The sequence below is a fragment of the Methylobacterium sp. 37f genome (genome assembly GCF_023093475.1).
GTDB lineage: Bacteria > Pseudomonadota > Alphaproteobacteria > Rhizobiales > Beijerinckiaceae > Methylobacterium.
The window spans coordinates 114,086-168,918 of the sequence record NZ_JAGHKN010000005.1 but is presented as its reverse complement, the minus strand read 5'-3'; the positions used below and the strand labels follow the sequence as shown (position 1 = coordinate 168,918).

At 70.1% G+C, this 54,833-nt stretch carries 58 protein-coding genes and 1 riboswitch (2 of these 59 running past the window's edge); of the genes, 31 read left to right on the top strand and 27 right to left on the bottom strand.

The annotated features are described in order from the left end of the window. The 12 genes from J7U37_RS05550 to dnaE all read left to right on the top strand — a co-directional run. On the top strand, positions 1–154 hold the final stretch of the coding sequence (locus tag J7U37_RS05550) for an NADH-quinone oxidoreductase subunit M (protein ID WP_056178948.1). It extends 1,370 nt beyond the left edge of the window; 154 of the gene's 1,524 nt are visible here — the last part of the coding sequence; its start codon lies beyond the left edge, outside the window; the stop codon is at positions 152–154. Between the two features lie 12 nt (positions 155–166). Next, a complete protein-coding gene (gene nuoN / locus J7U37_RS05545) occupies positions 167–1,609 on the top strand; it encodes an NADH-quinone oxidoreductase subunit NuoN (RefSeq protein WP_056178951.1) in 1,443 nt (480 codons plus the stop codon). Positions 1,610–1,613: 4 nt separating this feature from the next. Beyond that, positions 1,614–2,393 carry a biotin--[acetyl-CoA-carboxylase] ligase gene (locus J7U37_RS05540; RefSeq protein ID WP_282103654.1) on the top strand — a complete coding sequence of 260 codons (780 nt, stop codon included), beginning with the start codon at positions 1,614–1,616 and terminating at the stop codon, positions 2,391–2,393. 13 nt (positions 2,394–2,406) lie between these two features. Further along, positions 2,407–4,080, top strand: coding sequence for a ribonuclease J (locus tag J7U37_RS05535; RefSeq protein WP_056178958.1), 1,674 nt, complete (start codon positions 2,407–2,409; stop codon positions 4,078–4,080). A 171-nt stretch (positions 4,081–4,251) separates the two neighbouring features. Next, complete coding sequence (gene mce, locus J7U37_RS05530) at positions 4,252–4,656, top strand: methylmalonyl-CoA epimerase (RefSeq protein ID WP_056178961.1); 405 nt, start codon at positions 4,252–4,254, stop codon at positions 4,654–4,656. 5 nt (positions 4,657–4,661) lie between these two features. After that, on the top strand, positions 4,662–4,997 hold the full coding sequence (locus J7U37_RS05525; protein ID WP_200935860.1) for a DUF1467 family protein: 336 nt from the start codon (positions 4,662–4,664) through the stop codon (positions 4,995–4,997). Positions 4,998–5,733: 736 nt separating this feature from the next. Beyond that, on the top strand, positions 5,734–7,059 hold the full coding sequence (proS, locus tag J7U37_RS05520; RefSeq protein ID WP_247635062.1) for a proline--tRNA ligase: 1,326 nt from the start codon (positions 5,734–5,736) through the stop codon (positions 7,057–7,059). 8 nt (positions 7,060–7,067) lie between these two features. Then, complete coding sequence (locus J7U37_RS05515; RefSeq protein WP_056178967.1) at positions 7,068–8,372, top strand: lipoprotein-releasing ABC transporter permease subunit; 1,305 nt, start codon at positions 7,068–7,070, stop codon at positions 8,370–8,372. A gap of 14 nt (positions 8,373–8,386) precedes the next feature. Beyond that, entirely contained in the window at positions 8,387–9,100 is a 714-nt protein-coding gene (locus J7U37_RS05510; RefSeq protein ID WP_056178969.1) for an ABC transporter ATP-binding protein, read from the top strand. A gap of 88 nt (positions 9,101–9,188) precedes the next feature. Next, positions 9,189–9,380 (top strand): type II toxin-antitoxin system Phd/YefM family antitoxin, encoded by a 192-nt coding sequence (locus J7U37_RS05505; RefSeq protein ID WP_247635061.1) that lies wholly within the window; start codon positions 9,189–9,191, stop codon positions 9,378–9,380. 58 nt (positions 9,381–9,438) lie between these two features. Beyond that, positions 9,439–9,711, top strand: coding sequence for a Txe/YoeB family addiction module toxin (locus J7U37_RS05500; RefSeq protein ID WP_247635060.1), 273 nt, complete (start codon positions 9,439–9,441; stop codon positions 9,709–9,711). 335 nt (positions 9,712–10,046) lie between these two features. Further along, positions 10,047–13,550, top strand: coding sequence for a DNA polymerase III subunit alpha (gene dnaE / locus J7U37_RS05495; protein WP_247635059.1), 3,504 nt, complete (start codon positions 10,047–10,049; stop codon positions 13,548–13,550). Positions 13,551–13,867: 317 nt separating this feature from the next. Here dnaE and J7U37_RS05490 read toward each other — a convergent pair whose 3' ends face one another. The 3 genes from J7U37_RS05490 to J7U37_RS05480 form a co-directional block, all read right to left on the bottom strand. Next, on the bottom strand, positions 13,868–15,862 hold the full coding sequence (locus J7U37_RS05490) for a HAMP domain-containing methyl-accepting chemotaxis protein (protein WP_247635058.1): 1,995 nt from the start codon (positions 15,860–15,862) through the stop codon (positions 13,868–13,870). 213 nt (positions 15,863–16,075) lie between these two features. Beyond that, positions 16,076–16,780 (bottom strand): gamma-glutamylcyclotransferase, encoded by a 705-nt coding sequence (locus tag J7U37_RS05485; protein ID WP_247635057.1) that lies wholly within the window; start codon positions 16,778–16,780, stop codon positions 16,076–16,078. Positions 16,781–16,856: 76 nt separating this feature from the next. Further along, positions 16,857–17,276 (bottom strand): hypothetical protein, encoded by a 420-nt coding sequence (locus J7U37_RS05480; protein ID WP_056484488.1) that lies wholly within the window; start codon positions 17,274–17,276, stop codon positions 16,857–16,859. Positions 17,277–17,403: 127 nt separating this feature from the next. Between J7U37_RS05480 and recO the strand changes: the two genes are divergently transcribed. From recO to J7U37_RS05465, 3 genes are all read left to right on the top strand, one after another. Beyond that, positions 17,404–18,144 carry a DNA repair protein RecO gene (gene recO, locus J7U37_RS05475; protein WP_056483798.1) on the top strand — a complete coding sequence of 247 codons (741 nt, stop codon included), beginning with the start codon at positions 17,404–17,406 and terminating at the stop codon, positions 18,142–18,144. Positions 18,145–18,197: 53 nt separating this feature from the next. After that, entirely contained in the window at positions 18,198–20,447 is a 2,250-nt protein-coding gene (gene parC / locus J7U37_RS05470) for a DNA topoisomerase IV subunit A (RefSeq protein WP_247635056.1), read from the top strand. 119 nt (positions 20,448–20,566) lie between these two features. Then, complete coding sequence (locus tag J7U37_RS05465) at positions 20,567–20,782, top strand: hypothetical protein (RefSeq protein WP_348772976.1); 216 nt, start codon at positions 20,567–20,569, stop codon at positions 20,780–20,782. Between the two features lie 105 nt (positions 20,783–20,887). Here J7U37_RS05465 and infA read toward each other — a convergent pair whose 3' ends face one another. Continuing rightward, positions 20,888–21,160: a translation initiation factor IF-1 gene (gene infA / locus J7U37_RS05460; protein WP_056178999.1), complete on the bottom strand. Its 273-nt coding sequence runs from the start codon at positions 21,158–21,160 to the stop codon at positions 20,888–20,890. A gap of 330 nt (positions 21,161–21,490) precedes the next feature. Next, positions 21,491–22,642, bottom strand: a complete 1,152-nt coding sequence (locus tag J7U37_RS05455) for a branched-chain amino acid ABC transporter substrate-binding protein (protein WP_247635054.1) — start codon at positions 22,640–22,642, stop codon at positions 21,491–21,493. Between the two features lie 184 nt (positions 22,643–22,826). Here J7U37_RS05455 and J7U37_RS05450 point away from each other — a divergent pair, with 184 nt between their 5' ends. From J7U37_RS05450 to J7U37_RS05435, 4 genes are read left to right on the top strand one after another with little or no spacing between them, the layout of a single operon-like run. Then, the gene (locus J7U37_RS05450; protein ID WP_056483807.1) at positions 22,827–23,192 is read left to right on the top strand and encodes an XdhC family protein; all 366 of its coding nucleotides are present in this window, start codon (positions 22,827–22,829) and stop codon (positions 23,190–23,192) included. Positions 23,193–23,201: 9 nt separating this feature from the next. Beyond that, positions 23,202–23,903 carry an XdhC family protein gene (locus tag J7U37_RS05445; RefSeq protein WP_056483810.1) on the top strand — a complete coding sequence of 234 codons (702 nt, stop codon included), beginning with the start codon at positions 23,202–23,204 and terminating at the stop codon, positions 23,901–23,903. Beyond that, entirely contained in the window at positions 23,900–24,925 is a 1,026-nt protein-coding gene (locus tag J7U37_RS05440; RefSeq protein WP_247635053.1) for a molybdopterin-binding protein, read from the top strand. The genes J7U37_RS05445 and J7U37_RS05440 overlap by 4 nt, the downstream gene beginning before the upstream one ends. After that, a complete protein-coding gene (locus tag J7U37_RS05435) occupies positions 24,918–25,505 on the top strand; it encodes a nucleotidyltransferase family protein (RefSeq protein ID WP_247635052.1) in 588 nt (195 codons plus the stop codon). Before J7U37_RS05440 ends, J7U37_RS05435 begins: the two co-directional genes overlap by 8 nt. A 68-nt stretch (positions 25,506–25,573) precedes the next feature. Here the strand turns inward: J7U37_RS05435 and J7U37_RS05430 are convergent, their stop codons facing one another. Continuing rightward, positions 25,574–25,747: a DUF2256 domain-containing protein gene (locus J7U37_RS05430; protein ID WP_082503960.1), complete on the bottom strand. Its 174-nt coding sequence runs from the start codon at positions 25,745–25,747 to the stop codon at positions 25,574–25,576. A gap of 83 nt (positions 25,748–25,830) precedes the next feature. Here J7U37_RS05430 and J7U37_RS05425 point away from each other — a divergent pair, with 83 nt between their 5' ends. Both J7U37_RS05425 and J7U37_RS05420 read left to right on the top strand, forming a co-directional pair. Next, entirely contained in the window at positions 25,831–26,091 is a 261-nt protein-coding gene (locus J7U37_RS05425) for a type II toxin-antitoxin system ParD family antitoxin (RefSeq protein ID WP_247635051.1), read from the top strand. Beyond that, on the top strand, positions 26,084–26,374 hold the full coding sequence (locus J7U37_RS05420) for a type II toxin-antitoxin system RelE/ParE family toxin (RefSeq protein WP_247635050.1): 291 nt from the start codon (positions 26,084–26,086) through the stop codon (positions 26,372–26,374). Before J7U37_RS05425 ends, J7U37_RS05420 begins: the two co-directional genes overlap by 8 nt. A gap of 18 nt (positions 26,375–26,392) precedes the next feature. On the opposite strand, the gene J7U37_RS05415 is transcribed toward J7U37_RS05420, so the two are convergent. After that, entirely contained in the window at positions 26,393–27,259 is an 867-nt protein-coding gene (locus tag J7U37_RS05415) for a formyltransferase family protein (protein ID WP_247635049.1), read from the bottom strand. Between J7U37_RS05415 and J7U37_RS05410 the strand changes: the two genes are divergently transcribed. Both J7U37_RS05410 and J7U37_RS05405 read left to right on the top strand, forming a co-directional pair. Next, positions 27,237–27,500, top strand: a complete 264-nt coding sequence (locus J7U37_RS05410; RefSeq protein WP_247635048.1) for a hypothetical protein — start codon at positions 27,237–27,239, stop codon at positions 27,498–27,500. The two genes, J7U37_RS05415 and J7U37_RS05410, sit on opposite strands and share 23 nt — an antisense overlap. Before the next feature lie 5 nt (positions 27,501–27,505). Then, complete coding sequence (locus J7U37_RS05405; protein ID WP_247635085.1) at positions 27,506–29,146, top strand: cryptochrome/photolyase family protein; 1,641 nt, start codon at positions 27,506–27,508, stop codon at positions 29,144–29,146. Here the strand turns inward: J7U37_RS05405 and bcsS are convergent. Then, positions 29,124–29,834 (bottom strand): cellulose biosynthesis protein BcsS, encoded by a 711-nt coding sequence (bcsS, locus tag J7U37_RS05400; protein WP_247635047.1) that lies wholly within the window; start codon positions 29,832–29,834, stop codon positions 29,124–29,126. The two genes, J7U37_RS05405 and bcsS, sit on opposite strands and share 23 nt — an antisense overlap. Before the next feature lie 364 nt (positions 29,835–30,198). Here bcsS and J7U37_RS05395 point away from each other — a divergent pair, with 364 nt between their 5' ends. Next, positions 30,199–30,801 (top strand): exopolysaccharide biosynthesis protein, encoded by a 603-nt coding sequence (locus J7U37_RS05395; RefSeq protein WP_274533535.1) that lies wholly within the window; start codon positions 30,199–30,201, stop codon positions 30,799–30,801. A gap of 64 nt (positions 30,802–30,865) precedes the next feature. Here the strand turns inward: J7U37_RS05395 and J7U37_RS05390 are convergent, their stop codons facing one another. From J7U37_RS05390 to J7U37_RS25105, 3 genes are read right to left on the bottom strand one after another with little or no spacing between them, the layout of a single operon-like run. Further along, the gene (locus tag J7U37_RS05390) at positions 30,866–31,690 is read right to left on the bottom strand and encodes a metal ABC transporter permease (RefSeq protein WP_156376132.1); all 825 of its coding nucleotides are present in this window, start codon (positions 31,688–31,690) and stop codon (positions 30,866–30,868) included. 38 nt (positions 31,691–31,728) lie between these two features. Then, a complete protein-coding gene (locus J7U37_RS05385) occupies positions 31,729–32,574 on the bottom strand; it encodes an ABC transporter ATP-binding protein (protein WP_247635046.1) in 846 nt (281 codons plus the stop codon). A 7-nt stretch (positions 32,575–32,581) separates the two neighbouring features. Next, positions 32,582–32,707, bottom strand: coding sequence for a hypothetical protein (locus J7U37_RS25105; protein WP_274533536.1), 126 nt, complete (start codon positions 32,705–32,707; stop codon positions 32,582–32,584). 122 nt (positions 32,708–32,829) lie between these two features. Here J7U37_RS25105 and J7U37_RS05380 point away from each other — a divergent pair, with 122 nt between their 5' ends. After that, positions 32,830–33,318, top strand: coding sequence for a Fur family transcriptional regulator (locus J7U37_RS05380; RefSeq protein WP_056483825.1), 489 nt, complete (start codon positions 32,830–32,832; stop codon positions 33,316–33,318). 88 nt (positions 33,319–33,406) lie between these two features. On the opposite strand, the gene J7U37_RS05375 is transcribed toward J7U37_RS05380, so the two are convergent. Then, complete coding sequence (locus J7U37_RS05375; RefSeq protein WP_247635084.1) at positions 33,407–34,909, bottom strand: exopolysaccharide biosynthesis polyprenyl glycosylphosphotransferase; 1,503 nt, start codon at positions 34,907–34,909, stop codon at positions 33,407–33,409. Positions 34,910–35,409: 500 nt separating this feature from the next. Here J7U37_RS05375 and J7U37_RS05370 point away from each other — a divergent pair, with 500 nt between their 5' ends. Continuing rightward, entirely contained in the window at positions 35,410–36,612 is a 1,203-nt protein-coding gene (locus J7U37_RS05370) for an MFS transporter (RefSeq protein WP_247635083.1), read from the top strand. An 87-nt stretch (positions 36,613–36,699) separates the two neighbouring features. Here the strand turns inward: J7U37_RS05370 and J7U37_RS05365 are convergent, their stop codons facing one another. Beyond that, a complete protein-coding gene (locus tag J7U37_RS05365; RefSeq protein ID WP_056179034.1) occupies positions 36,700–37,035 on the bottom strand; it encodes an antibiotic biosynthesis monooxygenase in 336 nt (111 codons plus the stop codon). 485 nt (positions 37,036–37,520) lie between these two features. Between J7U37_RS05365 and J7U37_RS05360 the strand changes: the two genes are divergently transcribed. Beyond that, positions 37,521–37,925, top strand: a complete 405-nt coding sequence (locus J7U37_RS05360; protein WP_056179038.1) for a helix-turn-helix transcriptional regulator — start codon at positions 37,521–37,523, stop codon at positions 37,923–37,925. Positions 37,926–37,942: 17 nt separating this feature from the next. On the opposite strand, the gene J7U37_RS05355 is transcribed toward J7U37_RS05360, so the two are convergent. Genes J7U37_RS05355 through cbiE form a run of 4 tightly spaced genes read right to left on the bottom strand, consistent with a single transcriptional unit; the run spans position 37,943 to position 41,809 of the window. Continuing rightward, the gene (locus J7U37_RS05355; RefSeq protein ID WP_056179041.1) at positions 37,943–39,253 is read right to left on the bottom strand and encodes a cobyrinate a,c-diamide synthase; all 1,311 of its coding nucleotides are present in this window, start codon (positions 39,251–39,253) and stop codon (positions 37,943–37,945) included. Next, a complete protein-coding gene (gene cobM, locus J7U37_RS05350) occupies positions 39,250–40,062 on the bottom strand; it encodes a precorrin-4 C(11)-methyltransferase (protein ID WP_247635045.1) in 813 nt (270 codons plus the stop codon). The genes J7U37_RS05355 and cobM overlap by 4 nt, the downstream gene beginning before the upstream one ends. After that, positions 40,059–40,571 (bottom strand): cobalamin biosynthesis protein, encoded by a 513-nt coding sequence (locus J7U37_RS05345; protein WP_282103653.1) that lies wholly within the window; start codon positions 40,569–40,571, stop codon positions 40,059–40,061. Before J7U37_RS05345 ends, cobM begins: the two co-directional genes overlap by 4 nt. Next, positions 40,571–41,809, bottom strand: a complete 1,239-nt coding sequence (gene cbiE / locus J7U37_RS05340; RefSeq protein ID WP_247635081.1) for a precorrin-6y C5,15-methyltransferase (decarboxylating) subunit CbiE — start codon at positions 41,807–41,809, stop codon at positions 40,571–40,573. The genes J7U37_RS05345 and cbiE overlap by 1 nt, the downstream gene beginning before the upstream one ends. Before the next feature lie 13 nt (positions 41,810–41,822). Between cbiE and J7U37_RS05335 the strand changes: the two genes are divergently transcribed. Beyond that, a complete protein-coding gene (locus J7U37_RS05335; protein ID WP_056483828.1) occupies positions 41,823–42,569 on the top strand; it encodes a cobalt-precorrin-6A reductase in 747 nt (248 codons plus the stop codon). A 20-nt stretch (positions 42,570–42,589) separates the two neighbouring features. Here J7U37_RS05335 and cobJ read toward each other — a convergent pair whose 3' ends face one another. The 10 genes from cobJ to J7U37_RS05285 are packed head-to-tail and all read right to left on the bottom strand — an operon-like array spanning position 42,590 to position 52,866. Continuing rightward, a complete protein-coding gene (gene cobJ, locus J7U37_RS05330) occupies positions 42,590–43,348 on the bottom strand; it encodes a precorrin-3B C(17)-methyltransferase (RefSeq protein ID WP_247635044.1) in 759 nt (252 codons plus the stop codon). Then, on the bottom strand, positions 43,345–44,136 hold the full coding sequence (locus tag J7U37_RS05325) for a precorrin-2 C(20)-methyltransferase (protein ID WP_056179053.1): 792 nt from the start codon (positions 44,134–44,136) through the stop codon (positions 43,345–43,347). Before J7U37_RS05325 ends, cobJ begins: the two co-directional genes overlap by 4 nt. Positions 44,137–44,147: 11 nt before the next feature. Continuing rightward, positions 44,148–44,780 (bottom strand): precorrin-8X methylmutase, encoded by a 633-nt coding sequence (locus J7U37_RS05320; RefSeq protein WP_056179056.1) that lies wholly within the window; start codon positions 44,778–44,780, stop codon positions 44,148–44,150. Further along, positions 44,777–46,150: a precorrin-3B synthase gene (gene cobG / locus J7U37_RS05315; RefSeq protein WP_247635043.1), complete on the bottom strand. Its 1,374-nt coding sequence runs from the start codon at positions 46,148–46,150 to the stop codon at positions 44,777–44,779. The genes J7U37_RS05320 and cobG overlap by 4 nt, the downstream gene beginning before the upstream one ends. Beyond that, on the bottom strand, positions 46,147–49,479 hold the full coding sequence (cobN, locus tag J7U37_RS05310; RefSeq protein ID WP_247635042.1) for a cobaltochelatase subunit CobN: 3,333 nt from the start codon (positions 49,477–49,479) through the stop codon (positions 46,147–46,149). The genes cobG and cobN overlap by 4 nt, the downstream gene beginning before the upstream one ends. A 16-nt stretch (positions 49,480–49,495) precedes the next feature. After that, positions 49,496–50,410 (bottom strand): DUF4349 domain-containing protein, encoded by a 915-nt coding sequence (locus J7U37_RS05305; protein WP_247635041.1) that lies wholly within the window; start codon positions 50,408–50,410, stop codon positions 49,496–49,498. Further along, positions 50,407–51,441 carry a cobalamin biosynthesis protein CobW gene (gene cobW / locus J7U37_RS05300; RefSeq protein ID WP_056179069.1) on the bottom strand — a complete coding sequence of 345 codons (1,035 nt, stop codon included), beginning with the start codon at positions 51,439–51,441 and terminating at the stop codon, positions 50,407–50,409. The genes J7U37_RS05305 and cobW overlap by 4 nt, the downstream gene beginning before the upstream one ends. Beyond that, complete coding sequence (locus J7U37_RS05295; protein WP_247635040.1) at positions 51,438–51,914, bottom strand: DUF1636 domain-containing protein; 477 nt, start codon at positions 51,912–51,914, stop codon at positions 51,438–51,440. Before J7U37_RS05295 ends, cobW begins: the two co-directional genes overlap by 4 nt. After that, positions 51,907–52,662: a CbtA family protein gene (locus tag J7U37_RS05290; RefSeq protein ID WP_247635039.1), complete on the bottom strand. Its 756-nt coding sequence runs from the start codon at positions 52,660–52,662 to the stop codon at positions 51,907–51,909. Before J7U37_RS05290 ends, J7U37_RS05295 begins: the two co-directional genes overlap by 8 nt. A 27-nt stretch (positions 52,663–52,689) precedes the next feature. Beyond that, positions 52,690–52,866: a CbtB-domain containing protein gene (locus tag J7U37_RS05285; protein ID WP_055947494.1), complete on the bottom strand. Its 177-nt coding sequence runs from the start codon at positions 52,864–52,866 to the stop codon at positions 52,690–52,692. A gap of 72 nt (positions 52,867–52,938) precedes the next feature. Beyond that, a riboswitch (cobalamin riboswitch) is annotated at positions 52,939–53,132 on the bottom strand. An 84-nt stretch (positions 53,133–53,216) separates the two neighbouring features. On the opposite strand from J7U37_RS05285, the gene cobU reads away from it, so the two are divergent. The 3 genes in view from cobU to J7U37_RS05270 are tightly spaced (each overlapping or abutting the next) and all read left to right on the top strand, a layout consistent with a single transcriptional unit that may run on beyond the window. Continuing rightward, a complete protein-coding gene (gene cobU, locus J7U37_RS05280) occupies positions 53,217–53,750 on the top strand; it encodes a bifunctional adenosylcobinamide kinase/adenosylcobinamide-phosphate guanylyltransferase (RefSeq protein ID WP_247635038.1) in 534 nt (177 codons plus the stop codon). Further along, positions 53,747–54,358 carry a cob(I)yrinic acid a,c-diamide adenosyltransferase gene (gene cobO / locus J7U37_RS05275; RefSeq protein ID WP_247635037.1) on the top strand — a complete coding sequence of 204 codons (612 nt, stop codon included), beginning with the start codon at positions 53,747–53,749 and terminating at the stop codon, positions 54,356–54,358. Before cobU ends, cobO begins: the two co-directional genes overlap by 4 nt. Then, positions 54,358–54,833, top strand: partial view of a hypothetical protein gene (locus J7U37_RS05270; protein WP_056483850.1) — the 5' portion only. It continues 241 nt past the right edge of the window; 476 of the gene's 717 nt are visible here — the first part of the coding sequence; it begins with the start codon at positions 54,358–54,360; the stop codon falls past the right edge of the window. The genes cobO and J7U37_RS05270 overlap by 1 nt, the downstream gene beginning before the upstream one ends.

The following is a 54,833-nucleotide window of genomic DNA, read 5'->3' as shown; positions in this document are numbered from 1 at the left end:
GCCGCTCGTCGCCCTGACGATCTATTACGGCGTCCACCCGGCCCCCGTGCTCGACACCTTCGCGCCCTCGACGGAAGCGTTGATGCAGAGCATGCGGACCGCGCTCTCGAACACGCAGACCGCCGCGGCCACCCTGCCGTCCGTGTCGCGCTGAAGGCTTGATCCGATGAACGCCGCTCAGATCGTCCTGCCCGCGCTCGGGCCTGCCCTGCCGGAGCTGATCCTCAGCATCGGCGTGCTGGTGCTGATCCTCTACGGGGCGTTCCGGGGCGAGCGCTCCGCCGAGGGCGTCAATGTCGGCGCCCTGATCCTGCTGGTGCTCGCGCTGTTCGCGGTCATGTCCCAGTCGGGCGCCAAGATCACCACCCTGAACGGCTCGTTCATCATCGACAACTTCTCCAAGGTGATGAAGGCGCTGATCCTGCTCGGCTCGGCCGCCACGATCCTGCTCTCGCGCGACTACTTCCAGCGCGAGCGCATCGACCGGTTCGAGTTCCCGATCCTGCTGATCCTGTGCACCGTCGGCATGATGGTGATGGCCTCGGCCAACGACCTGATCTCGCTCTATCTCGGACTCGAGCTGCAGTCGCTCGCCGCCTACGTCATCGCGGCGTTCCATCGCGACAACCTTAAGTCCACGGAAGCCGGGCTGAAGTACTTCGTCCTCGGCGCGCTCTCCTCGGGCATGCTGCTCTACGGCGCCTCCCTGGTCTACGGCTTCACCGGCACCGTCTCCTTTCCGGGCATCGTCGCGGCGCTCGACGGCACGGCGGGCTTCGGCATCGTGCTCGGCATCGTCTTCGTGGCCGCCGGCGTCGCCTTCAAGCTCGCGGCCGTGCCGTTCCACATGTGGACCCCCGACGTCTACGAGGGCTCGCCGACGCCGGTGACGGCGTTCTTCGCCTCGGCGCCCAAGATGGCCGCCATGGCGATGACGGTGCGGCTCTTCATCGGCGCCTTCCCGGACGTGACGGCGGTGTGGCAGCAGATCATCGTGTTCGTGGCGATCGCCTCGATGGCGCTCGGCTCGTTCGCCGCCATCGGCCAGCGCTCGCTCAAGCGGCTCATGGCCTATTCGTCGATCGGCAATGTCGGCTACGCCCTGGTCGGCCTCGCCGCCGGTTCGCCGGAAGGCATCCGGGGCGTCGTCGTCTACATGATCATCTACCTCGCGATGACGCTGGGCGCCTTCGCGGTGCTGCTGTCGCTGCGGCGCGGCGGCCAGATGTTCGAGACCGTCGACGATCTCTCCGGCCTGTCGCGGACCCATCCGGTCCTGGCCTTCTGCCTCGCCGCGATGATGTTCTCCCTCGCGGGCATCCCGCCGCTGGCCGGGTTCTTCGCCAAGTACTACGTCTTCGCCGCCGCCATCAAAGCCGACCTCGTGGCCCTGGCGATCATCGGCGTGGTCACCAGCGTGATCGGGGCGTTCTATTATCTGCGCCTCGTCAAGGTGATGTATTTCGACGAGCCGGTGGCCGCCTACGAGCCGATGGCGCCCGGCACCCGCATCGTCCTCGCGTTGGCGAGTCTCGTGGTGGTGCTGTTCGGGATCGTGCCGGCCCCGCTGGTGGACGCCGCGGGTGCCGCCGCCAAGTCGCTGTTCTAGCCCGTTGAGCGGATACGGCCTCGGCCCGCAGGCGCGGGTCGCGGGACATCGCCTCCACGTCCACGAGCGCCTCGACTCCACCAACACCGAGGCGATGGCGCGTTTCCGGGTCGGCGAGACCGGTCCGCTCTGGATCGTGGCCCATCGGCAGGACGCGGGCCGGGGCCGGCGCGGCAATGCCTGGGCCTCCGAGCCCGGCAACCTGACCGCGAGCCTGCTGTGGCCGGTGGACGACGTGGAGCCCGGCCAGGTGCCGACCCTCGGCTTCGTCGCCGGTGTCGCCCTGTCCGCCGCCCTCGCCGCCGTCGGCGTCGAAGGGTGCCGCCTGAAGTGGCCGAACGACGTTCTGGCCTCCGGCGCCAAGCTCGCGGGCCTCCTGCTGGAGGCCGACAGCCGCCCCGGCGGGCGTCGCGCGGTCGTGATGGGCTTCGGCGTCAACGTCGCTGCGGCGCCACAGGGCTTGCCTTATCCCGCAACCTGCCTCAGGCAGATGCGGTACGACACGCGCGCCGAGGATCTGTTCGTCCACCTGACGGACGCCGTCATCGACGCAGCGCGACAATGGGACCGTGGCCGCGGGTTCGAGAGAATCCGCGAGCGCTGGATCGCTGACGCGGCCGGGATCGGCGCGCCGGTTTCGGTGCGGACAGGCGACACCCTCGTACACGGAATTTTCGAGACGATCGACGGAGCGGGACGCCTCGTCGTCCGCTCGGAGGATGGAACGCGACGGACCGTGACGGCGGGCGAGGTGCATCTGGGAACGGCCGCGACGGCGGCTTGAGGTTTGACGGACAATGACGACAGGGCAAGACGAACTCGTCTTCGTGCCGCTCGGCGGCGTGGGCGAGATCGGCATGAACGCGGCGCTCTACGGCTTCGGCCCCCCGAAGCGGCGCAAATGGATCATGGTCGATTGCGGCATGGGCTTCGCCGGCGAGGAGGGTTTCCCCGGCATCGACCTGATGTTCCCCGACCTGAGCTTCATCGAGGAGCGCAAGGACGACCTCCTCGCCATCTTCATCACCCACGCGCACGAAGACCATATCGGCGCCATCGGTGAGCTGTGGCCCAAGCTCAAGGCGCCGGTCTACGCGACGCGGTTCGCCAAGAACCTGCTGGAAGCCCGCCGGTTGAGCGAGCCGGGTGCCCCCAAGGTCATCCTGAAGGAGATCCAGGCCGGGCGCCGGGTGCAGATCGGTCCCTTCGAGATCGAGTACGTGCCGGTCTCGCACTCGATCCCCGAATCCAACGCGGTCGCGATCCGCACGCCGCACGGCCTGCTGCTCCACACCGGCGACTGGAAGCTGGACCCGACCCCGATCCTCGGCGACGTGACGTCGGAGGCCGCCTTCCGGGCGCTCGGCGACGAGGGCATCCTGGCGATGATCAGCGACTCGACCAACGTCGTGCGCGAGGGCCGGTCCCCGAGCGAGGCCGAGGTCGCCGCCACCCTGCGCGAGTTGATCGCCGAGGCGCCGCACCGCGTGGCGGTCACCACCTTCGCCTCCAACGTCGCCCGCATGCGGGCCGTGGCCGAGGCCGCCCAGGCCTGTGGCCGTGAAGTCATCGCGGTCGGCCGCGCCATGGACCGGGTCATCGGAGTCGCGCGCGAATGCGGCTTCCTCGACGGCCTGCCGGAATTCCGGTCGTCGGACAGCTACGGCTACCTGCCGCGCGACAAGGTCGTTGCCCTGCTCACCGGTTCGCAGGGCGAGGAGCGGGCCGCGCTCGCCCGGGTCTCGCGCGACGACCATCCGGACATCACGCTCGCCGCGGGTGACCGCGTGATCTTCTCCTCGCGCGCCATTCCCGGCAACGAGCGGGCGGTCGGCGCGATCATCAACGACCTCATCAATGCCGGCATCGAGGTGGTCACCGACCGCACCAAGCTGGTCCACGTCTCCGGCCATCCCCGCCGCGACGAGATGGCGGAGATGTATGCCTGGACCCGACCGCAGACCGCGATCCCGGTCCACGGCGAGGCCCTGCACCTGGACGAGCACGCGCGTTTCGCCCGGGCCCAGGGCGTTCCCAACATCGTCAAGGCCCGGAACGGCAGCGTCGTGCGCCTCGCGCCCGGCACGCCGGAGATCGTCGACCACGTCAAGGCCGGGCGCCTGTTCAAGGACGGCAACGTCCTGATCGACGCCAAGGACCGGGCCATCCCCGAGCGGCGCAAGCTCTCGCAGGCCGGTCTGGTCTCCGTGGCCATCGCGATCGACGTCCAGGGCGAGATCCTGGGCGAGCCCGCCATCGACATCATCGGCCTGCCCAATCGCGGCCGCAACGGCCAGGCGATGCTGGACGTGGTGGTCGAGTCCGTCTCGCGGACCCTGTCGGGCCTGTCCAAGCCGAAGCGCAAGGACGCCGAGGCCGTCGAGAAGGCGGTCGACCGGGGTATCCGTTCGGCCGTGAACGAGGTCTGGGGCAAGAAGCCCGCCTGCCACGTGCAGGTGGTCGAGGTCTAGGGCATCGACCCTCCCCCCTCGGCGGGGGAGGGGGCCTGCGGAGCAAGGTTGGAGAGGGCTGGACCTCTCCGGAACGGGTGCTCCCCTCTCCCGTCCCGCTTCGCGGGCCACCCTCTCCCGCAGAGGGGAGAGGGGCATTTCGCGGGGCAAGCATAACGGGGGGAGCCCATCATGATCGGACGCCTGAACCATGTCGCCATCGCGGTTCGCGATCTCGACGCCGCCTGCGCCATCTATCGCGACACCCTGGGCGCCACCGTCACGGAGCCGCTGCCGCAGCCCGAGCATGGCGTCACGGTGGTGTTCGTGAACCTGCCCAACAGCAAGGTCGAGCTGATGGCGCCGCTCGGCGAGGGCTCGCCGATCGAGAGCTTCGTCGAGCGCAATCCCAACGGTGGCGTGCACCACGTCTGCTACGAGGTCGACGACATCCTGGCTGCGCGCGACCAGCTGAAGGCCCAGGGCGCGCGCGTTCTCGGCACCGGCGAGCCGAAGATCGGCGCCCACGGCAAGCCCGTGCTCTTCCTGCATCCGAAGGACTTCCTCGGGACCCTCGTCGAGCTGGAACAGGTCTGAGCCGAATGGGCGCAGTCCTCCAGGCCCTGGCCGCCTCCACCCTCCGCACCCTCGGGGTGATGGTGGTGGTGCTTGCCACGGCAGTCGCCGTCGCGGTGAGCTTGTTCAAGCTCTCGGTGTTCGGTGCGCTCGCCCTCTACTTCGTGGTCTGGTGGACGCTGCTCTTCGTCATCCTGCCCCTGCGCAACCAGGTGGAGAGCGACCCGGCGCGGATGGTGCCCGGCCAGGACCCGGGGGCGCCGGCCAGCCCGCGCCTGCGCGAGAAGGCGATCCTGACCTCGCTCCTGGCGAGCGTGGTCTTCCTGGTGACGATCCAGGTGTTCGAGCTGGCGGGGCTCTGAGGCGACGGCGCGACCGGGTTTACGCAGCTGTCTCTTAGCGGTCGGGCCGCATCCCCGTCGACGCCGGGACAGAGTCACCGCATAAGCTCGGCATCGGGGGCGAAGTCCAGACGCAGCACCCCGTCATCCCGGGGCCGCGCAGCTGAGCCCGGAGTCCAGAAACGCAAGTCGTGCAGGAACTTACGCCGTCAGCGGCTCTGGATTGCACGCCGCCGGCGCGCCCCTTCGGGTCCGAGCTCGCCTGTGGCGCCCCGGAATGACACCGGGGATGGAATCTCCGATCGAACCGCTTTTGGACGAGGGCGCCCAAGCGACGCAGACGCCGAAGAGGCGATGCCAGCCTCGCGCAAGCGTCTAGGCATAAAAAAAGCAAGGCCTAAGCCTTGCTTTGTAAAGATGGTAGTGCGCTCAGCCTCGATTGTCTCACGCATTGCTGACGGCGTGGCGGCTGAAATTCCTCCCGAGACTCGGACCGTGCGGCGCCGCTGCTTGGGCGGTGCGACCATCACGGGGCGCTTATAGGAACAACAATTCTCATTGTCACGTCCTTCGTGACACATTCTTGCGCTTTTCTACCGGAATGCGTGTCGGTTCTGCGCATTTGTCCGCGTGACCGCACCGGAACGGCGATTGAGCGGATCGGTGTCACCTGGCCGCGCTTGTCTTTTCCTGATGCAATGTGTTGTGTGCCGGGGCGTGCCGTTGACCCACTGGCACGCTGTTTCCAGGGCCTTCCATGCGTCTCTCCCGCTATTTCCTGCCGACCTTGCGCGAGACGCCCAAGGAAGCCGAGATCGTCTCCCACCGCCTGATGCTTCGGGCCGGCCTCGTACGCCAGGAGGCCGCCGGCATCTATGCCTGGCTGCCGCTCGGCCTGCGCGTGCTGAACAAGGTCTGCGCGGTGATCCGCGAGGAGCAGGACCGGGCGGGCGCCATCGAGATCCTGATGCCGGCGATCCAGTCGGCCGAGCTCTGGCGCGAATCCGGCCGCTACGAGGCCTATGGCAAGGAGATGCTTCGGATCTCCGACCGCCACGACCGCGAGATGCTGTTCGGGCCCACCGCCGAGGAGGTCGTCACCGAGATCTTCCGTGGCAGCGTGCGCTCCTACAAGGACCTGCCGAAGAACCTCTATCAGATCTCGTGGAAGTTCCGGGACGAGGTGCGGCCGCGCTTTGGCACCATGCGCTCGCGCGAGTTCCTGATGAAGGATGCCTACTCGTTCGACATCGATCAGGCCGCCGCCCGCCATGCCTATAACCGGATGTTCGTGGCGTATCTGCGCACCTTCGCGGGTCTCGGTCTCAAGGCGATCCCGATGCGGGCCGATACCGGGCCGATCGGCGGCGATCTCAGCCACGAATTCATCATCCTGGCCCAGACCGGCGAGAGCGAGGTCTACTGCGACAGCCAGTATCTCGACTTCGAGATCCCGCCGGTGACCACCGATTTCGAGGACGTCGCCGCGCTCCAGGGCACCGTCGACCGCTGGACCTCGCTCTACGCCGCGACCTCCGAGATGCACGAGCCGGCGGCCTTCGCCGAGGTGCAGGGCGACAAGCAGATGGCCGCGCGCGGCATCGAGGTCGGGCACATCTTCTATTTCGGCACCAAGTATTCCGAGCCGATGGGCGCAAAGGTCACCGGTCCCGACGGGGTCGATCGCCCGGTCCACATGGGCTCCTACGGCATCGGCCCGAGCCGCCTCGTGGCGGCGATCATCGAGGCGTCGCACGACGAGGCCGGGATCATCTGGCCCGATTCCGTCGCGCCCTTCGACGTCGCCCTGATCAACCTGAAGACCGGCGACGCTGCCACCGACGCGGCCTGCGCGGAGATCCAGACGACCCTGGAGGCCGCCGGGCTCAGCGTGCTGTACGACGACCGCGACGAGCGCCCGGGCGCGAAGTTCGCCACCGCCGATCTCATCGGCCTGCCCTGGCAGGTCATCGTCGGCCCGCGCGGCCTCGCAGAGGGCAAGGTCGAGCTGAAGCGGCGCGCCGGGGCCGAACGCGAGAGCATCGCCCCGATCGATCTGCTCGCCCGTCTGAAGCGGGTCTGAGGCGCATCATGGCGGGGGCCCTGACGGACAGGCTCGCGGGTCTTCGCACGCGGTTCCAGCGCGGGAGTACGCCGCCCTTCGCTGGATTCGAGTGGATCATCGCCGGGCGCTACCTGCGGGCGCGGCGCCGGGGCGGCGGCGTCTCGGTGGTGGCCTTCTTCTCGTTGCTGGGTATCGCGCTCGGCGTGGCCACGCTGATCATCGTGCTCTCGGTGATGAACGGCTTCCGCACGGAACTCCTGTCGAAGATCATCGGCATCAACGGGCACGTCTTCGTCTCGCCGATCGACAAGCTCTTCACCGACTATGCCGACCTGTCCGAACGCCTGTCTAAGGTGGCCGGCGTCCGGGCCGCGATTCCCCTGGTGGAGGGGCAGGCCTTCGCCTCCTCGCCCTATGGCGGCGCCGGCAGCGGCGTGCTGGTGCGCGGCATCCGGGGCGAGGATCTCGACAAGATCGGCGCCATCGCCAGCAACGTCAAAAGCGGCAGCCTCGAAGGCTTCGACGACGGCTCGGGCGTCGCCATCGGACGCCGGCTCGCCGAATCCCTCGGGGTCCAGGCCGGCGACCAGATCAACCTGTTGACGCCGAAGGGCGCCTCGACCCCGTTCGGGACGGCGCCCCGCACCAAGGGCTATTCGATCAAGGCGATCTTCGAGATCGGCATGACCGAGTTCGACTCGACCTTCGTGTTCATGCCGCTCACCGAGGCGCAGGCCTTCTTCAACCGGGATTCCGACGTCAGCCTGATTGAGGTCTATCTCGACAACGCCGAATCGGTGGCGGCGATGCGACCCGATCTGGAGATGGCGGCCGAGCGCCCGGTGCTGCTGACCGACTGGCGCCAGCGCAACCGAACCTTCTTCGGCGCCCTGGAGGTGGAGCGGAACGTGATGTTCCTGATCCTCAGCCTGATCGTCGTGGTGGCGACCCTCAACATCATCTCGGGCCTGATCCTGCTGGTGCGCGACAAGTCGAGCGACATCGCCATCCTACGCACCATGGGGGCGACCCCCGGCACCATCATGCGGGTGTTCCTGATCAACGGCGCGCTGATCGGCGTGGTCGGAACCTTGAGCGGGCTGGCGCTCGGCATCCTGATCACGGTCAACATCAAGGGCATCCAGCGGGTGCTGTTCCCCTCCGCCTGGGACCCGACCGTGCGCTTCCTCGCCGAGATCCCGGCCGAGATGAACGCCAACGAGATCACCGTCGTGGTGGTCACCTCCATCGCCCTGTCGCTGATCGCGACGCTGTACCCCTCGTGGCGCGCCGCCCGGCTCGATCCGGTGCAGGCCCTGCGCTACGGCTGAAGGCCCGAACCTCCATGACCACGAAAGCCGAGGCGCCCGGCGCGCAGCCGGTCCCGGCCCTGTTCCTCGCCAAGGTGGAGCGGCGCTACCCGCAGGGGACCGGTGCCCTCGAGATCCTGCGGCAGGCCGACCTCGCGATCTGGCCCGGCGAGCTCGTCGCCCTGGTGGCGCCCTCGGGCGCCGGCAAGAGCACGCTCCTGCATCTCGCCGGCCTGCTGGAGCGCCCGGATGGCGGCGAGATCTACCTCGGGGGCACGCCCACGGCGGCGATGGCCGATGCCGAGCGCACCCGCCTGCGCCGCGAGGAGATGGGCTTCGTCTACCAGTTCCACCATCTCCTGCCGGAGTTCTCGGCCCTGGAGAACGTGGTCATGCCCCAGCTCATCCGGGGATTGTCGAACCGCGAGGCCAAGGCGCGCGCGACGGAGCTCCTGAGCTTCCTCGGGCTGAAGGACCGGCTCGTCCATCGGCCCGCCGAACTGTCCGGCGGGGAGCAGCAGCGCGTCGCCATCGCGCGCGCCGTCGCCAACGGCCCGCGCCTGCTGCTCGCCGACGAGCCGACCGGCAATCTCGATCCGCACACCGCGGCCCACGTCTTCGGCATCCTGGTGGCGCTGGTGCGCGCCTCCGGCCTCGCCGCCCTCATCGCGACCCACAACATGGACCTGGCCGCCCGCATGGACCGGCGGGTGACGATCCGGGACGGGCTGATCGAAGAGGTGGCGTGACCGGGCTGGGCGGCCTGATCGCGGCACCGCCTTGCGTCCGCGGAGTCGTCAGAACACGTCCATGGGTGTGTACATGAGGCTTAGAGCCATGACCCATGTCGGTTTCACCGAGCTGCGGAAGAACCCGGCGACCCATTTCGACCGGGTCGAGACGGATCGCACCGAACTGGTGGTGACGCGGCAGAACACGAAGATCTCGTCATCCTACCGCTTGCCGAGTTCGAGAGCCTGCGTGAGACCCTTCACCTGCTCGGGACACCGGCGAATGCCCGGCGCCTGACCGAAGCCATGGCGCAACGCGACGGTGCCGGGGGGACGGATCGGGACCTGATCCAGCCGTGACGCTGGTCTGGTCTGACCATGCCTGGGACGATTACCTTCACGGGCAGGCGGCCGATCGAACGACCCTCCAGCGCATCACCGTGTTGATCGGTGAGGCCCGGCGGCATCCGTTCCAGGGCGTTGGCAAGCCCGAGCCGCTGAAAGGCCATCTCAAGGGCTGGTGGTCGCGACGGATGACCGGGGAGCACCGCCTTGTCTATCGGGTCGCCGGGCAGGGACCGGATCAGGCCCTCGAAATCCTCCAATGCCGCTGGCATTGCGACGCCTGACACGTGCGACGGCTCCGAGGGTTCGCCTCTTATTAACGAGCCGCTAACCTTGCCGCACAGGGATATCCGAAACCGCTTTACAAAGAACAAAACAAGAACAAAACTCAGGACGTCAACGAGAGGCGATGCCGATGTTCAAGCGGATGATCCTGACGGGTGCGGTCGAGTTCATGGCTTTCGGGCTGCTGGCGGTGTCGGTCGCTGCCTGGGCTGTCGCACTGGCGCCGTTGCGATAGCGTTGCACCCGGGGCACAGAGGCTGAGCGGTCCACAGCGAAACGGGCCGCGGCATCGGTTTGTCATGGATTGGAAACCCCGACTCGGGCTGGTGGTCGCATGGCGCGCATCCTGAAAGACCCCGCTTACGTCCACCTCCACGTCCATTCTTCGTTCTCCCTGCTCGAGGGGGCTCTGAAGGTCGGCGACATCGTCAAGGCGGCGCTGGCCGACCGGCAGCCGGCCCTGGCGCTCACCGACACCAACAACCTGTTCGGCGCGCTCGAATTCTCCGAGAAGGCGTCCGGCGCCGGCATCCAGCCGATCCCGGGCCTGCAACTCACCGTGGCCTTCGAGGCGCCCGATCCGATGGCGCGGGTGGGGCTGGCGCAATCGGGCTGCGCCAACATCGTGGTGCTGGCCCAGGACGAGACCGGCTACGGCAACCTGCTGCGGCTGGCGAGCCGGGCCTATTTCGACGGCGCCCTCGGCGATGCCCCCCGCGTCAGCGTCGCGGCTTTGGCCGAATCGAGCGCCGGCCTGATCGCGCTCACGGGCGGCTCCACCGGCCCCGTCGACAGCGCCCTGCGGATGGGCCGGGCCGAACTCGCCTCGGGGCGCCTCGCACAGCTGCGCTCCGCCTTCGGCGAGGACGGCCTCTACGTCGAGATCTTGCGCCACGGGCTGCCCGACGAGCGCATGGTCGAGCGGGAATTGCTGCGCCTCGCCGACAGCCACGGCCTCTCGGTGGTGGCGGCCAACGAACCCTTCTTCGCCAAGGAAGGCGACTACGACGCCCACGACGCGCTGCTCGCCATCGCGGACGGGCGCCTCGTCTCGGACGACCGCCGCCGCAAGCTCACGCCGCGCCACGGCTTCAAGACCCGCGCCGAGATGGGCGCGCTGTTCTCCGACCTGCCGGATGCGCTCAACGCCACCGTCGAGATCGCCATGCGCTGCGCCTACCGCGTGCGCACCCGCAAGCCCATCCTGCCGAATTTCGGCGTGGTCGCCGCCGCGGCACCCGACGCCGCCGCCTCCGAGATCGCGGCGGCCCCGCCCCTCGACGAGCCGGCCGAGCTGCGCCGGCAGGCGGAAGCCGGCCTCGAACTGCGCCTCGCTCAGCACGGCACCGCGCCGGGCATGTCCGAGCAGGTCTACCGCGACCGCCTGGCCTTCGAGCTCGACGTCATCGTGGGCATGAAGTTTCCCGGCTACTTCCTCATCGTGTCGGACTTCATCAAGTGGGCCAAGGACCACGACATTCCGGTGGGGCCGGGCCGCGGTTCGGGCGCCGGCTCCCTGGTGGCGTGGTCGCTCCTCATCACCGATCTCGACCCGCTCCGCTTCGGCCTCCTGTTCGAGCGCTTCCTCAACCCCGAGCGCGTCTCGATGCCGGATTTCGACATCGACTTCTGCGTCGAGGGCCGCGAGCGCGTGATCCAGTACGTGCAGCAGCGCTACGGCGAGCGGCAGGTGGCGCAGATCATCACCTTCGGCACCCTGCTCGCCCGCGGCGTGCTGCGCGACGTCGGCCGCGTGCTGGAAATGCCCTACGGGCAGGTCGACAAGCTGACCAAGCTTGTGCCGCAGAACCCGGCCAACCCCGTCACCCTGGTCCAGGCCATCGAGGGCGAGCCGAAGCTGCAGCAGGCGATCGAGGAGGAGCCGATCGTGGCCCGCCTCATGGAAATTTCGAAGAAGCTCGAAGGCCTGCACCGTCACGCCTCAACCCACGCCGCCGGCGTGGTCATCGGCGACCGGCCGCTGGAACAGCTGGTGCCGCTCTACCGCGACCCGAAGACCGGGATGCGGGTGACCCAGTTCAACATGAAGTGGGTCGAGGCCGCCGGCCTGGTGAAGTTCGACTTCCTCGGCCTGAAGACCCTGACGCTGCTGCGCTGCTGCACCGACTTCCTGGCCCAGCGCGGCATCATCGTCGACCTCGCCTCGCTGCCCCTCGACAACAAGGCCACCTACGAGCCGATGAAGCGCGGCGAGACCGTGGGCGTGTTCCAGGTGGAATCGGCCGGCATGCGCAAGGCCCTCGTCGAGATGCAGGCGGACCGCTTCGAGGACATCATCGCGCTGGTGGCTTTGTATCGCCCGGGTCCGATGGCCAACATCCCGGTCTATTGCGAGCGCAAGCTCGGGCGCGACGCCGGCAACGAGGCGAGCTGGTACCCGCACGCCAAGCTGGAGCCGATCCTGAAGGAGACCTTCGGCATCATCGTCTACCAGGAACAGGTGATGGAGGTGGCCAAGGTCCTGGCCGGCTACTCGCTGGGCGAGGCCGACATGCTCCGCCGCGCCATGGGTAAGAAGATCAAGGCCGAGATGGACGCCCAGCGCGACCGCTTCGTGAAGGGTTGCATGGAGCGCGACCTCACCAAGGCCAAGGCCGACGAGATCTTCGACCTGCTGGCCAAGTTCGCCGATTACGGCTTCAACAAGTCGCACGCCGCCGCCTACGCCCTGCTGACCTACCAGACCGCCTACCTCAAGGCGAACCATCCGGTGGAGTTCCTGGCCGCCGCGATGCAGCTCGACATCGACGTCACCGACAAGCTCGCCGAATTTCGCCAGGACGCCCAGCGCCTGAAGATCACCGTCGAGCCGCCCTCGATCAACACCTCCGGCGTCGGCTTCGAGGTGCGCGAGGGGCGCATTCACTACGCCCTCGCGGCGATCAAGGGCGTGGGCCGCGGGGCGGTCGAGGCGCTGATCGAGGCGCGGGGCGACAAGCCCTTCCGGGACCTCGCCTGCCTCGCCCGCCGGCTCAACCCGCGCATGCTCAACAAGCGCACCCTGGAAAACCTGGTGGCGGCCGGCGCCATGGACACCATCGAGCCGGATCGGGCCCGGGCCTGCGCCGCCATCGAGCCCATGATGAAGCTCGCTCAGGGCGCGGCCGAAGCGGCCAGCACCGGCATCGAGGACATGTTCGGCGGCATCACCGCCGCCGACGTCACCCTGCGGGTGCCCCCCTACGATCCCTGGCCGATGGCCGACAAGCTGAAGAAGGAATACGAGGCGGTCGGCTTCTTCCTGTCGGGCCATCCCCTCGACGAGTACGGCGACCTCCTGGGCAAGCTCAGGGTCCAGACCTGGGCCGAGTTCTGCCGCGCCGTCCGGGCCGGCACCACCAGCGTGGGTCGCGTGGCGGCCTCCGTGCTCGATCGCTCGGAGCGCCGGACCAAGACCGGCAACAAGCTCGGCATCGTCATCCTGTCCGACCAGACCGGGCATTTCGAGGCGATCATCTTCTCGGAAGGGCTCGGCCAGTACCGCGAGATCCTGGAGCCGGGCCGTCCGCTGGTGCTCCAGCTCCAGGCCAACCTCGAGGGCGAGGACGTGCGCGCCCGCATCATGACCGCCGAACCCCTCGACGCGGCGGTCGCCCGCCACCAGAAGGGCATGCGCGTCTATCTCAAGGACGAGCGCCCGATCGCCTCCGTGCAGCAGCGCCTCCAGGTCCGCGGGGAGGGCGAGGTCTCCCTCATCCTCCTTCTCGACGGTGAGCGCGAGGTCGAGGTCAAGCTGCCGGGCCGCTACCAGGCCACCCCGCAGATCGCCGGCGCCCTGCGGGCTGTCCCGGGGGTGGTTCAGGTCGAGGTCAATTGACGAGTCATTTCGTCAAACAGCGGCCGGCTCGGTTCGAGCCGAGCCACCGTCTGCGGAAAAGCGTGCGGTTGCGCGAAGCCGTTCCGTGACGTCGTAAATCCAATTCTGTCAGCGACCGTATTCAATCATCTCAGCGCGACGCGGCCCTCCTCCCCAGCGGATCTCGGGCCTGCCCGCGATCCATAGAGCTTGAGGGGAGGCGTTGAAGGTGGGGGTGGTTCCGCTGGCCTCCGTAGCTTGAGGGTTACTAACCCGCCCCCGCGCCTACCCTTTTCCCACAAGGGGGGGTAGGCGCGGGGATCAGTCGAATCCGCTCCTCACGCCGCCCGGATGGCCAACAGGAATCCTTCGACTTCCTGCTTCACGTTCACCGATTGGGTCGCGAGCTCGCCGGCCGCCATCAGGACCTGCTGGGCAGCGGTACCGGTTTCGCCGGACGAGGCGAGGACCCGGGACACGTTCATCGAGACGTCGTGGGTGCCGCGCGCCGCCTCCGCCGCGTTGCGCGAAATCTCGCCGGTCGCAGCCGTCTGCTCCACCACCGTCATGGCGATGTTCTCCGCGATGGTGTTGACCGACACGATGGTCTGCCCGATCTGCCGGATCGCCGCGACGGCCTGAGCGGTCGCGTGCTGGATCGCGGTGATCTGACCGCTGATCTGATCCGTGGCCCGAGCCGTCTGGCCGGCGAGCTCCTTCACCTCCGCGGCGACCACGGCGAAACCGCGTCCCGCCTCACCGGCGCGGGCCGCCTCGATGGTGGCGTTCAGCGCCAGCAGGTTGGTCTGGCCGGCGATGCTGGAGATCATCGTCACCGCCTCGCCGATCCGGTCGGCGGCCTGTGTCAGGGTTCCCATGGTGGCATCCGTCGCCTCGGCCTCGCGGGCCGCGACGCCGGCCGCGGCGCTGGATTGTTGCACCTGCCGCTCGATCTCGTGCAGGGAGGCCACCATCTCCTCGGCGGCCGCCGCCACGGTCTGCACGTTGGCGGAGGTTTCCGCCGCGGCGGCGCTGGAGGCGGCGGCCTGGCCGCTGGTGCTCTCGGCCACCTGGGTCATCGACTGCGCCGTCGCGTCGAGTTCGGTCGCGGCCGAGGTGACGATGCCGATCGCCCCCGCGATGGTCTGCTCGAAGCCCTGTACGAGCGCGTCGACCCGGTCGGCCCGGCGCTGACGGGCGGATTGCTCGGCGACCTGCTGCTCTTCCAGGGCGATGCGGGCGATCGCGTTCAGACGGAACACGTCCACGGCCTTGGCCATCTGGCCCATCTCGTCCACGGCTTCCTGCGAGGGCACCGCCACTGCGGTCTCGCCCGCGGCGAGGCGGCTCATCGCCCGCGTCATCCCGACGATCGGCCCGATGATGCTGCGGGCGATCAGGAACGCCAGCGCGCCGCCGAGGGCGAGCGCGAGGGCGATCAGCGCGATTTGGATCAGGCGCGCCCGGCTCACGCTCGCCTCCGTGGCGGCCCGGATCTCGGCCACCGCCGCCTCGATCTTGGTGCGCACGGTCAGACCGGACCGGCCCAAAGCCGCCAGGTGCGGCTTCAGGGCATCGTCATAGGCGGCTCGTGTCGCCTCCAGCGCGGCGACCGCGCCGTTGAAGGCGCCCACATAGGCCGACACGGTCTCGTCGAGCGCCTTCGTCGAGCGGGTGAACACGCCGTCCGGATCGAGGGCCTGGAAGGCCTTCATCGCGAGATCCACCTTCTGGCTGTTGGTGGCGAAGGTCGCAGGGCCGTTCGGGTCGCGCGTGGCCAGGAAGCGCCAGTTGCTGACCCGCATCAGCAGGACGGCGCTCTCTAGGGTCGCAGCCTGGCTGATCTGTGCGGCGGTGCCCGTCTTGCGGACCTCCGCCATGAGGAGGCCGCTGACTCGGGTGAGTTCGTCGCCGGTCTTGAACAGCTTCGCCTTGCTCTGCGCCACCGGCTCCCCCGCCTGCCCGAGGTTCCGGATGTCGTCCTTGAGGGCCGACGTCTGGTCGAACATGTCGGCGTACAGGGCCTTCCGCTCGGCCGACAGGGCGATGTCGACCTGACGCTTCAGCAGGCCCGCCATGGCGTCGCGGGCCTGCTCCATCTCGATCACCCGCTCGGGGCTCGGGTTCGCCTGGAACTCCATGGCCAGACCGGACAGGCGCTCACCCTGGCCATTGACCGAAAAGACGTTGCGCGCGCCCTCTTCCAGCCGCGCGCTCAGCCCGTAATCGTCGACCACCGAGGCGAGCTGATACTGGGCGGTGAGCCCGAGCCCGCCGGTGATGATCATCAGGCTGCCGAAGCCGGCATAGAGGCGCGAACGAATTCCGAGCATGACGACGTATTCCAGAAGAGTAATTTCTCTGATCAATCGATGTAGCCGGAAACAAATAAAGAAGTCTGAACAGCAAGTATTGATCCAAATCGTTCCACCATACAGATGTCTCGGTGAGCCAATAAAGCTCATCGCACGTAGAGGAACGACAGCGGGCGAATTGATACTTATGATTGTAATCTAAGTGAGGCGTTGTGGCGCCTCGACGTCTCCTCAGACGTTCGGCCCGTTCGACGCCAGGCGTGCCTGCAGGCGCTCGGCCACCAGCGCCTGCAGGGTCAGCAGGTGCGGACACCGGATGCCCTCCGCCAGGCAGGCGGCCACCGTGCGGAACAGATACTCGGCGCTGGGGCCGAGATGTCCGGCTCCGTCGGCGATCCGCTCGGCGATGGCCGCGTCGGAGATCGGGCCGGTGTAGCGGTCGCTCTCGCGGTTGACCACGAAGGTGAGGGCCTGGATCGTCCCCGCCGCCGTCTCGACCGGCACCCAGCATCCGAGATAGCCGTTGCCCCGCATCTCCCGGCGCCAGACTGGCAGCAGCGTCTCGGCGGCCGCCGGCCCGGTGAGTCGGAAGGCGACGCCCTCGCATGTGCCACCGGTCTCGAGGGCCAGGACTAGGCCGGGATTGCCGGGGCTGCCGCGAAACCGGCGTTGCAACAGGCAGAACCGCCGGTGATAGCCATGCAGGGTGCCGACGCGGCGCTCGACATAGGCGAATTCCGGCTGCCAGATCAGGGAGCCGTAGCCGAACACCCAGAGCCCCTCCGACGGGGCGGGGTGGGCCGCCAGGGCGGCGGCGAGGCCCGGCGCCAACTCGGCGTCGGTCATCAGGGCCAGGGCTGTGGCGTCGTCGGCCACCGGCAGCGGGTGGGCGCGGGCGATCAGGTCAAGGTTCAGGGCGAGCGGCTGGTCCGGCATGGCCCCACCGAATCATCGGGCGCTCCACAGGGCAAGACGCGCCGGCTCAACCGTTGCCGTCTCACCCCATGTTGGCTCACCCCTTGTTGACCGACATCGTCTCGAGTTCGGGGAACGGCTCGGTGCGTTGGAGGTCGCAGGCCTCCTTGTCCTCGTTGATGACGGTGAGCACGCCTGCCTTCTCCTGGATGACGATCTTGGGCCGTTCGGACCGGCCGAAGCTGCGCCCCCGCATCCGGCTCGACACGCAGTAGAGGGTGCGGCCCTCGTCGAGGAAGGGGCCGGAGACCCGGCTGTGAATGAACCGGACCGGAATCAGCGAGAGTGAGCCGAATTCCGTCTGGCTCAGCGCCAGGGCGGCGAGGCGCTCGCGTATGGGCGCGGTGGCGGCGGGCACCGGAATCGATCCGCGCGCGGTGCAGCCCGCCAGAGCCACGATGGTGAGGACCGCCAGCAGGGTCGGGCCGAGGCTCGACGGTCGACAGGGAAATGGCATGGCGGGGGCCTCGATTCGGGTGTGGTCGAGCGTAGTGACATTCCCGCAAAGCGCGAACAACGTCAGGCTTGCAATCGGTGCCATCCCGTCGCGTTTGCAATGGGCGATCGCCGCCGTAAGACAGCCCATGCAATGGACTGACGACGGCTTGGTGCTCGGCCTGCGCCGACAGGGCGAGACCAGCGTCATCCTCGAACTGATGACCCGCGATCACGGCCGCCATCTCGGGCTGGTGCATGGCGGACGCTCACGCCGGATGCAGCCGGTGCTGCAGCCCGGCAACCGGGTCCGCGCCACCTGGCGGGCGCGCCTCGACGGGAGCCTCGGGGCCTTCGCGATCGAGCCGGTCCAGTCGGTCGCCGCCCGGCTGATGGGCTCGGCCCTGGCGCTCTACGGCGTCAGCCACCTGGCCGGCCTGCTCCGGCTGCTGCCGGAGCGCGATCCGCATCCCGAACTGTTCGAGGCCGCCTGGCTCCTGATCGGCCACCTGCACGATCCCGACATCGCCCCGCCCCTGATGGTGCGCTTCGAACTGGCGCTCCTGGCGGAACTGGGCTTCGGCCTCGATCTCGCGGCCTGCGCGGCGACGGGGGGCAACGATGCCCTGATCTACGTCTCGCCCCGCAGCGGCCGGGCCGTCAGCGCCTCGGCCGGCGAGCCCTATCGCGACAAGCTCCTGGCGCTGCCCGACTTCCTGCGCGCCCGCGATCCGGGGGGCTTGGCGCCGATGACCCCCGATTCCCGTGCCGTTACGGAGGGGTTTACCTTGACGGGGTACTTCCTCGACCAGCACATCTGGGGGCCGCGCGCGATCCCAGCTCCGGAGGAGCGCGCGCGCTTCGTTGCATTGGGCACGCGGAACGCCTAAATTCCGTTCGTGTTTTGTTCTGATTTGGGTCGTCTGAGGCCCGGGAGTTCGTGATGGGCCAGCCCTTCGAGCCGCCATCGAGTCCCGATGGCATCGAGAGCGTCGAGCTGAAGACCGCGCTGGAGGATCGCTACCTCGCCTACGCGCTGTCGACGATCATGCACCGGGCGCTGCCCGATGCCCGCGACGGGCTCAAACCCGTCCACCGTCGCATCCTGTTCGCCATGCGGCTCCTGAAGCTCGATCCGACCTCGGCCTTCAAGAAATGCGCCCGCATCGTCGGAGACGTCATCGGCAAATACCATCCGCACGGCGACACAGCGGCCTACGACGCTCTGGTGCGCATGGCGCAGGACTTCGCACAGCGCTACCCGCTGGTCGACGGACAAGGCAATTTCGGCAACATCGACGGCGATAACGCCGCCGCCCAGCGCTACACCGAAGCCCGGATGACGGAGGTGGCACGCCTCCTCCTCGAAGGCCTCGACGACGATTCGGTGGATTTCCGCCCGAACTACGACGGGCAGGAGGAGGAGCCGGTGGTGCTCCCCGCCGCCTTCCCGAACCTGCTGGCCAATGGCAGCCAAGGCATCGCGGTCGGCATGGCGACCTCGATCCCGCCCCACAACGCCGCCGAGCTGTGCGACGCGGCGCTCTACCTGATCGGTCATCCCGAGGCGACCTCGGCCCAACTCCTCACCTTCGTGAAGGGACCGGACTTCCCCACCGGCGGCATCCTGATCGACAGCGCCGAATCGATCACCGAGGCCTACCGCACCGGGCGCGGCGGTTTTCGCGTGCGCGCCCGCTGGGCCAAGGAGGATCTGGGACGCGGAACCTGGACCATCGTGGTCACGGAGATCCCCTACGGCGTGCAGAAGGCGCGCCTGATCGAGAAGCTCGCCGAGCTGCTGCAGGAGCGCAAGCTGCCGCTGCTGGCCGACGTGCGCGACGAATCGGCCGAGGATGTCCGCATCGTGCTGGAGCCGCGCGCCCGCAACGTCGATCCGGTGATCCTGATGGAATCGCTGTTCCGGCTCACCGAGCTCGAATCGCGCATCTCGCTCAACATGAACGTGCTGGTGGGCGGGCTCGTCCCCCGCGTCATCGGCCTGGCCGAGGCGCTGCGCGAGTGGCTCGACCACCGCCGCGTCGTGCTCCAGCGCCGCTCGCGCCATCGTCTCGGTCAGATCGACCGCCGCCTGGAAATCCTCGGCGGCCTGCTCATCGTCTATCTCGACCTCGACGAGGTGATCCGCATCATCCGCGAGGAGGACGAGCCGAAGCCCGCCCTGATGAAACGCTTCGCGCTGACCGAGATCCAGGCCAACGCCATCCTCGACACGCGCTTGCGCTCCCTGCGCAAGCTCGAGGAGATGGAGATGAAGCGCGAACTCGACGCTCTGACCCTGGAGAAGGAGGGGATCGAGGGGCTGCTCGGCTCCGACAAGCTGCAATGGGCCGACATCACCAAGCAGATCCGCGCGGTGAAGAAGACCTTCGGACCCGAGACCAAGATCGGCGCCCGGCGCACCACCCTGGAGAACCCGCCGGACACCGCCGGCATCGACTTCACCGCCGCCATGGTGGAGCGCGAACCGATCACCGTCATCGTCTCGAACAAGGGCTGGATCCGGGCGCTCAAGGGCCACGTCGCCGATCTCTCGGGCGTCGCCTTCAAGGGCGATGACGGCCTGAAGCTGGCCTTTCCGAGCGAGACCACGGCCAAGATCCTGGTGCTGGCCTCGAACGGCAAGGTGTTCACCCTGGAGGCGGCCAAGCTGCCGGGCGGGCGCGGTTTCGGCGATCCAATCCGCCTGATGGTGGATTTCGACGACGGCACCGAGATCGTCGCCGCCATCCCCTACCAACCGGGCGGGAAGGTCCTGGTGGCGGCGACCGACGGGCGCGGCTTCCTGGCCCCGGCCGATGCGCTCGTGGCCAACACCCGCAAGGGCAAGGGCATCATGGGCCTCGACGCGCCGGCCACCGCCGCCGTGCTGGTGCCGGCTGCCGGTGACCACATCGCGGTGTGCAGCGCCGACCGCCTGATGCTCGTCTTTCCGCTGAGAGAACTGCCCGAGATGGTGCGCGGCAAGGGCGTACGCCTGCAGCGCTGCCGCCAGACCGCGCTCACCGACGCTCACATCTTCACCCTGGCGGAGGGCCTGCCCTGGCGCGAGACCGGCGGCGAGGCCCGGCTCGCCCAGGCGGGTATCCTGGAGAAATGGATGGGGCACCGCTCCGATGCCGGTACCCTGATGACCCGGAGCTTCCCGAAGTTCGAGCGGTTCGGGAAGTAGGAAAACATCCAGCGCGCGCATCACGCGCGCGCGCTGGATCCCTCACGGGAGGAGGGCAGGATCAGCTACGCGATTCCACGCGACGAAAGACGATCCCGATGGGCGAGGGTCCAACACCGTTGACGCCTGACCTCGAGGAGCGGATCGGACGCATCCGGCGCGCACGCGTGGAAAGCAAAAAATTCGTCGCCGAGCCGAAAAAGCTGATGGCCGAGGCCATGACGCGCGAGTGGGACCGGATGCTCGCACCCTGGCGGATTGCCCTGTCCAGGATGGCGGTCGGTCCGGCCCTGTTCGGGGTGGGCGCCGCCTTCATCAAGTTCATCGGTGCGTGAAGCGGGCGAGCCGCACGCTCTCGACACCGCCTCGGAGCCCCTGGACGCATACGCGTTCGTCGATCGATGCCTCTCGAAGCGGAGAGGCATCGCGGATGCGTCGGATCAGCGGCGGCGGAACTGGCCGCGCATCGGCGGACGGGGGCCGGAGGAGCGCTCGTCCTTGTGCCGGAACACGAGACGGCCCTTTTCCAGGTCGTAGGGCGACATCTCGACGGTGACGCGGTCGCCGGCCAGAGTCTTGATGCGGTTCTTCTTCATCTTGCCGGCCGTGTAGGCCACGATCTCGTGCCCCTGGTCGAGCTGCACGCGATAGCGCGCGTCCGGCAGGATCTCGATCACGAGACCGTCGAACTGCATCAACTCTTCTTTCGCCATCCACACTCTCCAGCCGGACGGCCTGAAAAGGGGCGACCCGGGACACAAAACGAAGCCGTTCGGCAAAACGCGGCGGGCGGCGGGTCCGATCCCATCGGATGCGCAACACCGGCGAGCGTTGCCCCGACATAATGTCCGGACCGCTCCGAAGCAAGCTTTTCCCGAGGCGAGGGCCGACGAAAGCGGCATGCTGTGGTCGAAGGTTCGGTACGACCGGAAGATGTCGCTTCAGAATTGGGCTGGGGACGCGGGGCGGATGGCCGGTCGGATGAATCCTTCAGGGTGGCTTGACGGCGGATCGCGCCGGCACCGGTCCAGGGAGGCGACGTCTCACGGCGTGACGGTGTTGCCGGCGTAGTCGATCCGGCCGTCGGGCGTCCGCTTCCAGACCTGCAGCAGGGTGGTCGGCCGGCGCGGATCGGCCTTGAGGTCGCCCTTGGCATCGTAGGCGAGGTCGCCGAGGATCGTGCGGATGGGGCGGCCCTGGTGCAGGAACGCGGCAACCGCCTGTCCGTCGGCGGAGCCGGCGCCCTCGACGCCCTGGCGCAGAACCTCGACGGAGGCGTAGGCCTGGGCCGCAACGGCATTCGCCTCGGCCGTCCGCGGTGCCTTGGCTCCCTTTGGCTCGGGCAGGCGGCGCGGCTCGGGTGCCAGGGTCATCACCGTGCCCTCGGCGGCCAGCCCGGCGCCCTGCGGAAAGGCCGGATCGAGGAGCCCGTCACTTCCGACGAGGGGCGCGCTCACCCCGGCGTCGCGCAAAGCCCGCAGGAGCACGGCCGCGTCCGGCGCGAGCCCGCCGAAATACACCACCTCCACCCGCGCCCGCTTGAGGCGGGCGACCAGGGTGGAGACGTCGCGCTCGCCCCGGTTCAGGGTTTCGAAGGCCACCTCCGGCTGTCCGGCCGCCTTCAAGGCCCGGCTGACGATCTCCGCGAGGCCGCGTCCGAACAGGCTCTTGTCGTGAACGATGCCGATGCGCTGCCCGGAATGGTGGCCGACCAGATAGGCCCCGGCGACGGTGCCCTGCTCGGACTCGTTCGGCACCGTGCGGAAGACGTTCCACAGACCCTTGCCGGTCAGTCCTGGATCGGTCGACCCGGGCGTCACCGCGACAATGCCCGCCTCCGCATAGGCCGGCATGGCGAGACCGGCGGCTCCGGCACCGAAAGGACCCACCACGAGGCCGACCCGGTCGGTCGCGAATCGCCGGGCCACCGCCAGGGCTTGCTTGCCCTCGCCCGCATCGTCCGCGACCACCAGGACGAGGCGCTGGCCGTTGACGCCTCCCGCCTTGTTGAGATCGGCAACCGCCTGCTCGGCCCCGAGCCGCACCCCCTGGCCGAAGGCCGCATCCGGGCCGGACAGGGGAGCCGACACGCCGATCCGCACCTGGGCCTCGGCGCGCCCGGCCATTGTCACAGACCAGGCCGCGAGCCCGAAGGCGAACGCTCGCGAAATGACCTGGGCGCGCGGGCTGAGCATCGGGAGGGCAGGTCCGTGACGGTGAGAATCCAGCACTCAGGATAGGGCCGGCGGGTCGGTGCGGGAAGTCACGCCCTGGCGCGATCGCTCGCGAGGCCGCATTGTCCCCGCCGCGCGGGCGCTTAATTCGTGGGTCAGGGGTCCCGTTGCCGGGTCCGATCGCGCGCCGGAGTTCGTCAGGACCATGCTCTCCACCGAGACCGACCGCCTCAACGATATCGCCCTCAACGATATCTTCCTCAACGATATCCTGGGCGCCGCCGAAGCCTGGCGGCGCGAGGGCCGCGCCGTGGCGCTCGCCACCGTCATCGAGACCTGGGGGTCGGCGCCGCGCCCGGTGGGCAGCCATCTCGTGGTCGATGGCGAGGGCAACTTCCTAGGATCGGTTTCCGGCGGCTGCGTCGAGGGGGCGGTGATCACCGAAGGTCTTGAGGCGATTGCCGACGGGCGGGCGCGGGTGATCGAATTCGGCGTTGCCGACGAGACCGCCTGGCGGGTCGGCTTGTCCTGCGGCGGGCGCATCCGCGTCTTCGTCGAGCCCGTGGCCTGAGGCGCGGCCATGCAGCTCGAAACCCTCGCGATTCTCAATGCCGAACGGGCCGCCCGCCGCGCCGCCATCCTGGTGACCGACCTCGACGGCGGCGCCCAGCGCGTGGTGCGGGAGGCCGAGATCGCCGGCGACCCGCTCGCAGACTTGCTCGCCCGGCATCTCGCCTCCGGCAAGAGCGGCCTCGCGGAGGCCGAGGGGCGCCGCGTCTTCCTCACCGTGCAGGCCCCGCCGGTGCGGCTGGTGGTGATCGGCGCGGTGCATATCAGCCAGGCCCTGGTCCCGATGGCCCAGGCCCTCGACCTCGCGGTGACGGTCATCGATCCGCGCACCGCCTTCGCGACCCCGGAGCGCTTTCCCAGCGTCGACCTCGTGGCGCAATGGCCGGACGATGCCTTCGCGGGGCCGGTTCCACCCCTCGATCGCTACTGCGCGGTGGCGGCCCTGACCCACGATCCGAAAATCGACGATCCAGCGCTGGTCGCGGCCCTGCGGGCGCATTGCTTCTACGTCGGCGCCCTCGGCTCGCGCAAAACCCACGCGGCCCGCGTCACCCGCCTGACCGAGGCCGGGTTCTCGGAAGCCGAGATCGGCCGGATCGCGGCGCCGATCGGGCTCAACATCGGCGCCGTCAGCCCGGCCGAAATCGCGGTGTCCATCCTGGCCCAGATCATCGCCGCGCTGCGGGCACCGCGCCTCGGGGACGCCCCGTGAAGTTCGGCGCCGTTCCCACCCGGGAGGCCGCCGGGCTGATCGCCGCCCACACGGTGCGGGCGCACGACGTCACCCTCCGGAAGGGCCGGGTGATCCCCGCGGAGGATGCGGCGCGTCTCGACGCGGCGGGGTTGTCGGAGCTCGTCGCCGTCACCCTGGAACCCGGCGACGTGGCCGAGGATGCGGCGGCCGAGCGCCTCGCGACGCATCTCGCCGGCCCGCATCTCGATCGCGCGCCGCCCTTCACCGGGCGCTGCAACCTGCACGCGGCGAGCGCCGGATTGCTGCGCATCGACCGGGCTGCCATCGACGCCGTCAACGGGGTCGACGAGGCAATCACGGTGGCGACCCTGGCTCCCTGCAAGCCGGTGGTGGCCGGCGAGATGGTCGCCACGGTCAAGATCATTCCGTACGCGGTCTCGGGCGAGGCTCTCGCGCGGGCCTGCCGGGCCGCGCCCGGAGGTGCCCTGGGGGTCACGCCCTATCGCCTGCGCCGGGTCGTTGTGGTCTCGACGCTGCTGCCGGGGCTCAAGCCCACGACCATCGACAAGACGCTGGACAATCTGCGCCACCGGCTCGCCCCGACGGGGGCGGATCTCGTCGCCGAGGCCCGCGTCCCGCATCGCCGCGAAGCGGTGGCGGACGCGATCCGGGCGGCGGTGGCAGAGGATCGGGCCGAACTCGTCGTGGTGTTCGGCGCCTCCGCCATCGCCGACCGGCGCGACGTCATTCCCGCCGGGATCGAGGCGGCGGGCGGGCGGGTCGAGCATCTCGGGATGCCGGTCGACCCGGGCAACCTCCTGTTGGTCGGGGCGGTGGCCGAGGTGCCGGTGATCGGCGCACCGGGCTGTGCCCGCTCGCCCAAGGAGAACGGCTTCGACTGGGTGCTGCACCGGCTGCTGGCCGGCCTCGCGGTGACCCGCGCGGATATCGTCGGCCTCGGCGTCGGCGGGCTCCTCATGGAGATCGTGTCCCGGCCCCAGCCCCGCTCCGGCGGCAGCCCGGCCGAGGACGATGCCTGACCTCGGCCTCATCCTCCTCGCCGCCGGGCGCGGGACCCGCTTCGGCATGGAGCCGAAGCTGCTGCAGGCGCTCGGGGGGCAGCCCCTCGTGCGCCATGTGGCCGAGGCCGCCCTCGGCTCGGGGCTCGGCCCGGTGGTGGCGGTGCTCGGCGCCCATGCCGACCGGGTCGGTGCCGCCCTCGACGGGCTCGATCTCGTCCGGGTCGCCAACCCGGACTACGCGCAGGGTCTCTCGACCTCGCTCCGGGCCGGCCTCGCCGCGTTCCCGGTCGAGGTCGCGGCGGTCCTGGTGCTTCTCGGGGACATGCCGCGCGTCACGCCCCAACACCTGACGGGTCTCGCCGAGGCGTTTCGCGAGGCGGACCCGGCGCCCTCCGCCGTGGTGCCGGTCCATGGCGGACAGCGGGGCAACCCGGTCCTGCTCAACCGCTCTCGGCTCGGTCCCGCCCTCGCGACCCTCACGGGCGACCAGGGCGCCGGGCGCCTGCTGGCCGGACGCACCGACGTGCTGGAGATCGCGATGGATGTCGGCGTGACCCAGGACGTCGACACCCCCGCCGGCCTCGACGCGCTTCGCTAGAAGTGTGTCAGGGACAAGCGGAAACCGGTCATCCCGACACGACAAACGAAAACGAAAGACTCTCGGATTCAGCTTTGGGCTTCCCCCGCGCGGGCGCCGCGCTTGGCCTCCGCCCGGCACCGGTCGGAGCAGTAGCGGACCTCGTCCCAGACGCGCTCCCACTTCTTGCGCCACGCGAACGGCTTGCCGCACTGGACGCAGATCTTGGTGGGCAGGTCGGCTTTCTTGCGCATGCGCGCCATGAGGATCAGGTCCATTCTTCGCGCCGCAAGCGGCTTCATCGTGATATCGTCGGGTGCAGCGCATCGATCGAAAAGGGGGCTTGATGGCCACCATGACCGTTTCCCTTCCCGATCCGATCACGGATTGGGTCGACGCTCAGGTCCGGACCGGCGCCTACGCCAGTTCAAGCGCCTATCTTGCCGATCTGATCCGGCGTGATCGGGAGCGGCGCGGAATGGCCATGACGATGGATGATCTCCGCCAGAGCGTCGCCGAGGCTCGGGCCAGCGGCTTCAGTCCGCGTGACGTCGACGCGATCTTCGCGCAGGCACAGGATCTGGCGCGCGGATCGAGGCGTGGGTGAGTATCGCCTGACGCAAAGGGCAGATGACGATCTTCTCGACCTCTTCGTCTTCGGGCTTCAAAATTTCGGGGACGTTCAGGCCCAGCGCTATCGAACAGGCCTTGATCGTTGCTTTCGCCTCCTCGCCGACAATCCAGGCCTTGGACGTCCCGCCCATCGGCTCGCGGAAGGCGTACGGCGACATGAGTTCGAGAGCCATGTCATCCTCTATGAGGAAATTCCGGACGGTGTGCTGATCCTTGCACTGGTCCATGGGCGGAGCGTGCGCGGACTTGCGCTCTGAAGAGCCGGTGTCGCATGCCTATCGCCCGAGGTGCCCGACCTCCGTCGCCGGGACGGGGCTCCAGCGATTGAGCTGGATGAAGCCGTCGCGGGCGGCGACGACGATGTGGCGGCGATAGCGCTGCACCACGGTTCCGGGCGGGTGGCGGTGCGCCTCGCGCCAGCCCTCCGCCGCCGCCACGTAGACCCGGCTGTCGCCGATCCGCGCGATCGTCTCGATGGTGCCGAAGGCCCGCACCCGGCGTAGGATCGCGTCGACCTCGGTGCGAAAATCCAGGGTCCGGTCCGCATCCGTCACTCGCGGCCAGTACGAGCCGGTGCCCTGGGGCACGGGCGCCTTCCAGAGGGCCGGCAGATCGCGCGCGATGGGACCGGCGGCGATGCGGCTCGCCGCCATCTGGCACTTGGCCAGCAGGGTCTCATGCGATTCCAGGGGGGCGAGGGGAAAGCGTTCCTGGGCCAGGATGTCGCCCGTGTCGAAACCCTCCTCGGCGAGCACGTGGGCGGTGACGCCCCATTCGGACTGGGCGTCGCTGATCGCCTTGAACAGCGGATAGGGTCCCCGGCCCATCGGAAGCGGCGACGGATGGAAGTTGAGCCCGTAGGCGGCAGAACCCCGCCAGCCCCGGATCATCCAGGGATAGCCGGCGACCACCAGCGCCCAGTCGCGCCCCTGCGCGTCCGCCAGCGCGGCAAGATCCTCGGGCTTCAACCGCGAGAGCTGTATCGGAATGCGGTGGCGGCGAGCGCTCGCCACGACCGCCTCGTTGTGGTCGTACAGCCCGTCGCAGGGGCGGGTGAACAGCTTGATCGGCGTCCAGCCGGCCCCGATCAGGGCCTCGAACACGCCGCCGAGGAAATCGATGCCGGCAAAGGCGAACTTCATGGGCCCCTCGGCGGTCCTGCGACGTCACGGATCGGTCGATCCCGCGCGACGACGGCTCCCCGTCACCGGCTTTCGCCATACCTATCCGATCGGCGGCGAATTGGGAGCGTCGAAGTTGAGAGTAGCCAGGCTGGAAGCGTCTCTGCGGCGGGACCGGGTCGCCGACGCGACGGGTGATGCGGCGCCGGTCGGGATGTCGAATCCGGTCGCCGCGCGCCCGGCCGCGCGCGGCGAGGGCTGATCGCCATCCGCACTCTCAGGCTCCTGCTCGGCGACCAGCTCACCCGTCGCATCGCCACCCTGACGGATCTCGACCCGGACCACGACATCGTCCTGATGGTCGAGGTCCGCGCCGAGGCGACCTATGTGCGCCACCACAAGCAGAAGATCGCCTTCCTGTTCTCGGCCATGCGCCACTTCGCGGCGGAGTTGGACGGGGAGGGGATCGCCGTCGACTACGTCCGGCTCGATGCGCCCGGCAACACCGGCAGCTTCACCGGGGAACTGGAACGGGCGATCGCACGCCACGCCCCAGACCGGATCGTCGTGACCGAACCGGGGGAGTGGCGGGTCTGGGAGATGATGCAGGCCTGGCGCGACGATCTCGGCCTGCCGGTGGAGATCCGCGACGACAACCGTTTCCTGTGTCCCCGGGCGGAGTTCGCCGCCTGGGCGGGCGATCGCCGCAGCCTGCGCATGGAGACGTTCTACCGCGGCATGCGCCGGCGTACCGGCCTGCTCATGGATGGGGCCGAGCCCGTCGGGGGGCGCTGGAACTTCGACCCGGAAAACCGCAAGGGGCTGCCGAAGGGCCACATCCTGCCGGAACGCCTCGGCTTCCCGCCCGATGCCGTGACCCGGGAGGTGATCGCCCTGGTAGAGGCCGAATTCCCGGATCATTTCGGCACAACCGACGCCTTCGCCTGGCCGGTCACGCGCGGCGAGGCCCTCACGGCCTTCAAGCACTTCCTCGCTGTCTGTCTTCCCAGCTTCGGCGACTATCAGGATGCGATGCGCAGCGGCGCGCCCTTCCTGTATCACGCGCTGATCGGGGCTGCGCTCAATGCCGGCCTGCTCACGCCGGGCGAAGTCTGCCGGGCGGCGGAGCGCGCCTATCGGACGGGTGCGGCGCCGCTTCACTGCGTCGAGGGCTTCATCCGGCAGATCCTCGGCTGGCGCGAATACGTGCGCGGGCTCTACTGGGCGCGGATGCCGGATTACGCGACCTCGAACGCCCTCGCGGCGAGCCGCGATCTGCCGTGGTTCTACTGGTCCGGCGAGACCGAGATGAACTGCCTGTCGCAGTGCATCGACGCCACCCGGACCCACGCCTATGCCCACCACATCCAGCGCCTGATGGTGACGGGCAACTTCGCCCTCCTCGCCGGGATCGCGCCGGCCCAGGTCGAGGAATGGTACCTCGTGGTCTACGCGGATGCCTACGAGTGGGTCGAGTTGCCCAACGTCCACGGCATGGTACTGTGGGCCGATGGCGGCGTGATGGGCTCGAAGCCCTACGCGGCCTCCGGTGCCTACATCAACCGCATGTCGGATTATTGCAGGGCCTGCACCTACGACGTCGCCCAGAAGTCCGGTCCGAAGGCCTGTCCGTTCAACTATCTGTACTGGGCCTTCCTCATCCGGCACGCGGACCGCCTGGGCGACAACCCCCGCCTGGCGATGCCCTACCGCGCGATCGAGCGCATGGACGCGGCCCGGCGGGCGGCGATCGTCGCGGAGGCGTCCCGGTTTCTCGATCGCCTCGGTGACGGCGCCCCGGTCGGCCCGACATCCACCGAGCAGGGCACCCTCGACCTCGCAGTCCCGCGTTCCCCGAACCTCCGACGGCGCGCCGAGGCGCCCGTCACCAGGGCGACCAGACGGTGAGCCCGACATAGGGGCCGGTATCCTGCCGCTCGCTGGCGAATTGCAGCCCGGCCGAGAGCCTGAGGTGAACCCGGCCGAGATCGACATCGGTGGCGTGAAGGCCCGCGCCCCATTTCTGGTACCCGGTCTCGTCTCCGTAGAACGACACCTCCGGTCCGAGATAGGCGCCCCAAACCCAGTCGCCCAAGGCCCGATACCCCCAGGCGGCCCGGCCCCAGGCACTGGCGCGCGTACTACCAAGGATCAGGGTGGCGACGAACAGGGTCTCGTCGCTGGGCCGCGCCCAGATCTCCCCGTGCAGGCGCAGCCCGAAGCGGGGCGGCAGCGCCCGCAGGCAGCCGCAGCCATAGATCACGTCCGCCGTGCCTTCCGCTCCCGCGTAGAGTGCGACCACACCCCAATCGGCGAACCATTGATAGCCGAACACGACCGCTCCGATGGTGGTGGCGCGGATGCCTGCCGTTTCCCGACGCTGACCACCGCCCACACTGGCCAGGGCGACGAACCCCTCCCGGTCGATCCGATCCAGCGCCGCCTTGGCGCCCGTTGTGACGAAGACGGAGGGCCCGGCCTCCAGGCTCCCGAAGAGAAGAACCGACGCCGGGGACGGCCCGGCGAACTCCGCCCCGCGAACCGGCGCGGTCGGCACGGATGCAACCAGACCGGCGAGGCCCGCGACGGGTCCCATCCAGCGGTTGGCTCCGCCCAAAAGCCCCGCGCGCACACGCACTGCCTGCCTGCTTCATGGTATACGAAGCCGGTAGTGTTTGACTCAATTTAATGGAAATCAAGAACAGGTTTGGAATTTTCAGGGTATAAGAAAGTATCGTGACGATTCGAAACAGGCTCGGTCGCTTCTGATCCAATCTTCGTACCTCACGGAAATGGATTTTCGGTGATTCAATCTGAGATTGTGTTGCTCTTGGCGGCGCGGCGTCGTGTTTCGGCGAATCGCCCGAGGGTCATCGCGCGGCGTGCGGATGCGCCGCTTGGCCTCGGCCCCCAACTCGGCTACAGCCCGGCCCAGGACAGTCGCCAATGGCCGAGCATTCTTGTCACCCGCTGCCAGAACTTCCGAGGTTCTCACCGTGCTCGCCGAGCAGGAGGGTGAGCGGCTGACCGTCGGTGACATCGTCGCCGTCCTGAAGGATCGTGCCTTCGCGCTCCTCATCGTCATTCTCGGGCTGCCGAACTGCCTGCCGATGCCGCCGCCGATCCCGCTGGTCTGCGGGCTGCTGCTGCTGCTGGTGGCGATCCAGATCACGGCCGGCATGGCCTCGCCCTGGCTTCCGCGGGCGCTGCTGCGCCGGTCTGTCGCTCGCCGGGACGTCGAGCGCGCGGCGAGCCGCGCCGTGCCGCTCCTGCGCCGGCTCGAGCACTGGTCCCGTCCGCGCATGAGCCTGTTCGAAACCGGCCTCGGCATGCGGGGCGTCGGCCTCCTGCTCCTCACCCTGTCGCTGGCGCTGATCGTGGCCGCGCCGATCGTCGGGCAGATTCCCCTCGGCCTCGCCATCTGTCTTGTCGGCCTCGGCCTCGTCGAGCGCGACGGCGTCGTGGTGATGGGGGGCCTTGCCATCGGGGCGGTCGGCGTCCTCCTCAATGCCGGCTTCGTCTACGCCATCATCTCCGGCATCATGAGCCTGCTCAACCTCTGAGCCGCGCCTGCCCCCGCCGGCGGCGCTTCCCACACCAGGGGGCCCTCCGTGGCGCCTCGCGCCGTCAGGCTTCGAGGTGCCGGGCGCGGAACAGCCGCCAGACCAGGCCGCCGCGGCGTCCCACCAGCATCGACCCCAGATAGAGCGCCCCGGCCGCCAGCACGATCGCCGGTCCGGTGGGCACGTCGGCCTGGTAGGAGACGTTGAGCCCGATCACGCTCGACAGGATCGCCATCAGCACCGAGACCGGGATCATCCCGGACAGGTCGGCCGCCCAGAACCGGGCCGCGATGGCGGGGAGCAGCATCAGCCCCACGGCTAGCAGGGTCCCCAGGGCCTGGAATCCGCCGACGAGGTTCATCACCACAAGGCCGAGGAAGGCGTAATGCACCGGCCCGCCGGCCCGGCTGACCGTGCGCAGGAACAGCGGGTCGACGCATTCCATCACCAGCGGCCGGTAGAGGGCCGCCAGGCCGAACAGGGTCACGGTGGCGATGCCCCCGAGCAGCCACAGGGCCGGATCGTCCAGGGCCAGGACGCTGCCGAACAGGATGTGCAGGAGGTCGATCTGCGATCCGCGCAACGACACCAGGAGGACGCCGCCCGCGAGCGACATCAGGTAGAAGGCCGCGAGGCTCGCATCCTCCTTGATCACCGTGGAGCGGGTCACGAAGCCGGCCATCAGCGCCACCGCGAGGCCGGCCGCGAGGCCGCCCAGGGTCATGGCCGGCAGGGACAGTCCGGCCACGAGAAAGCCCACGGCCGCCCCGGGCAGGATGGCATGGCTCATGGCGTCGCTCATCAGGCTCATGCGCCGCAGCATCAGGAAGACGCCGACCGGCGGGGCCGAGAGCGACAGCGCGAGGCAGCCGACGAGCGCCCGGCGCATGAAGCCGAATTCGAGAAAGGGGCCGAACAGCAGGTCGATCACGCGGCGTGCCCGTGGTGGTCGTGCGCGGAAGAAGGGTGTCCGGAATGGTCGTGCGGACCCGCATGGTCGTGTCGATGGGCCGGTTCGGTCCCGCCCGCATCGTGCCCGGCGCACACCGCCGCATCCTCGTCCCAGGCCTCCGACAGGCTCTGGGCGCGCGCGAGGTTCTCGGCCGTCAGCACCCGTTCGGTCGGTCCCCAGGCGACAGCCTCGCGCGCGAGCAGCAGGCTGTGCGGAAAGTGGCTCCGCACCTGTCCGAGATCGTGTAGGGCCGCCACGATGGTCCTGCCCTGTCCGTGCCAGATGCCGATGAGGCCGAGGAGGTCGGCGGTGGTTCGCCCGTCGACGCCGGTGAAGGGCTCGTCGAGGAGGAGCACGCGGGCCTCCTGCACGATCAGGCGGGCGAACAGGGCGCGCTGGAACTGGCCACCCGACAGGGTGCCGATCAGGCGCTTCTCGAAACCCGCGAGGCCCACGGTGGCGAGCGCCTCCAGCAGGGTCGACTGGTGGCGCCGCGCGCTGCGCCAGGGTCCGAGACGACGCCACAACCCCATCGCCACGAGATCGAGGACGCTGAGCGGAAAGCTGCGATCGATCTCGGCGGCCTGCGGCAGGTAGGCGATGGCCTCATCCAGCCCTGGCCGTTCGATCCGGCCCTCCAGGCACGGGATCTCGCCGGCTATGCCCTTCAGGAGCGTGGACTTGCCGGCACCGTTCGGCCCGACCAGCGCCAGGAGGGCGCCGGGCGGGATGATTCCCTCGAGGTGGTGGACGGCGGGGTGACGGTCGTAGCCGAGGGTCAACCCGCGGAGCGCGATGGCGCCGGGAACGTCGCAGCTCATCGGCACCTCATCGCGAAGCCCACAGGATGGCGCCCCAGAGCAGCAGGCTCAGGGCGAAGGCCACCGCGAAGCGCAGCGATGCGCCGGCCTGGAACAGCGAGCGGCGCAGGGGCGCGGGAGAGCGAAGGGACACGGGAGGACGCGGGGGTCGGGTCACGGATGGATCATTTGCCCGAACGGAAGCGTCGGCTTATGTTGGTGATGATACACTGTAACACTCGGCCAGTTCAACGGTCCGGGTTCGCGGGGCAGACCATGCACGACCATGCGGCGACGCATGACCACGGTTGCGGCGGCGCGCAGGAGGCGATCGCACGGGCGGAGCGCCTGTGTCGCGAGCGCGACCTCCAGTTTACGCGCCTGCGTCGCGACGTGCTGGCGGCGGTGGCAGGCCAGACCCGGCCGATGGGAGCCTACGACATCGCCGAGGCCTTGAGCGAGCCCGGCCGGCGCGTGGCGGCGGTCTCGGTCTATCGCGCCCTCGACTTCCTGACGGAGCACGGACTGGTCCACCGGATCGCCAGCCGGAACGCCTTCGTGTCCTGCGGCCACGCGCACACGGACGGGGCTGGCCTCGTCTTCCTGATCTGCCGCAACTGCGGAACCATCGACGAGACCACGTCGCCGGAAGTCGAGGATCAGCTCGGGCGCACCCTGGCCAAGGTCGGCTTCAAGCCGACGAGCCGGATCCTCGAAGTCGAGGGCGAGTGCGGCGCATGTCGTCTGCGGTCCGCCGACGACTAGCGTTTGTCAGGGATCCGTGGAGGCCGGTTATCCCGACACGACAAACGAAAGACGCGAGCGGCGGGCCGGCTTCGGGCGCCGTTTCCCCTCAGCGCGCATTCTTGTAGGCGCGCGCGCAGAAGACAGTCATGAACATGATCCGGATGTCGAACCAGACCGACCAATTGTCGATGTAGTACAGGTCGTGCTGGACGCGCCGTTCCATGTCGAGATCCGTCAGGGTCTCGCCGCGCAGGCCGTTGACCTGGGCCCATCCGGTGATGCCCGGCATGACGTTGTGACGGCGCGCATAGAGGGCGATGCGGTTCTCGAAGCTGCGATCATGCGCGAGGGCGTGCGGGCGGGGGCCGACGAGAGACATCTCGCCCCGCACCACGTTGAAGAGCTGCGGCAGCTCGTCGATGTTCGAGCGGCGTAGAACCCGGCCGACCGGCGTGATCCGGCTGTCGTTGCGGGTCGCCTGCTTGAACACCGCGTCTCCGGCGGCCTTCATGCTGCGGAACTTGAAGACGCCGAAGGGCTGCTGGTTGAAACCATAGCGCTTCTGCCGGAAAAACATCGGACCCGGGCTGTCCAGTTTGATCAGCACCGCCACCACGAGGAACAGCGGGCTGAGCAGCACCAGGGCGATCAGGGCGAGCACCAGATCGAGGCTGCGCTTCAGGAACAGTTCGCCGGCCTGAAGCGGGCGCCGTCCGATGTTGATGCCGGACAGGCCGCCGACCCGGGCGAGCTTGAGGTCGGGGAATCGGTCCATCACGGCGCCGGGGCGCAGATGCAGGGCGGCCGGCACGCGCAGAAAGGCGTCGATGCAGCGCTCGATGTCCGCGGATGCCGACCACGGCACCAGGATGAAGACGTCGTCCGGGCGCAGGAAGCGCACCACCGAAACCGCGAGGTCGAGATCCTCCGACAACTGGGCACGGCGGGATTCGTCGTCGCCCATCGTGTCGATCCGGCGCAGGTAGCTCGTTCCGATCACCCGCAGGCCGAGGGCATCAGCGTCGTTGTGGGCATAGAACCGCGCGATATCCTCCTCGTAGCCGACGAGGTGAATCCGGTTGGTGGAGGCCGAGTTCGGTGTCGCGGCCTTGCGGACGAAGCTGAGCATGCCCCACCGGACCAGCAACATCGCGGGCAACCCCGTGAAGAAGAACCCCAGGGAGACGAGGCGCGAATAATCGTGGGTCGTCTTGGTGCCGAAGCCGATTACCAGGACGATGGCCCAGGCTCCGACCCAGGCGGTCGCGGTCCGTCGCAGGTGGGGCCGGTCCGCCAGCAGCGTCTCGATCCGGTAATCCTCGCGCACGATGTGCGTCAGGAGGACGAACAATCCGACCAGCACCGAGAGTTCGAAGCTGCCGCTGGTGCTGACCTCGGGAATCGCACCGACGAGCCCGCCGTAATAGGTGACGTCGACCAAGGCCGCGACCGTGAAGATGGTGAGAAGATCCACACAGGCCGTCGCCGCCGACAGGCCCATGCGGAACGCCGCCCGCCGGCGACGGGGCAGGAGAGCCGCCCAGACATCGCGGCGCGCGCGTGTGACCGGAAGCTTCTCGAAAGCCTCCGGGATCCGATCGTGAAACATCTGGAGCGCCATGTCCCGTCCTGATGCGAAGACTGTCCCAAGTTGAGACAAAATGCGACTCAATCTTGGTTTCTGCGATAGACTCAGCAAAGACCGGACCTGACGTTTCTCGGCAGTGTTCCGAGATCACCGGGAGCGATCAGCCCGACAGTCACCATGGCTTGCCGCAACGCCGCAGGATTAGACGGCCGGGCTGTGCGCTGTACAGACCGGGATTCCGATCCGGCCTGCCCGGGAGGCGTCTCTACTGCTCGATGAGAAAACAACTGGAGATGAACAGGGGCCGAGTTTCGGTTGATTTCGCGCGTCAGGTGTGGACAAGCACGGCGCATAGTGTCGGCGCTGTTCTGGCGCAACCTTGGTTTGTCTCCGGGCGGCCTCGAGATTGCCGTTGCTCCGCGCCCTCCGGCTGCGCGGCGTGACGGTAAAGAAACCTGTGCGTCGTCCCGGCGCGTGACGGAATTCCGATGTCCCCGACCCTGAATGACACCGTCGAGTCGATGCCTGCGTCGCCGGCTCCAGCCAGCGCCGCCCGAGGGACGGCTTATGCCATCCTCGCGGCCTTGAGCCTGTCGCACCTCCTCAACGACCTGGTGCAGTCGCTGCTTCCGGCGATCTATCCGCTGCTGAAGCAGAGCTTCCACCTGGATTTCGGCCAGATCGGCCTCATCACCCTGGTGTTCCAGCTCACCGCCTCGGTGCTGCAGCCGGTCGTCGGGCTCTATACCGACCGGCGCTCGATGCCGTTCTCCCTGGCCCTCGGCATGGCCGCCTCCCTGGTCGGGCTCCTGCTCCTCTCGATGGCCTGGACCTACGGCGTGCTGCTGCTCGCGGCCGGCCTCGTCGGGATCGGTTCCGCAATCTTCCACCCGGAAGCCTCGCGGGTCGCCCGCCTCGCCTCCGGCGGGCGCTACGGGCTTGCCCAATCGGTGTTCCAGGTCGGCGGCAATGCCGGCACGGCTCTCGGCCCGCTGCTCGTCGCCTTCATCGTGGTGCCGCACGGCCAGTCCAGCGTAGCGTGGTTCTCCCTGGCCGCGCTCGCCGGCATCATCGTCCTCGGCATCGTCGGGCGCTGGTACCGGGACCGGCTCGCCGCCAGTGCCCGGGCGCCGGCCCGATCCCGCCCGGGGACGGTCACGCCGCTCTCGCGCGCCCGCATCGTCGCCACGGTCGCGATCCTGCTGACGCTGATCTTCTCCAAGTATTTCTACATGGCGAGCTTCTCGTCCTACTACACGTTCTATCTCATCCATCGCTTCGGGGTGTCGGTGGCACAGTCGCAGGTCTACCTGTTCGTCTTCCTGGGCGCGGTCGCCGCCGGCACCATCCTGGGCGGCCCGATCGGGGATCGCGTCGGCCGCAAGCCGGTGATCTGGGGCTCGATCCTCGGCGTGCTGCCGTTCACGCTGATCCTGCCCCATGCCAACCTGGCCTGGACGGTGGCGCTGACGATCCCGATCGGTGCGATCCTGGCCTCGGCGATGCCGGCGATCCTGGTCTATGCCCAGGAACTGCTGCCCGGCCGGGTGGGGCTGGTCGGCGGCCTGTTCTTCGGCTTCGCCTTCGGCATGGGCGGGCTCGGGGCGGCGATCCTGGGCGAAGTCGCCGACCACACCAGCATCGAGTTCGTCTACGCCCTCTCGGCCTACCTGCCGCTGATCGGCCTCAGCGCGGCATTGCTGCCGCGCCTCGCCAGCCGCTGACCCCCGTTTCGGCCACGACAGCCGGCCCGACGCCGGAGATGCGCAGGGTCGCGGACGGGTTCCGTCCTCGGGAATAGGAGCCGCGCGCTACGCCGCGGCCTCCGAATCGGGGCGCGCGACGGTCTGGATCGCCTCGAATCCCTCGAATTGCGGATGGCCCAGGTACAGGGGCTTGGTCGAGGGCACGCGGCCATGCGCTTTGCGGAACTGCTCCGAGCGGGTCCACGCCTCGAAATCGGCTTTCGACGACCAGATGGTGTGCGACGCATAGAGGACGTGGTCCTCGTGCTCGGGTCCGCGCAGCAGGTGGAACTCGACGAAGCCCGCCATCTCGCCGAGATGACTGTCACGACCGAGCCAGACCTGCTCGAAATCTTCCGTCGCATCCTTGACGACTTTGAAGCGATTCATTGCGATAAACATGATCCACCTGGGTTTTCGGGCGTCCGGGGCGGTCCCCATCGACGAAGGGAATCTGGGGCGCCGGCCGGGGAAAGACCATCGGATTCGGCGCATGCGTCGCGGCCGCGACCGGAGCCGCCCCGCCTGAACCCCGATCCGTGTCGTTACCGAAGGTGACGCCGAAGGGTTTCGTGCTGCGAATGACAGCGCAATGCAGCGAATCTCGGCTTGGAGATCACAACGTCGCGCTTGCAATCCGTGCCGGCTTTGTGGTCAAGCTGTCAGAATGGTCAGGTCCGATGCTGATGCGGAGTAAAACGCCCAGTGGCATTTGACGGCAGACAAGGATAGTCTCACAGAGCTCGTGAAATTGACGTTCGACTGCCTTTGTTTCGTGATGAATGAGCTTGGGGTGTCCTGCACAGCTTTGTACGAAAGCGCTCAATTCTCCCAGCCCTTCCGGGAGCGAGGCCGAGCGGGAATTTCTTTAGGGACTGAATCGAGAGATGATGCCGAAGCAGACTACCGACGTTGATCGCCTCGTCGGATTGAGGATCACCGCTCTGCGCAAGGCGCGCGGCCTCAGTCAAACCGCACTCGGCACTGCCGTGGGCGTCACCTTCCAGCAGGTCCAGAAGTATGAGAAGGGCCAGAACCGCGTCGGCGCCGGTCGCCTGCGCGAGATCGCCCGTCTCCTGGAGGTTCCGGTCTCGGCGTTCTTCGAGGAGGACGAAGTCGGCGGCACCCAATCGGACGTCTTCGGCTTCCTCAGTGCGCAGGGCGCCATCGAGTTGCTGCGGGCCTACGCGCTGATCGAGGACGATCAACTGCGCCGCGACGTGCTGGCGATCGTGCGCACCGCCGCCAAGATGGGCAAGCAGGCCCCCGAGCCCGCTGCCGCTGCCGAGTAGGGGCTCGCGTCGAGGCCCTACCCGATCCAGTGGAAGAAGCTGCCGGTGACGGAGCCGCGCCGGTGCCCCGCGATGCCGAGGGGCACGCCTTCCGCGTCGGTCACGGCAGCCAGGCCGGTCTCTTGCGTCGGTGCGTCGCTGCGCTCGCTGGCGTAGTGGAACTCGTGCCCGACCAGGCGCGCGCCCGCTCCGCCGAGGGACCCTTCGGCCAGAAGCGTCGCGACCCGGTAGCCGAGATGGAGGCGGCGCGCCTTGTAGGACGTCGCCACGGGCAGCAGCCCGGCCATCGCGTGCGTCACGCCGGCGGCGTCCTCCAGGCTTTCGCCGAGGACCATGTAGCCGCCGCATTCGCCGTGGACCGGCTTATGCTGCGCGAAGTCGCGCAGGCCGCCGAGGAAACGATCGGCCTGCGCCAGACGGCCGGCATGCAGCTCCGGATAGCCGCCGGGCAGCCAGCACGCATCGCAATCGGCCGGCGGCGCCTCGTCCGCCAGCGGTGAGAACGGGACCAGTTCCGCCCCGGCCGCGCGCCAGCCCGCCTCCATGTGCGGGTACAGGAACGAGAAGGCCGCATCGGACGCCAGGGCGATGCGCTGGCCCGGCGGCCGGGGCAGGGTGCCCGAGCCGGGGCCGGGCGCCGCACCGGCCGCGGCGGCCAGGATCGCGTCGAGGTCGAGCCCCGCTTCGGCGAGGTCGCCGAGCCGGTCGAGGCGAGCCTCGAGGTCGTTGGTCTCGCGGGCCTGGACGAGGCCGAGATGCCGTTCGGGCAGGACGAGGCTGGCGTCGCGCATCAGGGCGCCGAGCACCGGCATGCCGATGCGGCTCAGGCCCGCCTCCACGAGACGGCGATGGCGCGGGCTCGCGACCTTGTTCAGCACCACCCCGGCGATATGGATGCGGGGATCGTAGGCCCGGCAGCCGAGGGCGAGTGCGGCGGCGGATTGGGCCGCGCCCGACACGTCGAGGACGAGGATCACCGGCCAGCCATAGCGCGCCGCGATATCGGCGTTCGCCCCCGTCCGGCCCTCATGCGCCACGATACCGTCGAACAGCCCCATCGACCCCTCGGCCACCACGAGGTCGGCGCCGGTGGCCGCCAGGGCCGCGACCGCATCGAGCATCGGCTCGGGCATGGCGAAGCTGTCGAGGTTGAAGCTCGGATGCCCGGTGGCCGCCTGGTGGAAGGCCGGGTCGATGTAGTCCGGTCCGCACTTGGCGCCCCGTACGGCGAGTCCGCGCCGGGCCAGCGCCCGCATCAGCGCCAGCGTCACGGTGGTCTTGCCCGAACTCGAGCGGGGCGCAGCGACGAGGAGGCCGGGCACGCTCATGCGCGCTCTCCCGTCGCCGGTGCGCCGGCCGCGCGCTCTCCCAGCACGGTACTGCCGGTGGGGCGGAAGCGGCGGTCGTAGTCGGGCGAATACAGGGCGCTTTCGCGGAACTCGGCCGGGTCGAGCGCGGGTCCCACCAGGATGAGCGCCGTTCGCTCCAGGCCGGCCTCCGCGACCTGGCCCGCCAGGGTCGCCAGGGTTCCGGTCAGCACGCGCTCGTCGGGCCAGGTGGCGCGGAACACCACCGCGGCCGGGCAATCGGCGCCGTAGAACGGCGTCAACTCGGCCACCACCGTGTCGATGACGTGGATGGACAGGTGCAGGGCCAGCGTCGCGCCGGTGGCGGCGAAGGCCGCGAGGGTCTCGCGCTCCGGCATGGCGCTGGCCCGCCCCGAGGTCCGGGTGAGAACCACGGACTGGGCAAGGCCCGGCACCGTGAGTTCGCGTCGCAGCAGCGCGGCGGCGGCTGCGAAGGACGGCACGCCCGGCGTCACCGTGTAGGGAATGCCGGCCTGCGTGAGCCGGCGGGTCTGCTCGGCCAGGGCGCTCCAGATCGACAGGTCGCCCGAATGCAGGCGCGCCACGTCGTGGCCCGCCGCGTGGGCGGCCGCGCATTCGGCCACGATGGCGTCGAGGTCGAGGGGGGCCGTGTCGACGATGCGCGCGCCCGGCGGGCACCAGCCCAGGATTTCGGGCGCCACCAGCGAGCCGGCATGGAGGCAGACGGGGCAGCGCGCGATGAGATCGCGCCCGCGCACGGTGATGAGGTCGGCCGCGCCCGGACCGGCGCCGATGAAGTGAACGGTCATGAGCCCTGCGTGACGGATTGTGCGCGAAGCGCAAGGGCGCAGGTCGCCCCGGCGCTGGCGATTCGCCGCACCACCAGGGTCGCCCCGGCCCCGGCGGCGGCCAAAGCCGCGGCTTCCGCCACCGAGCCGACCCGGCGCGAAGCCTCGATCCGCGGCGAGCGGGTGGATACCTGCGCGTCGATGGCGATCATGGCTTCGGACGGGACCGCGTCGAGGGGACGGCCCAGGGCGTCGGCGACGCTGCGGATCGGGGGCTCCCCGGCCCGGTCGGCCGCCGTGGCGAGGCGGGCCACGCGAGCGAGCGGCACTCCGGCCGCGTCGCAGGCCCGTGCCACCAGCGCGAGGATCTCATCGGCCGGGGTCGCGCGGCGGAAGCCGATCCCGGCGATGAGGTCGGGCGCACCGGCATGAGGTGGGTCGGCATGAAGTGGGCCGGCAAGAGGTGGGCCGGCAAGAGGTGGGCCGGGATGGGGCGCATTGGGACGGGGCGGGCCGGAATCGCCCGGCATCAGGCCTTCACCCAGCTCCACTGCGTCACCGGCATGGCGCTGCGCCAGCCGTGCAGAGGCCCGACCGGATCCGCATGGGCGACCGCGAGGCGCTTGAGGCTGCCGCCCTGGCGCGCGAAGGCCGCGAGCAGTACCGCCTCCCCCTCGAGGGTGACCACGTTGGCGACGAGGCGTCCGCCGGGGCGCAGGGCGGCCCGAGCCGTATCGAGGACGCCCGGCACGGTGATGCCGCCGCCGACGAACACGGTGTCGGGTTCGGGCAATCCGGCAAGCGCGTCGGGGGCCCGGCCCTCGACCACCCGCAGGTCCGGTACGCCGAGCCGGTCGGCGTTGCGGGCGATACGGGCGGCCCGGACCGGGCTGCCCTCGATGGCGACGGCCTTGAGGCTCGGATGGCGCAGCATCCACTCGATCGAGATCGAGCCGGCCCCGGCGCCGATGTCCCACAGGGTCTGGCCGGCGCGCGGACGCAGGGCGGCCAGCGTCACGGCCCGGATGTCGGCCTTGGTGAGCTGGCCGTCATTCTCGAACCAGGCATCGTCGAGGCCGGGACTCAAGCCGACGACCCGGGCTTCGGGCGATCCCACGACCTCGATGCCCAGGGTGTTGAGGGGGTCGATCTCCTGAAAGGCGAAACCGTCAGCCAGGGCGCTGCGGCGGCGTTCCCGCGCGCCCCCCATGGCCTCCAGGACGGTTAGGCGGGAGGCGCCGAGGCCGCGCTCGCGCAGCAGGCTGGCGACCGCCCCCGGCGTCGTCCCGTCCCAGGTCAGGACCAGGAGGCGGACACCGGGCTGGAGATGCGGGATCAGCCGGGGCAGCGCCCGACCGTGCAGGGTCAGGCAAGCGGTCTCGGCCATCGGCCAGCCGAGGCGGGCGCAGGCGAGGCTGAAGGCGGAGGGATGCGGAAAAACCCGCATCTCGTCGGCCGGTACCAAGCGGGCGATTTCGGCGCCGATGCCGTAGTGGAACGGGTCCCCGGTGGCGAGGATGCAGGTCGGTGTTCCACGCCGGGCGAGCAGACCCGGATAGGCGTCGGCGATCGGGCTGGGCCAGATCCGCGTCTCGGCCGCCAGAGGCGCCGCCAAGGCGAGGTGCCGGCGCCCGCCATAGATCAGGCTTGCGCCGTCGAGGGCCGCGCTGGCGGTGGGGCTCAGGCCCGCGCGTCCGTCCTCGCCGAGGCCCACGATGGTCAGCCAGGGCGCCGCCGGCCGCGGGGTGGACTCGGTGTCATCGGTCATGGAGAACGCCCCCATGGACGGCGAAAGCATGCGGATTCTGATCCTGGGCGGCACCGGCGAGGCCGGCGCGCTGGTGCGCGGATTGCTGGCGTGCGGAGACCGCCACGCCGTCACTCTGTCGCTCGCCGGCCGTACCAGCCAGCCGAAGGCGGAGCCGGTGCCGACCCGGATCGGCGGGTTCGGCGGCGCGGATGGCTTGGCCGCGTGGCTGGCCCAGGACCGCACCGATCTGGTGGTCGACGCGACCCATCCCTTCGCGGCCCGGATGAGCGCCAACGCCGCCGAGGCCTGTGCCCGCACCGGCACGCGCCTGCTGGCGATCCGGCGTCCGGCCTGGCAGCCGGTGTCCGGCGACCACTGGACGGAGGTGCCCGACATGGAGGCCGCCGCCCGAGCGCTTGGCCCCGCGCCGCGCCGGGTCTTCCTCACCATCGGGCGTCAGGAGGTGGCGGCCTTCGCGGCCGCGCCCCAGCACGACTACGTCGTCCGCGCCATCGAGAGCGTCGATCTGGCGGTGCCGCGCCTGAGCACGATCCAGGCCCGAGGCCCCTTCGACGAGGCCGCCGAGGCGGCGTTCCTGGCCGGGAGCGCGATCGAGGTCCTGGTCTCGAAGAATTCCGGCGGCAGCGCCACCTACGGCAAGATTGCCGCCGCGCGGTCGCTCGGGCTGCCGGTGATCATGGTCGCCAGACCGCACAAACCGGAGGTGCCGAGCGTGCCGGACGTGACGGCCGCGCTGGATCGGATCGCCATCCTCTGAGGCCTGCGCCGCCCCGCGCATCACGCGGCCGGTACGCTGCGCGGCGTGTAGACGAAGGGCGTGGCGTCGCCGCGCGGGATCAGCCGGGTCGCCGAAGCGCCGATGATCACCACGGTGGCCATGTCGGCGGTGGTGTCCCGGGCCTGATCGAGGGTGAGTATCCGGATCGCCTCGTCGGGGCGCGAGACCGCGCGGGCGAACACCACTGGTGTGTCGCCGCGCCGGATTCCGGCCGCCAGATCGAGGGCCCGGCCGAGCTGCCAGGGCCGGGCCGAGGAGATCGGGTTGTAGAGGGACACCACGAAATCCGCCTGCAGCACGGCCTCCAGCCGGGCGGTGATGACCTCCCAGGGCTTGAGGTTGTCCGACAGGGACATCGCGCAAAAATCGCCGCCGAGCGGCGCGCCGAGCCTGGCCGCGGCCGCCAGCATGGCGGTGATGCCGGGCTCGACCGTGATGGGGAGGCTGGCCCAGGCCGGGTCGCCGGCCTCCACCGCCTCGAAAACGGCGGCCGCCATGGCGAATACGCCGGGATCGCCGCCGGAGACCACGGCCACGCGCCGGCCGGAGGCGGCCAGTTCGAGAGCGTACCGCGCCCGGTCGACCTCGACCCGGTTGTCGCTGGCATGGCGCATCAGACCCGGCCGCTCGGGAACCCGGGCGACGTAGGGGATGTAGCCGATCAGGTCCTCGGCCTGGTCCAGGGCGGCCTGGGCCGCTGCCGTCAGCAGGCGCGGATCGCCGGGTCCGAGACCGATCACCGTCAGCGAACCGCTCACGGGCGGCGCCCCTCGCCGGGCAGCAGGACCATCGAGAAGTAGGGCGCGTCGTCGTCGGGCTTGTCCTTGAGCGCGATCACCCGCTCGCCCGCCATGGTGCCGCGCTCGACATAGACCGCGCGCTCCAGCACGCCGGCTTCGGCCAGCGCCGCCCGCACCTTGGGCAGGTGCCGGCCGAGCTTCATCAGCACGGCGGCGTCGGTGGCGCGCAGTCGCTCCACCAGGTCGGCCTGCGCCAGGGTGGCGGGCAGCACGGTCAGCACGTCGTCGCCCCAGGTGATCGGGGTTCCGGCCCGGGTCCAGCAGCCGGACATGCCGGTGACCCCGGGCACCACCTCCACGGGGAAGCGGTCCTTGAGGCGGCGCCACAGGTGCATGAACGAGCCGTAGAAGAACGGATCGCCCTCCGACAGGATCGCCACGTCCCGGCCCGCGCCGAGATGGTCGGCGAGGCGGGCGGCCGCGTCGTCGTAGAAGGCGGCCAACGCCGCGACGTAGTCGGGATGCTCGGGGTGAAGCTCGGTGGTGTAGGGATAGACCAGCGGGCACTCGCGCGCCGGCTCGGCGGCCACCACCGCGTCCGCGATGGTGCGGGCATTGCCGCGCCGGCCCTTCTTGCAGAAATGCACCAGCACCGGCGCCCGCTCCAGCACCCGTACGGCGCGGACGGTGAGGTAATCCGGCTCACCCGGCCCCATGCCGACGCCGAACAGGGTGCCGGTGGTCGCCAGGCGGGGCATCTCGGTGCGCTCCGCCGCCTCGGGGGGAAGCCCCTCGCTCGCGTCCATCACTCGATCTCTCACTCGATCTCTTGCGCGAGCGCGTTGACGGCCGCCGCCGTCATGGCGCTGCCGCCGCGCCGTCCGTGCACCACGATGAAGGGCACCCGGCCGTCGCGCGCCAGGGCCTCCTTCGATTCCGCCGCTCCAATGAAGCCGACCGGGATGCCGATGACGGCGGCGGGAGGGGCCACGCCCTCGTCGAGGAGTTCGAGGAGCCGGAACAGCGAGGTCGGGGCGTTGCCCACCGCCACCACGCTGCCGGGCAGGTGCTCGCGCCACAATTCCATGGCGGCGGCCGAGCGGGTGGTGCCCATGGCGGCGGCCATGGCGGGCACGCGCGGATCGCTCAGGGTGCAGATCACCCGGTTGTCGGCCGGCAGCCGCGCCCGGGTCACGCCGTCGGCGACCATGCGCACGTCGCACAGGATCGGCGCGCCGGCCTTCAGGGCGGCCTCGCCGGCCCGGGCGAAATCCTCGGAGGCCTCCACGTCGCGGGGCAGGTCGGTCATGCCGCAGGCGTGGATCATCCGCACCACGACCCGCTCGGCAATGCCCTGGAAGCGCGCGAGATCGGCCTCCGCCCGGATCATCGCGAAGGAGCGGGCATAGATTTCCCCTCCGTCACGCAGGTAGTCGAGGCGGGAACTCATGACGGTCCGGGTCCTGGCGAAGGGTGCGGGAAGATCTGGGGGAGAGACGATGCCGAATCCGCCCTCCTTACGCGCTCCAGCGCGGCCTCGAAAGGGAGGTGCGTCGCCGGCAAGGCATCGGGCCGGCCGGAGATCACCACGTCGTAGAGCCCGTGGCGCCCCACCAGGGTGAGGTCGGCCGCTCCCGGATGGGCGCAGCCCTTGGCGCAGCCCGAGACATGGGCGCGCAGGCCGCGCGCCGCGAAGGACCGGAACGCCTCCGCCAGGCGGGCGGCGTCGTCCAGGGTCGGCGTCGAGCCGGAGGCGCAGGCCGGGGCGCCCGGACAGGCGGCCACCGCGCCGCGCGGATCGTCGGCCCGGGTCAGAAAGCCGGCCGCGGCCAGGGTTTCGCGCGCGGTCTCGGCGGCGCCGGCGTCGGAGCAGACGAGAAGGAAGCCCCGCGTCGGCGACAGGCGCAACCCGTCGGTGCCGGCGGCGGCCGCCGTATCGGCGAGCTTGTCGAGGGCATCGGCCCTGCAGCGCCCAAAGGGGGCATCGACAAGGAGAGCGCGGGCACCATCCGCTGGCGAACGGGACACGACCGGGTCGGCGGATGCCGGACGGTCGGAATTCAGGGCGAATACGCCCGGGCGCGGGCCGGACCTTTCGAAGGAGGGCGGAACCCGGCGCAGGCCGAATTGCTCCAGGCCGTGCCTGCGCGTCTCGGCCGGGACATCCCGCATCCGGCGCTGCCCGCTCGCAGCCAGGAGGCGCAGGACCGCATCCACGACGACCAAGGTTTCCGCGCCGGAAAGACGCCACCACGCCGCGTCGCCGGCAAGATGCAGCGCCAAGCCCTCTCGCGTGGCGACGAGATGAAGATCGGCCTCCGCCGCGCCGAGGGTGATCCCGCCTGCGGCCGACTCGACGGCCACCAGAGTCTTCGGCGGCAGCCCGGAAATCGCCAGCCCGATCGCCTCGATCCTCCGCGCGAGCGCGGGGACATCGGCGCCCGCATCCGGTTCGAGGCCGGCGAGCGGCGTGGTCAGGGTCAGGCGCTGTGGGCCCCCGTCATGGCGCACATCGCCGAGCCCGGCCGCTTCCAGCCTCTCGGCGAGGCCGCACCGGGTCGCCTCGGTGACGCCGCGGACCTGCAGGTTGGCCCGTGCCGTCACGTCGATATGGCCGTTGCCGAAACGGCGCGCGCCGTCCGCCACCGCCCGGGCCTGGGCGGGGGTGAGGCGACCGAGGGGTGGGTGGACGCGGGCGAGCAGGCCGTCGCCGGTGGGCATCGGCCGGGCGAGGCTCGGGCACCAGCCGCGGCGGCTCGGGGCCTCCGGGGACACGCGCCGGCCCGGCGTTTGGGGGGCCACGCGATAGGGCACGCTCATTCGGCCGCCTCGCGCAGCAATTCGTCCGCCGCCATGGCGTTGCGCCGGGTCTGCCACAGGCCGCGCCGGCGCAGGTCGTCGAAGCGCTCCAGGATGGCGCGGGCCGCCTCCGGATTGGCCGCCCGCAGGGTCTCGAAGGTGTCGAGATCGGCCACCATCGCGCCGTAGAGCCGGTCGAGATCGGCATGGGAGACCGCGTCGGTGGCCGCGGCGAGCACGAACACGGCATCGACGCCCTGCGCCAGCTCCTGGGCGCCGCGATAGCCGTGCCGGAGCTGCGCCGCGATCCAGCGCGGATGGGCGAGGCGTCCCCGGATCAGCCGGGCGGCGTCCTCGCGGGCGGTGCGGGCCTTCGGCGTCTCGGGCGTCGCGACGTCGAGGCTGTAGAGGGCCGGGGTTCCCCCCGTCAGCGCGGCGGCGGCCGAGAATCCGCCCATCGCCTCCACGGCGGCGTCGCCGTCGAGAAGGTCGCGCTCGGCCACGTCGAAGGCGTGCACGTAGGCATCGGCCCGGGCAACGCGTTCGGCGAAGCCCGCATCCGCCTCGTCCGTCGCACCGCCATAGGCGTAGGAGGTGGCATCGAGATAGGCGCGCCCGAGATCGTCGCGGCTGTCCCAGGCCCCGTCGAGGGCGAGCCCGCCGGCTCCGGCACTGTAGCGCCCAGGGGCCGCGCCGTAGACGCGGGACGCCGCCTCGCCACGGCGGCGAGCGGCCGCGAGGGGGTTCTCGTCGTCCTCCTCGTCCCGCGAAGCCACCGCCGCTGCGGCGCGGGCCAGCAGCGACAGGGTTTCCGGGAAGGTGTCGCGAAACGCGCCGGATACCCGCACCGTCACGTCGATGCGCGGACGGTCGAGGAGCGCCAGGGGCAGCACCTCGAAGCCGGTGACGCGGGTGGAGGCATGGTCCCAGACCGGGCGAACGCCCATCAGCGCCAGCGCATGGGCGATGTCCTCGCCGCCCGTGCGCAGGGTGGGCGAGGCCCAGAGGTCCATCACGATCCGGGCCGGATAGGCGCCCTCGTCCTGCAGGTAGCGCAGGACCACCGCGTCGGCGGCCTTGGCCCCCAGCAGGGTGGCGGCCCGGGTCGGAAGGCTACGCGGATCGAGGGTGGCGAGGTTGCGGCCCGTGGGCATCACGTCGGTGCGTCCGCGCGACGGCGAGCCGGCGGGACCGGGGGGCACGAAACGGCCGTCGAGGGCGCGCAGCAGGCCGAGGCGCTCGCCCTCGGCGCAGGCCGCCACGTCGTCCGGGGATGCCGCTCCGGCTCGGCCGAACACGTGCAGCCCGTCGCGGGCGGTGACTTCGCCGAGGTCGCACAGATGCGCGTCGAGGGCCGCCAGCGCATTCGGCATCGGCGTGCCGGTATCGATCCCGGCGCCGGTGAGCAGGCCGGCCGAAGCGGCCTCGTCGAGAATGGTCCGCGCCAGGATCGCGGCGCGGCGCGGATCGAGCACGCTGGCGTCGGAATATTCCTCGACGAGGTCACGCAGGCGCGCGGCGTCGGGGTCGAGCCCGGTCACGCCGGTCTGCGGCGTCAGGTGGCCGAGGGCGATGCCGCCGAGACGCCGCTTCAGCGGAGCCGCCTCGCCCGGATCGTCGACGATGAAGGGGTAGACCACCGGCAGCGCTCCGATGGAACGCGCCGGCCAGCACGCAGGCGAGAGCGCGACGGCCTTGCCGGGCAACCACTCCGTGGTGCCGTGGGTGCCGAGATGGATCAGGGCATCGAACCGGGTGCGCAGGCCGAGGTGGAAGGCGAGGTAGGCGTGGGTCGGGACCGCGTCGGGGTCGTGATAGGCGGCCTTGCGGTCCGCCGCCCGTCCGCGATCCGGCTGGAGGAACAGGGCGACCGCTCCCGCCTGCACGGTCCCGAAGCGGAAGGCCCCGTCCCGGCAGGCCGGGTCGGCCTCGGGCGGTCCCCATTCGGCATCGAGGGCCGCACGGGCGTCGTCCGGCAGCGTGCCGAGCCAGGTCCGATAGGCGTCGAGCGACACGACGCAATCCTTCGGCCCCCGGGTGAGCGCCCGCATCAGCCCATCGCCCTCCGGCAGATCGCCGACCGCGTAGCCGGCCTCGGCCAGATCCGACACGATCGCGCGCGCGCTCTCCGGGGTGTCGAGGCCGACCGCGAAGCCCGCGCGCCCGCCGCGCGCCGGATAATCCGAGAGCACCAGGGCGAGCCGGCGTTCCGTGCGGGGGAGGCGGGCTAGGCGGACCCAGGCGGCGGCTCTGTCGGCCAAGGCCGCGATGCCGTCCGCATGCGGCACGGCCCGGCGCTCGGCGAATCCCTGGCTCTCCGGACCTTCCTCCTTGAACCCGATCGGGAATCCGGAGAGGCGCCCGTCGAATTCCGGCAGGGCGACCTGCATGGCGAGATCGGCCGCGCCCATGCCGCGGGCGGAGGCGGCCCAGGCGTCGCGCGCCGCACCGATGCTGAAGGCCTGGAGGACCGGGCAATCGGCGGCATCAAGGACGAAGCCCGCGTCCTCCCGCGCCGAGAAGGCGGTGGCGGCGATCACGATGGCGGGACCGTGCGCGGCGATCGCCGCCCGCAGAGGCTTCGTCGCGGCCGGGTCCTTCAGGCTCGACACCGCCACGGCCATCACGGCGAAGCCGCGCGCCTGGAGCGCTGCACCGAGCGCGGCAATCGGCACGGTGTCGCCGGACAGGACGCTAGAGCGATAGACCACCAGCAGCGCCAGTGGCGCCTCGGCCGGAAGGGCCTGGAACGGCCGCCCGGCCGCGAGCGCCTGTGCGTCGTCGACGGGACCGCAGCCGGGGCATGCGACGAAGCCGCGCGGCAGGGGGAGCGGCGGCTCGACCGGCCCGGCCGATCCGATCTCGGCGGCGAGGCGTCCGATCAGGCGGCGCAGGTTTTCCGCGCCGCCGGCCCGGAAATAGCCGTCGAGGTCCGGAGCCAGGTCCGGCCGGGTGGAGAAGCCGTCGAGGCGGGGGTCGGGCCGGTCGTCGCCCGGCAGCACCACCAGGATCACGTCGTTGGCGCGGGCGGCCGCGCTCGCGCGCTCGATGCCGTAGCGCCAGTAATCGAGGCCGCCGAGGCAGCGGATGACGACGATCTGCGCCTTGGCGATCACCGCATCGACGTAGAGGTCGACCGACATCGGGTGGCGCAGCTTCGCGAGCTTGGCCAGCCGCAGGGTCGGCGCTTCGGGCGAACCCGCCGGAAAGGTTTTCGCGAAGGCCTGACCCATGCCGAACAGGTCGGAATCGGTGAAGGACAGGAAGACGATGTCGCCCGGCGCCTGACCGAGATCGACCGCGGCTTCACCCTCGTCGAGGGAGACCGTATCGATGCGGATCAGGTGCATGGCGGGTGCCGCGGCCTCATGGCCGCTCCTCCGACAGGGGCCTGCGCAGGCCGCCGCGACGGCGGCGGCGCAGGCGCCAGAGGCCGCGCAACAGAAGCACCGCGAGAGCGACGAGGGGGAGCCAGGGCAGGCTCCAGATGGCGAAGAGCAAGGCCGCGCCGGCACTCGCCCCGAAGATGGTGCCGGCCCTGGCCCAGGCCTCCTGCAACGGAGCGAGGGGACCTGCGCGTGCCTGGTCGGCCTGGAACGAGAGCGCGATGAGTTCGGTCTCGACGCGCCGCTCGAGGCCGCGCTGCTTGGCCTCGTCCTCCTCGATCTGCGCTTGAACCTGGGCGATTTCTTGCGCGATCCGGATCAGATCCTCGATGCGGGTGTCGGGTTTCGCGGCCAGGGCGTCGAGGCGTTCGCGGTAGGCTTTGCGCTGGGCGAGCCGCCGCACGCCATCCTCGATCGTCGGAGTCAGGTCGTCGGCCCGGGTCGCCTGGCGCTGCAGGATGACATCGCTCGCCTGCTCCCCCGGAAGGGGCGCCGTAACGAAGGCGAGGTAGGCCGCGACCGCGCTGTGCGGAAGGCGGATGTCGAGCTTTGCGGAGGGACGCCCGGACGGGCGTGAACTCTCGCCGAACGAAGCCGATATCAGGGTGCAGTCGAGGACCGTGTCGGTCACGCAGCGGTCCCGCGCCGCCGCGAAGTGCGCGCCGACGCGATCCGCCGGAAGATCGATGGTCAGTTCGTGGGTATAGGCGAGCTTGACCGCGGTTCGGGGCGCCGGGGATGCGGCGCTCACCGGTGCGCCGGCGGGCGTGTCCGACCGCCTGGCATCCCGGCAGCCCCCGATTCCGAGCAGGGCCGCGAGACCGAGGGCGGCGAGCGGCAGCCGCCGCCGGCGGAGCCCGGCCGGGACGGGCCGCAGGGCCGCGCGGCGATTCATCCCGCCAGTGCCTCGGCGACGGCGCCCTGGTCGAAGCCCTTCAGGCCGATGACGACGAGGCGGCCGTCCCGCGGCTCGGAGGCTTTCCAGGGCCGGTCGTAATGATGGCTGATCCGCGCGCCGACGCCCTGGACCACGAGGCGCATCGGCTTGCCGGTGACCTCGGCGAAGCCCTTGATGCGGAGCACGCCCGCGGTCTCGGCGGCGCGGGCGACGCGGATCGCCAGATCCTCGGCGGTGGCGGCGGACCGAACCGGGAGGGCCACCGAGTCGAAATCGTCGTGGTCGTGGTCCTCGCCCTCACCGTGATGGGAGGGGCGCGCGTCGAGGTCGTCCTCGGCTGCAGCCTCGAGACCCAGGATCACGCGCGGGTCGAGGCGGCCGTGCTCGGCCTCGACCATCTTAACCGCGCGGGGCAGGTGCCCGAGCACCTCGGCCCGAACCTTGGCGCGCCCGGCCTCGTCGAGGAGGTCGGCCTTGTTCATCACCACGAGGTCGGCGCAGAGGAGCTGGTCCTCGAACACCTCTTCCAGCGGGTTGTCGTGGTCGACGCTGGCATCGTCGGCGCGCTGGGCGGCCAGAGCCGCCGGATCGTCGGCGAAGAAGCCGGCCGCCACGGCCGGTCCGTCGATCACCGCGACCACGCCGTCCACCGTCACCCGCGAGCGGATGGCCGGCCACTGGAACGCCTGGACGAGGGGCTTCGGCAGGGCGAGGCCCGAGGTCTCGATCAGGATGTGCTCGGGCGGATCGGCCCGGTCGAGGAGCTTGTTCAGGGCCGGCACGAAATCGTCGGCCACGGTGCAGCAGATGCAGCCGTTGGCCAGTTCGACGATGTCCTCGTCGCCGCAGCCCTCGATGCCGCAGGCCGCCAGGAACGAGCCGTCGAAGCCTATATCGCCGAACTCGTTGACGATGATCGCGAGGCGGCGGCCGTTGGCGTTCTCGACGAGGTGGCGCACCAGCGTGGTCTTGCCGGCTCCGAGGAAGCCCGTGACGATCGTGCAGGGAATCTTGGCGACAAGAGTCATTCGGCGGCGTCCGGATGGGGGGGCGCCGCGACGGGCGGCGGGAATGTGGGCGGGAGCGGCGGCGGGAACGGCGGAATACGGGCGACGACGCCCTTGCGGAATTCCTGCGGCCGGGCCTTCCACGGTACGATGCCGTCCGGCGTCTCGGCATAGAGCGCGACGCCGTCCAGGATGATGCCGGCCGAGGCGACCGGATCGAGGTCGCCGTAGACGTAGGTCCAGCGCCCCTGCGACGCGACCGCCACCGTGCAGGGCCGCTTGCACACCGAGAGGCACTCGACGCTCTCGACCGTGATGCCCGGATGACCGCCCGCGCTCACCGCCTCCTGGAGGGCGGCGAGCAGGCGCGCCCCGGCGCGTGGCTCGGAAACGTCCCCGGCCGCCCGGCAGGTGGCGCAGACGTAGAGCGTGACGGCGGCGCTGTCCGTCCGAGGCGAGTCTTTGGGTATCTGATCCTGCAACTGGTCAGGCATGGGCCGTCCGGGCCTTGCCGAACAATCCCCAGGCCCAGCCATAGGCCAGCCCGATCACGGCCCAGAACACGAAGGCGATGCCGAGCGAGCGTGCGGCGAACTGCGCCGCGTAGGCCGCCGGCAGGTTCGAGGCGGCGTGGCTGGTCTCCGGCGCGCCCGCGAGATGGGGGGCGACCAGGAGCACGATGCCCCCCGCGATGGTGATCGGCGCGCGCCGGATCGCGATGAGGTACAGCCCCATGGCGGTGGCGAGCGCCGTCATCACCCACCAGAACTGGCGGTCGGCGAGCGGCGCCGCCGCCATGCCGGGCAGTTCCGGCGCCAGCCCGAGAGCCGGTGCCAGGGCCACCGCGAGGAACCCCCCGATGGCGAAGCGCAGGCCGGTCTCGGGGCTGGGCTCGCGGTTGCAGGCGAACAGCACGGCGCCGAGCAGCAGCGCGTAGCCGACGCCGCCCACCAGGGTGGCCAGCGCCGTGAAGGCCATGCGCGGCAGGCCGGGGCCCGGCTGCCAGTCGGGCGCGACCTCGCCGCCCGCGACCGACGGGTCCTTGGTGCCGTGATCGTGACCGCCGTGGACGCGCACGATCAGGGAGGCGGGCGACAGGCGTGCGGAATCTGCCGAGGCCTGCGTCTCGTAGCGCTCGGCCGCGATGATGAGCGGCGAGGTGAGCGCGAGCTGCAGGCCCGTCGCGACCACAGCCGCGAGGAAGCCGGCGACCAGGGCCGCCGACACGAGCCGGATGATCATGGGGGTGTCTGCCTTAGGCGGAGGCGCTCAGTGGCAGGGGAAATTCTGGCTGTGGCGGAAGTCGTGCGCCGCATTGTGCAGCGCCATCGCGGGGGCGAAGCCCGCCATGAACACGAGGCCGAGGCCGAGGAAGGCTGCCACGAGCACGGCGCCGAGACGCTCGTTGGTGCGGGTGCCGGTCAGGACGAGGGTGTTGGTCGACATCGGTTCATCTCCTGGCCGCCCCGCCGGCGGCCGTCACGGATCGATCGGGTGGACGGAAGGTCCACGCTCGATGGCAGGTCCACTCTCGGCGGCAGGTCTCCTGGCTCGCGGGTCGCTGGTCCTGCCGCCTTCCCGGATCGCTCCAGTGGCCGATGGCAGTCCCGTCTCCGCTCACAGTTGCGGGGGCAGCTGCGGTTTCAGGGTCGCCCCCTCACCGCATTCCCTTTTCACCCCGTCGCCGGGGCACCGTCCGATCCACGCTTCTACGCGGTTGCCGTCGCGCTGACAACGCGGCCCGGATCGGATTCCGGCCTTTGACCCGGGGGCTCGATTTCGGGCACAGGAGGCCCATGCCGAACCTCCCTCCCAGACTGACCCTCGTGCTCGGCGGCGCGCGCTCCGGCAAGAGCGCCCATGCGGAGGGGCTGATCGAGGCCTGTCCCGCCCCCTGGCTGTACCTCGCCACGGCGCAGGCCTGGGACGACGAGATGCGCGACCGCATCGCGCTCCACCGGAAGCGCCGCTCGGCCGACTGGATCACCCGGGACGTGCCGATGGACCTGGCCGGGGCGGTGGCCGCTGCGCCCGGGCCGGTGCTGGTCGATTGCCTCACCCTCTGGCTCACCAACCTGATCCTGGCCGAGGCCGACGTGGAGGCCGCCACCGCCGCGCTGCTGGCGGCCTGCGCGGCGGCGCCCGGCCCGGTGGTGCTGGTCGGCAACGAGGTCGGGCTCGGCATCGTGCCAGACAACGCGCTGGCCCGCCGGTTTCGCGATGCCGCCGGGCGGCTGCACCAGCGCCTCGCGCGGCAGGCCGACCACGTCGTCTTCCTGGTGGCGGGCCTGCCCCTGATCGTGAAACCCCAAGCCGGAGCCACCCCATGACGGACGCCGTGAACGACGCCGAACGCCATCGCGAAAAGATGGAGAAGCGCAAGGCGGTGCAGGACGCCGAGGTCGCCGGCAAGACGATCGAGAAGGGGCTTCTCATCGTCAACACCGGTCCCGGCAAGGGCAAGACCACGGCGGCCCTCGGGCTGATGCTGCGGGCGCTGGGCCATGGCTGGCGCGTCGGCGTGGTCCAGTTCATCAAGGGCGCCTGGGACACGGGCGAGAAGCACGCGCTCCAGGTCTTCGGGGACCGGATCGACTGGCACACCCTCGGCGAGGGTTTCACCTGGGAGACTCAGGACAAGGCCCGCGACATCGCCGCCGCCGAGCACGCCTGGGCCAAGGCCCTCGACCTGATGGCGGATCCGACGATCCGTCTCGTGGTGCTGGACGAGCTCAACATCGCGTTGCGCTACGATTACCTGGACCTCGATGCAGTGGTGGCGGCCTTCCAGGCGCGCCGGCCCGACCTCCACGTCATCGTCACCGGCCGCAATGCCAAGCCGGCCCTTATCGAGGCCGCTGACCTCGTCACCGAAATGGGCTCCGTGAAGCACCACTTCGCCGCCGGGGTGAAGGCCCAGGTGGGCATCGAATTCTGATGCGCTTCGCCCTCAGCCCGGTCGGGCTCCTTATCCTGTCGGGCATCCATCCGGCCTGCGCCGAAACCGCGCCGGCCTGGCCGGCCAGCTATCTCGGCCGCGTCGAGGCCCTGGCGGTGGTGGAGGGCCTGAACGCCCGGCTGCTCGCCAGCCGCTCCGCCACCGCGACCCTCGAAGGCTGGTGCGCCGAGCACGGCATGGCCGCGACGCCGCGGCTCGCGGCGAATCGGCAGCGCGGCGCGGACAAGCCCGCCTCGGAGGAGACGCGCCGGCGCCTGAATGCCGGCCCCGACACCGTCCTCCGCTACCGTCAGGTGCGGCTCGCCTGCGGCGACCACGTCCTGTCGGAGGCGGACAACTGGTACGTGCCCGACCGCCTGACCCCGGAGATGAACCGCCTGCTCGAGACCACCGACACGCCGTTCGGCCGGGCGGTCCAGGCCCTCGGCACGACGCGGCAGACCATCGGGGCGGA

Coding starts and splice junctions, on each gene's coding strand:
- nuoN (WP_056178951.1), top strand. CDS start 167: ATGAACGCCGCTCAGATCGTCCTGCCCGCGCTCGGGCCTGCCCTGCCG.
- J7U37_RS05535 (WP_056178958.1), top strand. CDS start 2,407: ATGACGACAGGGCAAGACGAACTCGTCTTCGTGCCGCTCGGCGGCGTG.
- mce (WP_056178961.1), top strand. CDS start 4,252: ATGATCGGACGCCTGAACCATGTCGCCATCGCGGTTCGCGATCTCGAC.
- J7U37_RS05525 (WP_200935860.1), top strand. CDS start 4,662: ATGGGCGCAGTCCTCCAGGCCCTGGCCGCCTCCACCCTCCGCACCCTC.
- proS (WP_247635062.1), top strand. CDS start 5,734: ATGCGTCTCTCCCGCTATTTCCTGCCGACCTTGCGCGAGACGCCCAAG.
- J7U37_RS05515 (WP_056178967.1), top strand. CDS start 7,068: ATGGCGGGGGCCCTGACGGACAGGCTCGCGGGTCTTCGCACGCGGTTC.
- J7U37_RS05510 (WP_056178969.1), top strand. CDS start 8,387: ATGACCACGAAAGCCGAGGCGCCCGGCGCGCAGCCGGTCCCGGCCCTG.
- J7U37_RS05505 (WP_247635061.1), top strand. CDS start 9,189: ATGACCCATGTCGGTTTCACCGAGCTGCGGAAGAACCCGGCGACCCAT.
- dnaE (WP_247635059.1), top strand. CDS start 10,047: ATGGCGCGCATCCTGAAAGACCCCGCTTACGTCCACCTCCACGTCCAT.
- J7U37_RS05490 (WP_247635058.1), bottom strand. CDS start 15,862: ATGCTCGGAATTCGTTCGCGCCTCTATGCCGGCTTCGGCAGCCTGATG.
- J7U37_RS05485 (WP_247635057.1), bottom strand. CDS start 16,780: ATGCCGGACCAGCCGCTCGCCCTGAACCTTGACCTGATCGCCCGCGCC.
- J7U37_RS05480 (WP_056484488.1), bottom strand. CDS start 17,276: ATGCCATTTCCCTGTCGACCGTCGAGCCTCGGCCCGACCCTGCTGGCG.
- recO (WP_056483798.1), top strand. CDS start 17,404: ATGCAATGGACTGACGACGGCTTGGTGCTCGGCCTGCGCCGACAGGGC.
- parC (WP_247635056.1), top strand. CDS start 18,198: ATGGGCCAGCCCTTCGAGCCGCCATCGAGTCCCGATGGCATCGAGAGC.
- infA (WP_056178999.1), bottom strand. CDS start 21,160: ATGGCGAAAGAAGAGTTGATGCAGTTCGACGGTCTCGTGATCGAGATC.
- J7U37_RS05455 (WP_247635054.1), bottom strand. CDS start 22,642: ATGCTCAGCCCGCGCGCCCAGGTCATTTCGCGAGCGTTCGCCTTCGGG.
- J7U37_RS05450 (WP_056483807.1), top strand. CDS start 22,827: ATGCTCTCCACCGAGACCGACCGCCTCAACGATATCGCCCTCAACGAT.
- J7U37_RS05445 (WP_056483810.1), top strand. CDS start 23,202: ATGCAGCTCGAAACCCTCGCGATTCTCAATGCCGAACGGGCCGCCCGC.
- J7U37_RS05435 (WP_247635052.1), top strand. CDS start 24,918: ATGCCTGACCTCGGCCTCATCCTCCTCGCCGCCGGGCGCGGGACCCGC.
- J7U37_RS05430 (WP_082503960.1), bottom strand. CDS start 25,747: ATGGCGCGCATGCGCAAGAAAGCCGACCTGCCCACCAAGATCTGCGTC.
- J7U37_RS05425 (WP_247635051.1), top strand. CDS start 25,831: ATGGCCACCATGACCGTTTCCCTTCCCGATCCGATCACGGATTGGGTC.
- J7U37_RS05410 (WP_247635048.1), top strand. CDS start 27,237: ATGCCGGCAAAGGCGAACTTCATGGGCCCCTCGGCGGTCCTGCGACGT.
- J7U37_RS05415 (WP_247635049.1), bottom strand. CDS start 27,259: ATGAAGTTCGCCTTTGCCGGCATCGATTTCCTCGGCGGCGTGTTCGAG.
- bcsS (WP_247635047.1), bottom strand. CDS start 29,834: ATGGGACCCGTCGCGGGCCTCGCCGGTCTGGTTGCATCCGTGCCGACC.
- J7U37_RS05390 (WP_156376132.1), bottom strand. CDS start 31,690: ATGCGCCGGGCGCTCGTCGGCTGCCTCGCGCTGTCGCTCTCGGCCCCG.
- J7U37_RS05385 (WP_247635046.1), bottom strand. CDS start 32,574: ATGAGCTGCGACGTTCCCGGCGCCATCGCGCTCCGCGGGTTGACCCTC.
- J7U37_RS05380 (WP_056483825.1), top strand. CDS start 32,830: ATGCACGACCATGCGGCGACGCATGACCACGGTTGCGGCGGCGCGCAG.
- J7U37_RS05375 (WP_247635084.1), bottom strand. CDS start 34,909: ATGTTTCACGATCGGATCCCGGAGGCTTTCGAGAAGCTTCCGGTCACA.
- J7U37_RS05370 (WP_247635083.1), top strand. CDS start 35,410: ATGCCTGCGTCGCCGGCTCCAGCCAGCGCCGCCCGAGGGACGGCTTAT.
- J7U37_RS05365 (WP_056179034.1), bottom strand. CDS start 37,035: ATGTTTATCGCAATGAATCGCTTCAAAGTCGTCAAGGATGCGACGGAA.
- J7U37_RS05360 (WP_056179038.1), top strand. CDS start 37,521: ATGATGCCGAAGCAGACTACCGACGTTGATCGCCTCGTCGGATTGAGG.
- J7U37_RS05355 (WP_056179041.1), bottom strand. CDS start 39,253: ATGAGCGTGCCCGGCCTCCTCGTCGCTGCGCCCCGCTCGAGTTCGGGC.
- cobM (WP_247635045.1), bottom strand. CDS start 40,062: ATGACCGTTCACTTCATCGGCGCCGGTCCGGGCGCGGCCGACCTCATC.
- J7U37_RS05345 (WP_282103653.1), bottom strand. CDS start 40,571: ATGCCGGGCGATTCCGGCCCGCCCCGTCCCAATGCGCCCCATCCCGGC.
- cbiE (WP_247635081.1), bottom strand. CDS start 41,809: ATGACCGATGACACCGAGTCCACCCCGCGGCCGGCGGCGCCCTGGCTG.
- J7U37_RS05335 (WP_056483828.1), top strand. CDS start 41,823: ATGGACGGCGAAAGCATGCGGATTCTGATCCTGGGCGGCACCGGCGAG.
- J7U37_RS05325 (WP_056179053.1), bottom strand. CDS start 44,136: ATGGACGCGAGCGAGGGGCTTCCCCCCGAGGCGGCGGAGCGCACCGAG.
- J7U37_RS05320 (WP_056179056.1), bottom strand. CDS start 44,780: ATGAGTTCCCGCCTCGACTACCTGCGTGACGGAGGGGAAATCTATGCC.
- cobG (WP_247635043.1), bottom strand. CDS start 46,150: ATGAGCGTGCCCTATCGCGTGGCCCCCCAAACGCCGGGCCGGCGCGTG.
- cobN (WP_247635042.1), bottom strand. CDS start 49,479: ATGCACCTGATCCGCATCGATACGGTCTCCCTCGACGAGGGTGAAGCC.
- J7U37_RS05305 (WP_247635041.1), bottom strand. CDS start 50,410: ATGAATCGCCGCGCGGCCCTGCGGCCCGTCCCGGCCGGGCTCCGCCGG.
- cobW (WP_056179069.1), bottom strand. CDS start 51,441: ATGACTCTTGTCGCCAAGATTCCCTGCACGATCGTCACGGGCTTCCTC.
- J7U37_RS05295 (WP_247635040.1), bottom strand. CDS start 51,914: ATGCCTGACCAGTTGCAGGATCAGATACCCAAAGACTCGCCTCGGACG.
- J7U37_RS05290 (WP_247635039.1), bottom strand. CDS start 52,662: ATGATCATCCGGCTCGTGTCGGCGGCCCTGGTCGCCGGCTTCCTCGCG.
- J7U37_RS05285 (WP_055947494.1), bottom strand. CDS start 52,866: ATGTCGACCAACACCCTCGTCCTGACCGGCACCCGCACCAACGAGCGT.
- cobU (WP_247635038.1), top strand. CDS start 53,217: ATGCCGAACCTCCCTCCCAGACTGACCCTCGTGCTCGGCGGCGCGCGC.
- cobO (WP_247635037.1), top strand. CDS start 53,747: ATGACGGACGCCGTGAACGACGCCGAACGCCATCGCGAAAAGATGGAG.